The sequence below is a fragment of the Clostridioides sp. ZZV14-6387 genome (assembly GCF_020657835.1).
Taxonomy (GTDB): Bacteria; Bacillota; Clostridia; order Peptostreptococcales; family Peptostreptococcaceae; genus Clostridioides; species Clostridioides difficile_A.
The window spans coordinates 1-57,671 of record NZ_JAGWCW010000001.1 but is presented as its reverse complement, the minus strand read 5'-3'; the positions used below and the strand labels follow the sequence as shown (position 1 = coordinate 57,671).

The following is a 57,671-nucleotide window of genomic DNA, read 5'->3' as shown; positions in this document are numbered from 1 at the left end:
ATGTCAAGAAGTGCATCTACTATTATGGGTGGATGGATAGCAGGACTTAATTCTCCTATAGCAGCTGAATTTTCTTTCTTTTTAGCTGTGCCAGCTATGGTAGCTTCCTCAGGAAAGGATTTATTTGAATTTGATTATTCAATAATGACACCAACATTGTGGATTGCCTTGATAGTTGGATTTATAGTAGCTTTTATTGTATCAATAGTAGTTATGGAAAAATTTGTGGATTTTCTAAAGAAAAAATCAATGAGAGTATTTGCTATATATAGAATACTTATGGGAATATTGCTTGCTATATTAGCTTTTACAAACATAATTAGTGTATAGATTAAGATATATTTATTATTTACGAGAATTAGCTAACCAATATAAATAATAATTAACAAATAAATATATATGTTATTTCAAAAATTAGATTAGAAAGGATAGTTAATAATGAAAATTTTAACTGTAAATAATTTAAGTAAAGTATATGGCAAGAAAATAATTTTTAATGCATTAAATGATATAAATTTTAGTATAGATGATGGAGAATTTGTAGGAATTATGGGACCATCTGGCAGTGGGAAAACTACTCTTTTAAATATGATTTCTACTATTGATAAACCAACTACAGGAACTATGGAGCTAAAAGGTAAGAATCCACTACTATTAAAAGGTGAAGAACTTGCATTATTTAGAAGAAGAGAGTTAGGTTTTGTATTTCAAGATTTTAATTTATTAGATACCTTAACTATAGGTGAAAATATAGTATTGCCATTGACATTAGATAAGGTTAGTGTAAAAGAACAAAATAATAGATTGGCTGAAGTATCTGGAATTTTAGGGATAAAAGATTTATTAGAAAAAAGAACTTTTGAAGTATCAGGTGGTCAAGCTCAGCGAACTGCTATTGCTAGAGCATTAATAAATAGACCATCAATACTTTTAGCAGATGAACCAACTGGTAATTTAGATTCAAAGTCATCAAAGACTGTTATGGAGTTATTTGAGAATATAAATAGAGAAAATAAGGTTACTACTATGATGGTAACTCATGACCCATTAGCTGCAAGCTATTGTAGTAGGATTTTATTTATAAAAGATGGAGCTATATATAATGAAATATATAAGGGAAGTAGTAGAGAGCAGTTTTATCAAGAGATAATGGATGTACTTACATTATTGGGGGGCGATAATTAATGAATATAAAACAATTTGCCATCAACAATATTTCAAGAAACATTAAAGCTTATGTAGGGTATTTAGCAAGTATTGTTATATCCTCTGCCCTACTATTTTCTTTTATCATGTTTACAAGTCATCCCGACTTAGAGATATCTCAATTTCCTGATTATCTAAAAGAGGGGCTTAAGATGAGTAAAATAATTGCATATTTATTTTTATTCTTCTTTGTATTTTATTCAGTGAGTATATTTCTTAAAAGTAGATATAAAGAATTTGGAATACTTTACATTACAGGTATATCAAAGCAACAGGTAATGAAGTTAATTTTTATAGAAAATATAATAATAAATATAGCATCTTCTGTAATTGGAGTAATAATAGGTTTAGTCTTTTCAAAGATATTTTTAGTGATTATGTCTACCTTTTTAGAATTATCACCATTGAAGTTCTATATACCAATAAATGCAATATTATCTACTTTATTTTACTTCATAATTTTAGCTATATTAACATCAGTATTTGCTTCTTTTATAGTTAAGGAAAATCAAGTATTGAGATTGCTTAAAGGTACAAAAACTCCAAAACCAGAGCCTAAAACATCACTAGTATTTGTTATATTAAGTATTTGTCTGTTTGTAATAGCATATTATAGTGCTGTTACATCAACTGACCAATATACAACATATCTACGCTTAGTTCCAGTTACATCTCTTACTATATTAGCAACCTATTTATTTTTTTCTCAATTTAGTGTTTTTTTTCTAAAAAAGCTAAAATTAAATAAGAGATTTTATAGAAAAAATACGAATATGCTTTGGATTTCAAATTTAATCTACAAAGTAAAGGATAATGCTAGGATATTCTTTTTGATAGCTATAACTTCTGCAGTAGCATTTACTGCTATAGGTACAGTTTATTCATTTTGGAAAGATGTAAAGCGTCAAATTAATTTGATATATCCTAACACAATGTATTATTCAACAATGACTTTGCATAATGATACTAAGAAGCCTGATAGTAAAGAAAAAGATACGGAAAGAATGAGATTTATAGAAAGCGAATTAAAAAAAGAAAATGTAGATTATACAAGAATTAATGGAGAATTTAAAACTGTATTTCCTAAGAAAAGCGATTTTAATGTGAGAATTATGAAAGAATCTAAGTATCTAGAAATAATAAAGACTATAGGAGTTAATCCTATAAGTTTTGAAGATAATGAATCTATATCATTGCTTTCATCAAGCTTACCAGGTGATAAGAAAGTTAAAGAAAATGTTGTTATAGGTAATAAAAGTCTAAGGATAGTAAAACAAGTAGAAGAGTGTGTTATGCCAGCATATTATGACAATATGTATGTGGTAAAAGATAATTTTTATGATAGTATAAAATCAAAATTTATAGTGGATAGATTTACTACATTTGAAGTAGCTGATTCAAGTAAAACTACAGAGATATGTAGACAATTTGAGAATAAATTTAATGATGAGTCTGGAATGCAACCATATTTATTTTTCTCTAAAGAATTAATGATAGAAAATGGTAAATTAACATATTCTACATTTATGTTTTTGGCAATATTTATAGGTATGATTTTCTTTGTTACTACAAGTAGCTTTTTATATAATAAGTTTTATATGGATTGTCAAGTAGACAAGAAAAAGTATGAGCAGTTAAATAAGTTAGGGATGACATATAATGAGATTAAAAAAGCTTCAACTATTGAGATTGGAATTGTGTTTTTGTTGCCTTATGTAGTGGCAGTTATACATTCGATATTTGCACTTACTGCACTGAGAAATTCTTTTGATATAGAGGTAGCATCTTCAGCAGTTTTGGTAATGGGAAGTCTATTTTTAGTTCAAATAGTGTATTTCTTAATTGTGAGAAATAATTATTTAAAAGAGATAAGATTAAATTTAGTTAATTTTTAGGATATAGGAATTAAAATTACATCCTCATCAATTATACATGTAACTTAAATTTTTATATTTATATGAATAGATATTACTGGATTTGTATTAATTTATAAGCCAGTAATATCTTTTGTTATTTAAAAACTTGTATAATAAGCTATAAAGTATTTTTAAATTTATGAGTTGTGGTGTCTGAAATTTTTTATATAAGTATATTTAAGCAAAAATATGTATTACACTATAAATAAAAATCAACATAAAAATGGGGTGAAATAAAATTTATGATAAGAAAATCAAATGATAAAGATATAAACAAAATCATGGAAATATGGAAAGAAAGCACAATCAAAGCACATGACTTTATAAATAAAGAATACTGGGAAAATAACTATAACACTGTCAAAAATGAATATATACCTATATCAGATACATTTGTATATGAGGATGGTCAAGAAATAAAAGGATTTATAAGCATAATAGATAAAAGCTTCATAGGAGCCTTATTTATAAATTCAAACTATCAAAACCTAGGTATAGGAAGTAAACTTTTAGACTATGCAACTAAAGAATACAAGAATCTAAGTCTAGCAGTATACAAAGACAATAAAAAGGCAGTTGTATTTTACAATAAAAAAGGATTTAATATAGTAAAAGAGCAAATAAATGAAGATTCAGGATTTAAAGAGTACATCATGGAATATAGTAAATAACATTAATATATTTATTATTCCAATAGGCATAATTTAAAGAATATTTTTTAGAATTGTGAATTACATGTACTTAAGATATTAATAAACATAATGGCAGGGGGAAAAATAATGAATAAAAGAGCATTTATATATTACACTAGAATAAGAGGATAGCGCACAAATTGTGGCTATTTTACAACAGCTTATAACACATTTTATATAATCTAGAAAAGTTATCTTATGCAAGTAGCCATAATTTCGTGCTATTTAAATTAAATAGTGAATTTAAGGAGATTATGGGAATGAAACAGAATATAAGTAATGTAAATAAAAAAAATATTGGTAAACTAAAAAAGATAGAAACAACTAGATTACTACTTAATGAAAATATAGATGTATTTAAATGTCCACTTTGCAAAGCATATATGGTTACTATTGATAAAAATAGTGTTAAATGTGTGAATAAACACTGTTTTGATATATCTAAAAAAGGATATGTTAATTTATTAAATAGCAATACAAAAACTATTTATGATAAAGAACTATTTGAGTCAAGACATGAAATATATAATTCTAATGTGTATGATTATTTAATAGAAGAAATAAAATCTATAATTAAAAATTACACTTTAAATAAGTATAGTAACTATGTATTAGATGCAGGTTGTGGTGAAGGATATTTCTTAAATAAATTATATGAAGATGAAGAGATTAATAATGGATGTAAATTAATTGGAATTGACATAGCTAAAGAAGGGATTTCTATTGCTACAAGAGGAGAAAATGAAATTATATGGTGTATTTCAGATTTAGCAAATCTGCCACTTCAAGATAGTAAGCTTGATATAATATTAAATGTACTTTCTCCTGCAAACTATAAGGAGTTTACAAGAGTTTTAAATAATGGTGGAATAGTAGTAAAGATTGTTCCAGAGTCAAATTATTTGAAAGAAATAAGAAAAAGTATACAGAAAAATATAAAAAATAGTGATTATGATAATAAAAATATTGTAGATGTATTTAAGAAGCATCTTGATTTAATTTATGATAGTAGAATTAATTATAAGACCAATATCAATGTATTAAACTTAAGTAATTTAATTAAAATGACCCCTTTGACATCATCATTAGCTGAAGAAGAAATTTTAATGTTGTTAGAATCAGGTATATCTGATATAACAATCGATTTAAGAATCATAGTTGGTACTATAAAGAAATAAAAAGAATCATTATAAGAGTTAGATAAAGTTTAATTATGGTTTTATAATAGAAAATTGCTATGAGACCAGCTTAGTAAAGTTGGATTTCATAGCAATCTTAATTATCATAAAAATGTTTATTTTATATATTTTAAAAACTTATATAGTATCTAATAAAATATTCTTCTTATTTAAAACTATAAATTATTAAATCTTAAAATATTCTTTTTGAGACATGTTTATTTCAGAGTCACAATTTCCACAACAATAAGACGTTGAGATATCTTTAAATTCTTCGTTATTCTCATCAAACTCCATTTTTTTCTTTGCAAGAATCCCAACCTTAGTTAAATTAGAACCACAATTATTACAGTTTTGGATTTTACATATACTATATAATTTGTCAGGTGTAATATTTTCTAATAGTTCTTCACAATTACAACATCTAATAGAAGAAATTTCACTAGATATTTCAACAGGTTCAGATTTATCAAAAGAGAATTTATATATTATGTCATTTGATACTTTATAACCAGTATCAAAAATATTCGAATTACAGTTTGGACACAAGTATTTTGGGATATATACATCTTTCTTTTCAATAATATCACTACTAGTATGACAATCTAAATCATTTAAATCTGAACTTTCATCTATAGTTTTATACTTATTTAAATTTAGAAGATAATTATAAATTTTTTTATCTTCATTCTGTTTTGCTGTATTTAAAAGATGACTCATTATATTAGGATATTCTTTATTTTTTGATGGTGCATTCAAATCTATATAATTATTCTCAATAGCAAAGGATAATATATTAAAGTAATTATACTTAACTGCAAAAAATAATAGCATTTCATCAAATACTTTATCTATTACTTTGTCAGAAATGCTTATCCAAAAATCTGGCGAATCTAAATAAACTTTCTTACTAAGTTCATCCAACTCTTCATCTATGTTATTTAAAGTATTTTCATTAATTTTCATATCATCACTTCCTTATTATTTTTATATAAAATAAAATCTCATATAAAAATATATCATATTATAATTTACAAGTATAGATAAAATAGGTTTGTTTCTAAATAAATTTTTCTAAATGACCATTAAAATATAAAGCATTAATCCACAGTTTACTTAAAAATAAAATGTAAACCTATAATATATTTTAAGTTGACAAAAAAACGTCTTTCTTTTATACTAAAACAAAGCTTTGATAGAAAACTTGTATATATACATATAAACTAAATTGAATAAGACATATGAAGGGAATTATAAAAATGAAAAATACTAAGGTAAATATTCAAGATTTAACTAAAATGTCAATATGTGTAGCATTGTTATGTATATCATCCTACATATATATACCATTGCCATTTACACCAGCAGGAGTAACAGCACAAACAATAATGATAAATTTAATAGCTTTGATTTTAACACCAAGACAAGCATTTAGCACAGTTGGCGTATATATAATGATAGGTTTAATTGGAATACCAGTATTTGGTGGAGGAACATCTGGGATTGGAAAATTGTTAAGTCCAACAGGAGGTTTTTATTTTGGATTTTTGTTTGCAGCATTAATTATTAGTTTATTAAAAGGAAAAAATAATGATATTAAACGATATATACTAATAACAATTTTTATTGGTATGCCAATTATATATTTTATGGGAACAGTATTTATGTGTTATTTTAATCAAATGACAGTAGAAGCAGCACTTTTTGCAGCTGTTGTACCATTTTTAATTGGAGATACAATAAAAGCAGTTATTGCATCCTTTTTAGGTATTAAATTAAATAATGTACTAAAAAGAAATCTATTATAAGGAGAGATTATAATATATGGAAGAAGTTTTTATATTAGGAGGACTTAGAAGTCACATAGGTCTAAAAAATGGGATATTTCAATTTGTTCAACCTGAATCATTAGGCGCAAGTGTATTAAAACATCTAATTGAAAAATATGAAATTGATAAGATTGATGAGATTATATGTGGAAATGCAGTTGGAACAGGTGGTAATATAGCAAGATTAATGACTTTAACAGCAGGTGTGTCAAATGAAGTACCTGCTTTTACTGTAGATATGCAGTGTGCTTCTGCTATGATGAGCATAGACATAGCATTTTCAAAAATTAAATCTGGGCAGTGTGATTTAATTATTGCTGGTGGGTTTGAAAGTAGCTCTCTGCAACCAATGCGTACATACCATAAAAATGATAAACGATATGATATAAAGAATCCTAATTATATAGTTGCTCAATTTTCACCTGATGATAATAGTGAAAATAGCATGTTAGAAGGTGCAGAAAGAGTAGCAAAATTGTATCAGATTAAGAAAACAGAATTAGATTTTTGGGTGAAAGAAAGCCACAAAAGAGCAAAGAAGGCGAGAGAAGATAAAGTACTTGAGGATATCATATATCCTATAGATAATAATACTTATGACGAAGGTATACGAGACAAGATGAGCCAAAGATTATTAGACAGAGTTCCACCGATTTTGGGAAAAGAAACTATTACAAATGCAGCAAATTCATGTCTTATTAATGATGGAGCTTCATTTATTATATTGTGCTCTAAAAAATACATAGAAAATACAAAAAAGAAGCCTAAAGCAAAGATTGTCAATGCATGTACAATAGGAACAGATGCAAATTTAAGTCCAACATCTGCTATAAAAGCAATGGAAAAAATTTTAGAAATAGAAAAAATTAATTATCTAGATATATCTGCTGTTGAATTTAATGAAGCATTTGCAGTTATAGATGTACTATTTCAAAGAAAATATCCAGAATTGATTGATAGATACAATTTATTTGGTGGAGCTTTAGCATATGGCCATCCATATGGTGCTTCAGGTTCAATTATTGCATTACATCTTTTAAAAGCATTAGAAAAGACTAATGGTAGATATGGGATTTGTTCTATAGCTGCAGCTGGTGGATTGGGTTCAGCCTTATTAATTGAAAGGGTGTAGATTATGAACTACTATGAACTTCTAAAAATAAAAAGAGATAGTCATAAAAATAAAGATTTTTTAATTATAGATGGGGAAAAACATACTTATAAAAATATGTTAAGTTATAGTGAGGAGCTTGGAAAACAAATTTCTATAGGAGATAATACACCTATTTTAATATATTCTAAAAGTATAATGTTTCAGTTAGTGAGTTTTTTCGCAATTAATTATTCAAAAAATGTACCTATTATTTGTCATTATAATCTTTCTAAAAAAGTATTGAATGATATTCTAATAAAAAATAATATTTCAATAGTTATATCTGATGAGCCTATGGACAACATTAATTTATTTGATGATAATGAAAAAGTAAAGAAAACTAATTTTTCTATATTTAATCCTAAATTTAATATATATATGTATCAATATAATACTCCTATAAACTATATAGATAAAGATATTTGCATGGGTGTTTTATCTTCAGGTTCTACAAGTGTTCCAAAAGTATTGTATAGAACATATCATAGTTGGGTTGGATTCTTTCCTATTCAAAATGATATTTTTAATATATCTAAGGAATCAATTTTATTTATTAATGGAACATTGAGTTTTACAGGAAATCTAAATTCTTTAATATCAGTATTATATGAAGGTGGAAGTGTTGTAATAAATTCAGGTATGAATTGTAAGACATGGATAAAAGCAATAAAACAATATAATATAACGAATATATATCTCATACCTACAAAGCTACAACTCTTAGTCAAACATTTAAAAGAAGAGATACTCAATGTTGTAAGTATTTTCACTGGCTCTCAATTATTGTTTGAAAATACTGCAAAAAGTTTAAAGTACTATATGCCAAAATCTGAAATTATTTTATATTATGGAGCAAGTGAATTAAACTACATTACATATTTATGTTATGATGAATTGATTAAGAAACCTTTAAGTGTAGGAAGACCATTTCCTAAAATAGATGTATATGTTAGAGATGGAAAGATTTTTGTAAATACAAAATATGCAGTATATGATGTAACAAGACCTTATTCTGTTAATGATGTTGGATATTTTGATGATGATGGATATTTAATTTTTGAAGGAAGAAATGATGATATTGTAAATATTGGAGGATTTAAAGTTAGCTCTACTAAGGTTGAAAATGAAGTGAAAAAAATTCCTCAAATTGAGAACGCAGTTGTATTACCATATTCAGACTCCATAAGAGGAAGTCAAATTGCATTATTTGTAACAATTATAGATAAAATTACAAAGAAAGATTTATTAATTAAAATGAGAGAGAATCTAATAAAAAATGAAATACCAAGAAAAGTTATCTTTTTAAATTCATTTCCATATACCTCTTCTGAAAAGATAGATAGATTAGCATTATTAAAAATATTATAGATATAATATTTAGTAATTTTAGTGAACCAATATATTGATAAAAACATATTGTATATAGTAAAGGAGGCTTACAATATGTCAAATCAATACGATATAACTGTTATCGGGGGAGACCTGCGACAAGTGTACATGGTAAAAAAACTAATTAATAAAGGGTATTCTGTAGTCACTTATGGAATATCAAATGAAATAATAAATGGAATCGTTGGAAAAGCAACTTCACTAGCTGAGGCACTATCCAAAAGTTCCATTATTTTATGTCCAATTCCATTTACAAAGAATCAAGTTAACATTGAAAATACGGATGGTTGTCTAGATGCTACTATTGATAACTTGCTAATTAATTTATCTCCTAATCAAATATTATTTGGAGGTAACATACCAACTAAAGTTTGTAAATTTTGTGAGCAACACTCTATTCAGATTTATGATTTTATGAAAATGAATGATGTTGCTATTTTAAATGCAGTTGCTACAGCTGAAGGCGCTATAGCAGAAGCTATTAAAAGAAGTATAATTAATATACATCAAAGTAACTGCTTAGTATTAGGTTTTGGAAGATGTGCACAAATACTTGCAAAAAAATTATACTCTTTAGATGCAAATGTATGTGTTGGAGCAAGGAGTAATGATGCAAGAAGTACGGCTAATGCATTTGGATATTCTAGTATTTCTTTGAATCAACTTGATGAAAAACTTTTACAGTTTGATTATATTTTTAATACTATACCAGAATGTGTTTTAACAAAAGAAAGACTGGAAAAAGTATCACAAGAAGTAACTATTATTGATATAGCTTCTTCTCCTGGTGGAGTGGATTATTCTGTTACGAAAGATACAGGTATTAATGCGACTCTTTGTCCTGGGCTTCCTGGTAAATACTCACCAAAAACATCTGGTGAAATTCTTGTTAATGCTATAGAAAATATTATAAATGAAAGAAGGGATTAGAAATGAGACTTGAAGGACTTACAATTGGAGTAGGATTTACTGGTTCGTTTTGTACTTATGATAAAATATTTATAGAGTTAGAGAATTTGGTTAAAGAAGGAGCAAATGTACACACTATATTTTCAGATGTATCACAAAATATTGATTGTAGATTTGGAAATTCTGAAGAGTTTATGAAAAAAGCATATGAACTTACAGGTAATAAGCCTATAGTTACAATTGAAGAGGCAGAGCCATTTGGACCTAAAGGGATTGCTGATATTATAATAATAGCACCTTGTACTGGAAATACTGCTGCAAAATTAGCTAATGGGATTACAGATTCACCAGTATTGATGGCAGCTAAAGGTCATCTTCGTAATGATAAACCATTAGTAATATCAATATCAACGAACGATGCTCTGAGTTTCAACTTCAAAAACATTGGTATTCTCCTTAATTCTAAAAATATATATTTTGTACCTTTTGGTCAAGATAACTGTAAAGCAAAGCCTAATTCTATGATTGCACATACTGAGTTAATAGTTCCAACTATAGAACTTGCTCTAGAGAATAAGCAATTGCAACCAGTTATAAAAAGTCCACACCAATAAATTAGTGATGTGATATATGTATTGTATGTAATATTAATAAAAGTCCAGCAATGTTATTTGCTGGACTTTTATCTATAATATATCAAAAGTATTTGCCTAATCTAATTTATAAACTGGAATTTATATTACTTTGCTTCTTTGAATATCAAGTTAACTGTACTTGATACAAAACAAGCAGACATAATTAAGATAAATACTGATAGTCCTCTAATAAACAAATTGTCCACATAATAGGTTACTACTGCAATACCTCCAAGAGCTAAAATTGTACTCATAATTAAAGATAAAATGCTAATTACTTTTAATTTTTTCATCCTTATTCCTCCTATGAACTCTAAGTTTATCTATATTGTATTAACTATATCTTATTTTATATCACATAAGAATTGTGAATGTATATGTTTAATTATACTATATTAAAAAATTCTCTGTATATATTTTTATTTATAAGAAAAATGTCATGTTAAAATAATAACGTTATCATTAAGTTTTGAGATGGATTTTTCTATAATCTACATAAAAAATAAAGTGATATATGATGAAAATAAGTATTCTTAAAGTAGAGTATTAGTGGGACAAGTGAGATTATTTTAAATAAAAATAAAATGTTAAAAAAATAACTTGAAAATAGAAAAAGAAGGTGCTATACTGTTAATAAATTAACAGTTAAGTAAAAAATACTATTCTAGGAGGTTGTCAAAATGGCCAATAAAGAACAGGATATAATAGAAAATATAAAGGGAGATGAGGTTATGTCAATTAATGTAGGTGTTGTAAATAATGTTGAAACCTTAGTTAAAAAGTTAGCAAAAATTAGAGAGGCTCAAAAAATATTTGCCACATATACTCAAGAGCAAGTAGATAAGATTTTTTTAGCAGCATCTTTAGCAGCTAATAAGCAAAGAGTTCCTCTAGCTATAATGGCACAAAAAGAAACTGGTATGGGGATTGCAGAAGATAAAGTCATAAAGAATCATTATGCTTCAGAGTATATATATAATGCATATAAAGAAACTAGAACTTGTGGTGTAATAGAGAAAGATGAGGCATTTGGCATGACTAAAATTGCTGAACCAATAGGTGTTATTGCAGCTGTTGTACCTACAACTAATCCAACTTCTACTGCTATATTTAAAGCACTTTTGGCACTTAAGACTAGAAATGGGATAATTTTCTCTCCACATCCAAGAGCAAAGAATTCTACTATAGAAGCTGCAAAAGTAGTTCTTGAGGCGGCTGTTTTAGCTGGAGCTCCTGAAGGTATAATAGGATGGATAGACGAACCTTCTTTAGAATTAACTACAACTGTTATGAAAGAAGTGGATTTAACTCTTGCTACAGGGGGACCTGGAATGGTTAAATCAGCATATTCATCTGGGAAGCCAGCTATTGGAGTTGGAGCAGGTAATACACCAGCAATAATTGATGATAGTGCAGATATAAAAACTGCTGTAAATTCAATTCTTGTGTCTAAAACTTTTGACAATGGTATGATATGTGCTTCTGAACAATCAGTTATAGTATTAGAAAATGTATATAATGAAGTTAAAAAAGAATTTAAAGAGCGTGGCGCTTATTTATTAAATAAAGATGAAACAGAAAAAATGAGAAATGTAATTTTGATAAATGGAGGATTAAACTCTAAAATAGTTGGACAGACAGCTTGTACAATAGCAAAACTTGCAGGTTTTGAAGTTCCAGAGGATGCTAAAGTTTTAATAGGTGAAGTAGAGTCTGTTGAGTTAGAAGAGGCTTTTGCTCATGAGAAACTTTCACCAGTACTTGCAATGTATAGAGCAAATGATTTTGATGATGCAGTTAGAAAAGCAGAAAAATTAGTAGAAGATGGAGGATTTGGTCATACATCTTCACTATATATTGATGATGTAAATCAAAGGGAAAAACTTGATAAATTTACTTCTGCTATGAAAACTTGTAGAATTTTAATTAATACTCCTTCTTCTCAAGGTGGTATAGGTGACTTATATAATTTTAAACTAGCTCCTTCTCTTACTTTAGGATGTGGGTCTTGGGGTGGAAATTCAGTATCTGAAAATGTAGGAGTTAAACACTTACTTAATATTAAGACAGTAGCTGAGAGGAGAGAAAATATGCTTTGGTTTAGAGCACCAGAAAAAGTTTATTTCAAAAAGGGTTGTTTAGGAGTTGCATTAAAAGAACTTAAAGATGTAATGAATAAAAAGAGAGCTTTTATTGTAACAGATACATTCCTTTACAATAATGGATATACTAAAACAGTGACTGACTTATTAGATGAAATGAATATTAAACATACTACATTCTTTGAAGTAGAGCCAGACCCAACTTTGGAATGTGCCAAGATAGGTGCTAAAGCAATGAGAGAGTTTAACCCAGATGTAATAATATCTATAGGTGGAGGAAGTGCAATGGATGCAGGAAAGATAATGTGGACATTGTATGAGCATCCAGAAGTAGATTTCCAAGACCTAGCTATGAGATTTATGGATATAAGAAAAAGAGTATATACATTCCCTAAAATGGGTGAAAAGGCCAATTTCGTAGCAATACCAACATCAGCAGGTACTGGCTCAGAAGTAACACCATTTGCTGTTATAACTGACCAAGATACAGGGGTAAAATATCCACTAGCTGATTATGAATTAATGCCAAATATGGCTATAGTTGACTCTGATATGATGATGAATATGCCAAAAAGTTTAACTTCTGCTTCTGGTATAGATGCTTTGACTCATGCATTAGAAGCATATGTATCTATGCTTGCAACTGATTATACAAATGGTATTGCACTACAAGCTATTAAGAGTATATTTGAATATCTTCCACGTGCATATGATAATGGAGCAAAAGACCCAGAAGCTAGAGAAAAAATGGCAAATGCTTCAACAATGGCAGGTATGGCTTTTGCAAATGCATTTTTAGGGGTTTGTCACTCTATGGCCCATAAACTAGGTGCTTTCCATCATGTACCACATGGTGTTGCAAATGCTCTTTTAATAACAGAGGTTATGAAATTTAATTCTTCAGATGCACCAAAGAAAATGGGAGCATTTTCTCAATATAAATACCCAGAGGCGTTGAAAAGATATGCTGAAATAGCTTCATTCTTAGGTTTAAAAGGAAATTCTGATGAAGAGAAATTCGAAAGCTTACTAATAGCTATTGAAGAATTAAAATCTAAAGTTGGTATTCCTAAAACTATAAAAGACTTTGGTGTTGAAGAATCTAAGTTCATGGATTCAATAGATGAAATGGTAATTCAAGCATTTGATGACCAGTGTACAGGAGCAAATCCAAGGTATCCTCTTATGAGTGAAATAAAAAATATGTATTTAAATTCATATTATGGAAGATAAATTAATAAAAAATAGATAAAATAAAATCCCTTATACATAAGATAAAAATTTACTGTATAAGGGATTTTTATTTTAAAAAACGAATAGTTTTTATTCTTTAATTCAAAATTTAATTAAATAATGTTATTATAATAATTAAGGATGTTTTATATAATAATTATAATTGGTTTTAGACATTATATTTGGGTATATGTGTATATAACATAAATGATAAATTTGTATTAAAAAGATATGTTAGCTATATAAGGTATTGACTAATTAGGGGAGGAGTCAAATGACAAAAAGGAATAAGAATATTACATTAATTATAATTCTTTTATTGACATCAGTATTTCTGATAATGGGGTATCTATATATAGAAGATACAAAAAATCTTCTTATATCAGAAGCAGAGGTACATATAAAAGAAGTTGCAACACAAGGTTCTCAATTAGCGCAAAAACAAATTGAAAAAGATTTAGATGTTTTAAATATTTTTTCAAATTATTATACTTCAAACCCAGACATATCTAACGAAGAAAAAATGAAAAAGCTTTTAGATGAAATGGAAAATCAAAAATTTTATACGATGGCAATCGTTGATACAAAAGGTAATGCAGAAAATACTAAGGGTAATAAGTTTTCGGTTAAGGATAGAGAATTTTTCAAAAATTCAATTAAAGGCAAAGAATGTGTTTCAAGTCCATATGTTGATGAAGTAGATAAATCTGTAAAAAAAGTTACTATTTCAGTGCCAATATTAAATAATGATGAAGTGGTTGGAGTCTTATATTGTACTTATGATGTTAATACTCTAATGAAACTTATAAATGTATCTTTTTACGAAAATAATAGTATATCTTATATTATAAGAAATAATGGGACAGTTATACTTCACCCTCAGCAAGATAGACTATCAAAAAATATTTATAGATTATTAAAAAAGGATAATGATATCAAAGAAGTAAATAAGTTAAAAAAAGAGTTACAAGAAAATAAAACAGGTGCGGCAATTTTAGATGTATCAGGAGAAAAAAGATATATAGGATATTCCACTATGGATAATGGTGATGAGAAAAATAACTATATAAAGGATTGGAATTTGATTTTTTCAGTTCCAGAAAGTGTTATATTCAAGAACTCAGAACAAATTATTAACAGAGCTTTATATGCAGTGTTATTGATTATATTTGTATTTATTACAATTATTTTCTATATAATGTACATAAAAAATTCTAATGAAAAAGAAGTATTGAGTTTGGCTTATGAAGATAAGATTACTCATATAGGAAATCAAAACAAGTTTTATAAGGAGTGTAGTGGATATCTTTTAAATAAACCATCTTTAAATTATGTTATAGTATATTTTGACATTAATAATTTTAAGATGATTAATGATACTTTTGGATATGAATTTGGTGATAATCTGTTAATTACAATAGCAAAAGCTTTGAAAGAAGAACTAACAGAAGGTGAAATATATGCAAGACTTTCAAGTGATTATTTTTCAATTTTCTGTGATTATAAAAAAGGAAGAGATAAAGTTATAAGAAAACTTGACAATATACGAGATAATATTGAAAGGAATCTAAATACAGTATTTGAAATTTCTCTGTGTGTAGGCATTTACTTTGTAGAAGAAGGAGAAGTAGATATTCAAAAAGCTGTAAATAAGGCAAATATGGCTAGGTCTGTTGCCAAAGGTAAAAATGTAAATTATGCTATTTATAATGAAGATGTTAGAAATAAGCTTAGTGAAGAATCAATTATTTTAGATGACATAAAAACAGCCTTAGTAAAAAATCAATTTGAAGTATATTATCAACCTAAGTTTTCACTTGTAAATGGTGAAATGATAGGAAGTGAGGCACTAATAAGATGGAATCATCCAGAATATGGATTTATAAGCCCAGCAACATTTATACCTATAGCAGAGAAAAGTCAATTGATTTTAAAAATTGGAAGGTTTGTGTTTGAAAGAGTATGCATAGACTTATCTGACTGGAAGAAACAAGGTAAAAATATAGTTCCAGTTTCAGTAAATTTATCTAGAGTTGAGTTATACCAACCAGATATAGTGAAATTCATCAATGATACTATACAAAAGTATAATATAAATTCAGATTTAATTGAATTGGAGATAACAGAAACTGTAGCTATGAATGAATTAAATATTTTAAAGAATGTCTTAAATGAGTTAAGAAAGTATGGATTTTTTATTTCTATGGATGACTTTGGGACAGGCTATTCTTCTATCAGCTGTTTAAGGGATATGCCAATTGATGTACTTAAATTAGATAGATCTTTTCTTGATGGTATTGAAAATGATAAGAGAAGCCGTAATATAGCAAAATCTATAGTATCTCTAGCTAAATCACTAGACTTAATTGTAATTATAGAGGGTGTTGAGACTAAGGAACAAGCTGAATTAATGAAGCAATTTGGATGTGATTTAGTTCAAGGATTTTATTTTGCAAGACCAATGCCAGGTATAAATTTTATAAATTTACTAAAAAATTAAGATTTAATCTTTATATAAAGCACTAGTTATAAATACTTGAGTTTAATAAATTCTTGTTAAATAATTAGTGTTTTTTTGATTTTTAGTCATATATTGACTGTATGTAAAGGAAAAATAATAGCCTTTTACAAAAATTGTATTAAAAATAAATTATTTTGTTAATAAACATGTCATTAACAAAGGAATAGTACTATAATGTATAGATGATAAAAACTTTAATAAAAATTTAGTGTATAGGAGTTGTTTGAGTATGATAGATGTAAGTATTGATAAAAAACTTAAGGAAAGATGGCCTAATGCTAAGTTAGGCTGTATCCAAGCAAAAGTAGCAGTAAGTAAGAGCTCAGAAAAATTGATTAGTGAGATAAACGCATTTTGTGATATTTTAAATCAAAGTCTAAAAGTTGAAGATATTACAAAATTGGATAAGATTAAAGATGCAAGAAACGCTTATAAAGAACTTGGTAAAAATCCAAGTAGATATAGAACATCTTCAGAAGCATTAATTAGAAGAATTATTCAAGGAAAAGGTCTTTACACAATAAATAATATAGTTGAAATAAATAATCTAATATCAATAAAATCATTGTATCCAGTAGGTACATATAATGTAAGTAAATTACATTCACCAGTATGCTTTACTGTAGGAGATGAAGGAGAGCAGTATAAAGGTATTGGAAAAGAATTGATAAATATAGAAAATCTTCCAATATTATCTGATTCACTAGGTAAATTTGGAAGCCCAACTAGTGACTCTGAGAGAGCAATGATAACAGAGGATGCAAATGAAATATTGATTTGTATATTTTCTTTTAGTCAAGAATCTGATATTGAAGAATATTTTGACTATGCTAAGGAATTACTTAAAGAATATGCAGGTGGAAAAGATATAGAAACTAAAATAATTAAATAGAATGTATATAACAACGTTATGTTAGATTGAAATATAGTCTTTAAAAAATAAGTTAAGATAAGAGAACTAATAACTACTTATTTTCTTTTCTTTAAAATAAGTAGTTATTAGTTACAAAAACAGATAGATACCCCCATGATTCTTAAAAGTATGGTAATATATTAATATAGCAGAGCCTATATTTAAGGGATTTTGAAAGGAGGTATTTACAATAACTACTTTATTTAAAATATAAAATAGTATCATGAAAATAACTCTATATTTAAAAATGTAAATAATACTACAGTAATTTGGGTATATAAAATAAGGCAAATATGATTTTGTTTAAAAAGAGATAAAGTACATAGGTAATTATAATGTAAGGAAGGATTTAATTATGATTGATGGAAAAGAGGTAAAACAAGAAAGTGGGCAAAAAAATCTAAAGGTTAAGATAGGTATAGTAGTCGGTGTTTTAGTTGTAGCTTATATAGGAATGGCAATCTTTTTTAGAAGTCATTTTTATTTTGGAACAACTATTAATGGAGTTAAAGCTTCAGGAAAAACAGTTGAGCAAGTAAATGATTTATTAGCATCAAGTACTAGTTCTTATACCTTAAATTTAGAGGAAAGAGATAATAAGAAAGAGCAAATAAAATCAAAAGATATTGATTTAAAGTTTACATCAGATGATAAAATCCAAAAGATAAAAAATAGCCAGAGTGCATTTGGATGGATTGTTGGGATATTTAAATCTAAAGAGTATAATAATATGGTAACTCTTTCATATAATAAAGATTTACTAGAAAAGAAATTTAATGCTCTAGCTTGCTTTGATAGTAAAAAAGTTGTAGAACCTAAGAGTGCTTACCCTAAGTATGATAGTACTAAAAATGCTTATACTATAGTTCCAGAGGTACTTGGAAACAAGGTAAAAAAAGATGACTTTTATAAGTTAGTACAAAAATCAATTAATTCTGGAGAAACTTCTATTTCTTTAGAAGAAAATAAGGTATATGAAGCACCAAACAATACGAAGGATTCAGAAAAATTGAAAGAAGCTATTAAGACATTAGATAAGTATGTTGGTGTAGTTGTTACATATGATTTTAGTGACCGTAAGGAAACTTTAGATGGTGTTGAGATTAATAAATGGTTAAAGGTAGATTCAGAAAAGAATTATGAGATAAGCTTTGATAATGCTACTATGGTTGAATATGTGAGAGGACTAAGCAAAAAATATAGTACTTTTGGAGATTCAAGACCATTTAAAACTGCAACAGGTAAAGACATTACAATTTCAGGTGGAATTTATGGTTGGTTGATAGACAAAAACAAAGAAGCTGAAGCATTGGTTGATGTTGTAAAAGCTGGTAAAAATGTTACAAGAGAACCTATTTACATACAAAAAGCTATATCTCGTAATAAAGATGATATTGGAAATACATATGTAGAGATTAGTCTTTCTAACCAACATATGTGGTTCTTTAAAAATGGAGAGATGCTTGTATCAACAGATGTTGTAACAGGGGATTTAGGTAGAGGATTTGCCACACCATCAGGTATATACCCTCTTAATTATAAGGCTAGAAATGTTTCATTAACTGGGCAAGGTTACAGTTCACCTGTAAGCTATTGGCTTCCATTCAATGGAAATATAGGAATTCATGATGCTACTTGGAGAAGTTCTTTTGGTGGAGGTATATATAGATCTTCAGGTTCGCATGGATGTGTAAATACGCCTTTTTCTAAAGCAAAGAAGATATATGAAAATATAGAGCCAGGTACCCCAATTATTTTATATTAGTGAATATATAGGATTATGAGCATTAAGTGAAGTCATCTTAGTTTTTTAAGATGACTTCATTTTTATATAGAGGTTATTAAAAGGAGGAATATATAATGAATGAAAAATTAATTAGGATTTTAGAAGAAGCCAGGAAAGATGAAAAGTTCAAAATAGAACTTATAAAAACAAGAGAACAACGTGATGTTATGGATTCATTTTGCAAAGTTGTTACATCTAGAGGTTATGATATAACAGTAGGGGAACTTTTCTCTATAGGAGAAGAATATACATCAAATCTATTGAAAAGTGTAAATGGAGGAGCAGCATATCCTATTGAAGATTGGAGTGATTGGTACGAGGATTTTTTTATAATGCTGTCGAATATATAAAATAACTGGATATATTATCGATTTTAAATTAATATAACTAGTTAAAATAAAAATATCAAATATAAGTGTAAATTTTATCAATCTTAGAAAATATTAATTTATATCTAAGTAAATACAAAAAATTAAATTAAAAATAAGGTGACAAAAATCGATATCGCTCAATGATTTATAAAACTTAGATGAAATAGTGTGAGATATTTCTAAAAATTCAAAAAAAACAATTAGTTTCAATACTATAAGTGTTGAAAAAACTGATAAAAATATTTTATATGTAATAAATAAAATTATATATAGAAAAATATTGAAATAAAAATTAAAAATGTCGATAAAACGTTAATTTTAAAACAGAATAACGCTATTGACAAACCATATCGCTTTAAATTATAATTATTGAAAATAATGGTATTAAAAAATCATACTCATGTCATAGTCTAAAAGTAAGTCAAAAAAGGATGTAAATCTAAGTAAATGCTACTCTAAAATATGTTTTATTAAGAGATAAACGTTAAAAAATATTAATTATTATATAAAAATGCTGTTTATACTTTAACAATGAGGTAGTAATCTAATTAGAATAAAAAAATCTAATTGGTTATATACATAGTAAAAAGGTAAGAGAGGTGATTTGGATGGCTTTTGAAATAATAAAAAGCATTGTTGAGGCAGAGCAGACAGCAGACAGTATCAAAGTAAAAGCTGTTACTGATGCAGAGTCTATCAGAGCTGATGCTGTAAACAAATGTGAAAGCATCTTTGCTGATGTAAAAAAGCAAGCAAAGCTTATGGAAGAAACTCTTATTGAGAAGGCAGTCACCGACAGTAAGGTGGAGGTTGATAAAATCTTAGCTGATGCTAAAAGTGAATGTCTGAAAATTGAAAAAACTGCTAAAGAAAGAAAAAGTAAGGCGATTGAAGCGGTTATTGGAAAGGTAGTGAGATAATATGGCAATAGTTAATATGAACAAAATATCTATTGTTGGCTTAGAAGCTCAAAAAAGCCAGATTTTAAAGCTACTTATGAACCGTGGGTTTGTTCAGATTGATGATAGTGCCTTTCTTACTGAGGAGGAGGAGTTAAAAAATTATCTTGTAAAAGATAGTGAAGAATCAGAAGTTATAATGTTAGAACAAAAGATGTCTCATGTAAATCAAGCGATTAACATTGTTTCTTCACTAGTGAAACAAAAGAAAGCCATGTTTGTACCAAAAAGAGAGTTTGACAGAATTAATAGCGAAAAAGAAGAACAAATTTACGCTGAAGCTTTGGAGTTAAACACTCTACATAAGGAGATAGGTACAATAAGGGCTAACATAAATCTATTGAATAACAATAAAAATATGTTAGAACCATGGGTGAATTTTGATATTCCTCTTGAAAATATGGAAACTAAGTATACAAAAACTATACTTGGGACTGTACCTACAAGTGCAAATGTTGATGCCTTAAGAGTAAAATTAGAAGATGAAATACCAGAAAGTGTTCTTGGAATTATTAATTCCGACAAGTTAATGAACTATGTTTATTTAATTACTTTGAAAGAAACTTTTGATAATTCTTTAGAGGTTCTAAAAGAATTTAATTTTTCAGTAGTTGCATTGCCAAATGAAGAAGGTACACCATCACAAGCTATTAAGAAATATAATGAAATGATAATCAGACAGGAAAACGTTTCTAAGAATAAGACAGAAGAAATTAAAAGCCATGCAGATAATATGCACATGCTTGAAAATCTATATGATTTTTACACTATAGAAAGAGACCAAAAAAAGATTATAGAGAGGCTTGTCAAAACAAAAACAACATTCTGCCTTAACGGTTGGCTACCAAGCAAAAGAGCAGATGAGCTAATTAAAGAAATTACAGAAAAGTTTGACTGTTGTGTTCAAACAGAGGAAGGAGATAAAGAAGAAGGTTTCCCAATTCTGCTTGAAAACAATAAAGTTGTAACACCTTTTGAAAGTGTAACAAATATGTACAGCTGTCCAAGCACAAAAGATATTGACCCAAATACAATTATGACTTTCTTTTATGTTGTATTCTTTGGAATGATGCTAAGTGATGCTGCATATGGGATGATAATTGCACTAGCGTGTGGATTTATTGTATACAAATCAAAAATGCAAAAAGGTGAAGGAAATTTAATTAAACTTATTGGTATTTGTGGAGTTTCAACTACTATATGGGGTCTTATATTCGGGGGTATTTTGGGGGATTTAATTCCTATAAAAGCTCTAATCAATCCTTTAGAGGATGTTATGGTACTTATGGGAATGTCATTACTGTTCGGTATTATCCATATATATGTAGGTTTGGGAATTAAAGCATATACATTAATAAGAGATGGCAAGGTAATAGATGCAATTTTTGATATAGGTTTTTGGTATTTATGTATAACAGGGGTATGTCTACTTATAATACCTTTTGTTGCAGGCGATATAGGTGTATTTTCTGAAGTAGGAAAATATTTGGCAATTATAGGTGCTTTAGGTCTTGTCCTTACTCAAGGAAGAAGCTTTAAAGGTGTTCCTGTTAAGCTTTTCAAAGGATTCTCAAGCCTTTATGGTATAACAAGTTATTTTGCTGATATATTATCTTATACAAGAATTATGGCACTTTGTCTAACAACAGGAGTTATAGGGCAGGTTATCAATCTTTTAGGGGCTATAGCTGGTCCAATATTTGCAGTTGTAATTGGTGTTGTAGGACACACAATAAACCTTCTTATAAATGCACTAGGTGCATATGTTCATACAAGTAGGTTACAGTATGTAGAATTTTTCAACAAGTTTTATGAAGGCGGAGGAGTTCCTTTTGTTCCGTTTAAGTATAAAACAAAATATACAAGCATTAATAAAAAGGAGATGTAAATATGGAATTTTTAAACGCGTTAGGAAATGGTCAATTTTTGGCAATATCAGGAGCTGCTATAGCAGCATTATTTGCAGGTATGGGTTCTGCTAAAGGTACTTCAATAGCAGGTCAAGCCGCAGCAGGTGTTGTAACAGAAGACCCTAGTAAATTTGGTCAACTTCTAGTTTTACAACTTCTTCCTGGTACACAAGGTCTATATGGATTTATCATAGCTTTCCTTATTTTATCAAAAGCAGGGATTATTGGGGGAGATGCAATACCAACATCAGCTCAAGGTTTACAACTTCTTATGGCAGGACTTCCAATTGGTTTAGTTGGTTTAGTGTCAGGTATTGCACAAGGTAAGGCAGCAGCAGCAGGGGTTGGAATAGTTGCTAAAAGACCTGAGGAACTTGGTAAGGCTATAACATTTGCAGCGATAGTTGAAACATATGCTCTTTTAGGACTACTTGTTTCTTTCTTAGCTTACAATGGAATTGCAATTGGTTAATTATAGATTATAATTCATAAGTAAAAAAAATGAAAAGGAGGAAGCACTCCTATGGGTAATGAACAAAAAATGATTGACAGAATTATAGCTGATGCCAAACAAGAAGCACAAGAAATATTGGATAAAGCTAAGAGTGAGGCAGATTCAAAAATAAATTCAGCTACTGAAAAAGCTGAAAAGGAAATGGCTTCCTATACAAAGCTTGCAGAGGCAGAAGCAGAAAAAGCAGCTTCTAAGGAAATATCAGGAGCTTATATGGAGGCTAAGAAACAAATATTATCAAAAAAACAAGAGATTTTAGAAGAAGTAATCTTAGAAGCTAAAAATAAACTTTTAAATCTTAAAGATAGTGAATATGAAGAGATTATATTAAATATGATTGAAAAATCAAACTGTACAGAAGACTCACAGATAGTATTATCTAAAAAAGATAAAAAAGCATTGAAAGATGTGTTATCAAAAAAAGGCATTAAAGTATCTGATGAAATCAGAGATATTACTGGAGGCTTTATAGTTAAAAAAGGCGACATTGAGTATAATTATTCATTTGAAGCCATAATTGCAGTAGAACATGAAGATATTGAGCAAATTGCAGCAGAAATTTTGTTTAATTAAGGAGGGGTTAAAAAATGGCAGAAGAAAAAACTTATCCCTATGCCGTGGCACGAATAAGAGTGCTTGAAAAACAGCTTCTTAACAGACAAATGTTTATTCAAATGGCAGAAGCCAAAAGCCCTGAAGATTCTTTAAGAATTATAGCTGAAGCAGGTTATGTGGATACATCGAATAATAATATCCATAATTTTGAGAATATTTTGACTCAAGAATTATCAAAGACATATGAAATTCTTAAAGGTCTAGCTCCTGAAGAAAAATTTGTTGATGTATTTCTTTATAAAAATGACTATCACAACTTAAAAGTGCTGATTAAAGAAGAAATTTCTGGTGTAGATGGTGAAAAATATTTGATTGATGGAGGTACAATTCCTCTTATTAAGCTTAGAGAATCTTTAGCAAATCGTAATTTTAGTGATTTACCTAATATAATGGCAGCAGCCATAGTAGAGGCATTTGATGTTTATAGTAAGACACAAAATGGTCAGATGGTCGATATTGCTTTAGATAAAGCGACTTTTTCTAGTATGAAAGAGACTGCTAAAGAAAGTCAAAACAAATTTGTAATAGATTATGTTATGAAAGTTTGTGATTTAACAAATCTAAAAAGTTTTATAAGAGTTAAAAATATGAAGAAAGATTTTCACATGTTTATGAATGTGTTTGTTTCAGGTGGCTCACTTGATAAGGAAAAATTCTTAGAAGCTTTTTCTTCAGACACTCCAGCATCATGTTTTAAGTCTACTTCTTACTCTGATATCTGTAAAAATGGTATGAGTAATGGATTCACTGTATTTGAAAAACTTTGTGATGACTATCTTATGGAATATGTTAGAGAAGCAAAATTTAAACCTCTTACATTAGAGCCATTAATTGCTTATTTATATGCTAAAGAATCAGAGATAAAAACAATAAGAATTATTTTGACTAGTAAGCTTAATAATATAGACGCAGATACTATAAAAGAAAGGCTAAGGGATGCTTATGTATAAGGTAGGAGTAGTTGGAGATAAAGATAGCATCATGGGATTTTTAGCTCTTGGAATAGATATCTTCCCAGCCTATGATAGTGACGAAATTAAAAAAAGTATACATAAGTTGGTTGAAGATGAGTATGCGATAATTTATATTACAGAACAGGCATCATTGCTTGCAAAAGAATCAATAGCAAAATACAAGGACTACCAACTTCCTGCTATTATAGTTATTCCAGGTATTGGAGGAAGTATGGGATTAGGTATGAATGAAGTAAGAGAATCTAGTAAACGTGCTATAGGTGCAGATATATTATTTAAAGAATAAATGGAAGTTGAATAAAAGACAATCTCAAATTTTATTAGTGCTAAAAGTACGTATTGATAAAATATAGGAGGGAGTATTTAAATTTTGATAAAGTATATGATTGCAGGTGAGAGAATATGAAAACAGGCACAATTGTAAAGGTGTCAGGACCGCTTGTTGTAGCGGAGGGCATGAGAGATGCGAATATGTTTGACGTCGTAAGAGTTTCAGATAAACATCTTATAGGCGAGATTATAGAAATGCATGGAGATAAGGCTTCTATACAGGTTTATGAGGAGACTTCTGGTCTAGGACCAGGGGAGGAAGTTGTTTCTCTTGGAATGCCTATGAGTGTTGAGCTTGGACCAGGTCTTATTTCAACTATTTATGATGGTATTCAACGTCCACTTGAAAAAATGTATGATATTTCAGGTACTAATATAACTAAAGGTGTTGAGGTATCTTCACTTGATAGAGAAGTTAAGTGGGAATTTAAACCTAAAAAAGCTGTAGGCGATAAAGTTGTATCTGGTGATATAATTGGTGGAGTTCAAGAAACAGCTGTAGTGGAATGTAAAATTATGGTTCCTTATGGAGTTAATGGTACTATAAAAGAAATATATTCTGGAGAATTTACTGTTGAAGATACAGTTTGTGTTATTACAGATGAAAAAGGTAACGATATAGCTGTAACTATGATGCAAAAATGGCCAGTTAGAAAAGAAAGACCATATAGAGAAAAGAAAACACCAGATTCACTTCTTGTTACAGGTCAAAGAGTTATAGATACATTTTTCCCAATCACAAAAGGTGGGGTAGCAGCTATACCAGGTCCTTTTGGAAGTGGAAAAACTGTTACACAACATCAGCTTGCTAAATGGGCAGATGCAGATATAGTTGTATATATAGGTTGTGGTGAACGTGGAAATGAAATGACTGATGTTCTTCTTGAGTTCCCTGAATTAAAAGACCCAAGAACAGGCGAGTCACTTATGCAAAGAACTGTGCTTATAGCAAATACATCAGACATGCCAGTTGCCGCACGTGAAGCTTCTATATACACTGGTATTACAATAGCTGAATACTTTAGAGATATGGGATATAGTGTTGCACTTATGGCAGACTCTACATCAAGATGGGCTGAGGCTCTTAGAGAGATGAGTGGTCGTCTAGAGGAGATGCCTGGTGAAGAAGGTTATCCTGCATACTTAGGTTCACGTCTTGCTCAATTCTATGAGAGAGCAGGAAAGGTAAATTGTCTAGGTATGGATGATAGAGAAGGAACACTTACAGCAATTGGTGCAGTTTCTCCTCCTGGTGGAGATACATCAGAACCTGTCAGCCAAGCAACACTTCGTATAGTAAAGGTATTCTGGGGGCTTGATGCTTCTTTGGCATATAAGCGTCATTTCCCAGCAATCAACTGGTTAACAAGTTATTCACTCTATCAGGAAAAAGTTGATGTATGGACAGATAAAAATGTAAATGACAATTTCTCAGCTCAAAGAGCTCAAGCTATGAAACTTTTACAAGTTGAATCTGAACTTCAAGAAATAGTTCAATTAGTTGGTGTGGATTCACTTTCAGATGGAGATAGATTGATATTAGAAGTTACTCGTTCTATAAGAGAGGACTTCCTTCATCAAAACTCTTTCCACGAAGTTGATACTTACACATCACTTCATAAACAATATAGAATGATGGGACTTATATTAAAATTCTATAAGTCAGCACAAGATGCCATCAAGCAAAATGTTACTATAAATGATATTATCAAGCTTTCAGTTCTTGAAAAGATTGGTCGTGCTAAGTATGTAGAAGAAGACAGTATAGATGCTACTTACGATTCAATTGAAGAGGAAATAGACAATGAGCTTGCAGACCTTATTAAAAAGAGGGGGGCTGAAGAACTATGATAAAGGAATATAAGTCAATACAAGAGGTTGCCGGTCCTCTTATGTTAATAAACGGTGTAGAAGGTGTAAAATTTGATGAACTTGGAGAGATTGAGCTTTCAAATGGAGAGATTCGTCGTTGTAAAGTTCTAGAGGTAAATGAAGATACTGCACTTGTTCAGCTTTTTGAAAGTTCAACAGGTATAAACCTTGCTGAAAGTAAAGTTCGTTTTTTAGGAAAGAGTCTTGATTTTGGAGTTTCACCAGATATATTAGGTCGTGTCTTTAGTGGAATGGGTAAACCTATTGATGGAGGCCCAGAAATTATACCAGATAAAAGACTTGATATAAATGGAGCTCCAATAAATCCAGCAGCACGTGATTATCCAGCAGAATTTATACAGACTGGTGTATCTGCGATAGATGGACTTAATACACTGGTTAGGGGGCAAAAGCTTCCTATATTCTCAGCAGCAGGTTTGCCACATGCTAACCTTGCTGTTCAAATTGCAAGACAGGCAAAAGTACGTGGAACTGATTCTAAGTTCGCCGTTGTGTTTGCTGCAGTTGGTATAACTTTTGAAGATGCAGATTTCTTTATAAGTGACTTTAAAGCAACTGGTGCTATTGACCGTTCTGTAGTATTTGTAAACCTTGCAAATGACCCAGCTGTAGAGCGTGTATCTACACCTAGAATGGCACTTACAGCAGCTGAATATCTTGCTTTTGACCAGGGCATGCATGTACTTGTTATAATAACAGATATTACAAACTACGCAGAAGCATTACGTGAAGTTTCAGCAGCTAAAAAAGAAGTACCAGGACGTCGTGGATATCCAGGTTATCTTTATACTGACCTTGCTACAATGTATGAAAGAGCAGGAAAAATGAAAGGGCATGAAGGTTCTATAACTATGATTCCTATACTTACAATGCCTGAGGAAGATAAAACACATCCAATTCCTGACCTTACAGGATACATTACAGAAGGACAGATTATACTTAGCCGTGAACTTTATAAAAAAGATATACAGCCTCCTATAGATGTTTTACCATCACTTTCTCGTCTAAAAGATAAGGGGATTGGTAAAGGTAAAACTCGTGAGGACCATGCAGATACAATGAACCAACTTTTTGCCGCTTATTCAAGAGGTAAAGATGCAAAAGAACTTATGGCAATACTTGGTGAATCTGCACTTTCTGAGATTGATTTAATGTATGCAAAGTTTGCAGATGAATTTGAGAAAGAATATGTTTCACAAGGATTTAGAACTGACAGAACTATTGAGCAAACATTAGAAATTGGATGGAAGCTTCTTAGTATGTTACCAAAGAGTGAACTTAAACGTATTCGTGATGAATATTTTGAAAAATATATGCCTAAGGAGTGATATCTGTGGCTAGATTAAATGTAAATCCAACACGTATGGAAATGACTAGACTTAAGAAACTCCTTAAAACTGCTACAAGAGGTCATAAGCTTCTTAAAGATAAGCTTGATGAACTTATGAAACAATTTCTTGATATTGTAAGAGAAAATAAGCGATTACGTGAAGAAGCAGAAAATGCTCTTGATGGTGCTTATAAAAATTTTATAATTGCAAGAGCAGTTATGAGTCAGGAGTATCTAGGTTCAGCACTTATGATGCCAAAGCAATCTGTTTCAGTAGATGTCTCTACGAAAAATATAATGAGTGTTGATGTTCCTGTGTTTGACTTTAAAACTGAAAACAATCAAAGTGATATTTATCCTTATGGACTTGCCTTTACATCAGGTGAATTAGATTCTGCTATGGAAGCATTCTCAGCTGCTATGGAGCCACTTTTAAGACTTGCAGAAAGTGAGAAAAGTGCACAACTTCTTGCTCAAGAGATAGAAAAGACACGTAGACGTGTTAATGCTCTTGAGAATGTAATGATACCAAATTACATGGAGACTATTAAGTATATTGCTATGAAGCTTGAGGAAAATGAAAGAGCAAGTACTACTAGACTTATGAAGGTTAAGGATATGGTGCTTAAAAAAGCACTTGAAGAAAAGAAGAAAAATAATTTGGTTGTGTAATTAAATACTTATAAAAGTAAGTCTAACATTCTAGTTTATAGGAGTTAGGCTTATTTTTTATGCTCAAATTAAAAATATAGATACCATAAAATAAAATATTGTTTAAAAGCATACTAGAATTAATCAAAAATAACATATTTAACAAAAATTTCTAAAAATTAACGAACTGTTAATTTACACTTAACTTTATATTAACAAATTAGGTGTATTATATAAACATAAGCAAAAACAATAAAAAACAATTAAAAAAAGATAAAAACACATAAAATACATAAAGGGGGAAGATATGAAAGAATTTATATTTACTTGTCTGTGTATTGTAGTAATTACATTTATGACAAGTTGCATATCAACAACACCACAAACTACTCAAGGAAAAGGAAATAATAAACTTACAATATATGCAGCATTAGAGGAAGAGCAAATAGCTTACTATATGGAAGGTTTTAGAGAAGAGTATCCAAATATAGATGTAGAGATAGTTATGGATTCTCATGGAGTAATAGCTTCAAAATTATTAGCAGAAAAAGATAATCCGCAAGCTGATGTTATATGGGGATTGTCAGCAATGAACATGATAGAGTTAAAAGAAGATGGAGCCCTTGAAGTGTATAAGCCAAAAAATTATGATAAGGTTGATAAAAAATTCAAAGATACTGGAGAAGATGTATCCTGGGTAGGAATGAGTGTACCAGAAACAGCTATAGTAGTTAATTATAAAGAGCTTGAAAAACTAGGTATTGATGTTCCAAAAAGTTATAAAGATTTGATAAAACCAGAATATAAAGGGCTAATAACAATGCCAAATCCAGCATCATCTGGAACAGGGTATCTTACAGTATCAGGACTTATTCAAATGATGGGCGAAAAAGATGCTTACGATTATATGGATAAATTACATAAAAATATAGCTACATATACACACTCTGGTTCAAAGCCTGCTAAACTAGCTGGTTCTGGAGAATATCCAATAGGTATTACACTTGGATATAGAGCTACACAACAATTATCTAGTGGTGAACCTATAGAAGTAGTATTTCCAAAAGAGGGTTCAGGTTGGGATTTAGAAGCAAATGCTTTAGTTAAAAAAGAGAATATAAAAAAAGAAGCAAAAATATTTCTAGACTGGGCAATGAGTGATTCAGCTATGAATAGATATGCACACGAAGTAGCAGTTACTTCTATAAAGACAAATAATCCAGTTCCAAAGGGTTATTCTAAACAACCATTTGAACAGCTAATAAAGGAAGTAGATTTAAACTCTGCTGCAAAAAATAGAGGTATGGTATTAAAAACTTGGGAATCAAAGTATGGTTCAAAATCTGAAAGTAAGTAAAATTTAAATGAATAGTTTAGAAGAGATAATTTTAGAAGAAAAAAATTTAAAATAAAAATATAATTAGATAAGGGGAGATAAGATATGAGTTACTTAAAAATAAATAATGTGTTTAAAAATTATGACCAAAAAAGGGTTTTAAATAATATTAGTTTGGATATTGAAGAAGGTGAATTTTTATGTTTACTTGGGCCTAGTGGATGTGGTAAGACTACATTACTTAGAATAATAGCTGGTCTTGAAGAAGTAAATAGTGGAGCTATAATTCTCCAAGATAAAGATATTACAGATTTAGAACCGTCAAAGAGAGGTTTTGGAATAGTGTTTCAATCATATGCTTTGTTTCCAAATATGACTGCATATAACAATATAGCCTTTCCGCTTAAAGAAAGAAAAGTTTCAAAAGAAAAAATAGATAATAAAGTTAAGGAAGTTCTTGAAATAGTGGGATTAACTCATGAAGCTCATAAATATCCTAAAGCGTTATCAGGTGGGCAACAACAAAGAATTGCAATAGCGAGAGCATTAGCGCTTGAACCAAAGTTTTTGCTTTTAGATGAGCCAATGTCTGCATTAGATGCAAAGGTTAGACACAAGCTTAGAATGGATATTAAAAGGCTACAAAAAGAACTTAATATAACAACAATAATGGTAACACATGACCAAGAAGAAGCTATAACAATGGCAGATAAAATCGCTATTTTAAACGGAGGAGATATAATGCAGATAGGAACTCCAGAAGAAATATATCAAAATCCTCAAAATCTATTTACAGCTCAATTTATAGGAGATACAAACTGCTTTGATAATGGAGATTCTATATTAACTGTAAGACCCGAATATGTTCAAATAGAGAAATCAACAAAAGAAAATTATCAAGGAATAATATCTAACATAGAGTTCAGAGGAAATCTCCTAAGAGTAGAAATAAAAGATAAATTAAATGAAAATTTCATAATAAGTGATGTTTCTATAAAAGAATGGGTTAATTTAAATTTAGTAGAAGGTGACCTTGTAAAGATAAATATAGATGAAAAATACTATTTAAAGTATCCAAAAGTTAAAGGAGCATAAGTATATGAATAATAATGCTATGAGTTCTAAGGGTATAAGTCTTAAATCAAAAATGAATCTAGATATAAAAAAGTGCATGCTTACAGTATTGGTTATGTCTTTAGTAATATTCTTACTGGCACCTATAATATATCTATTTGTGCAGGCATTTTTAGATAAAGATGGAGTCTTTGTTGGATTGCAAAACTTCCAAGAATACTTAGCTTCTGAAGCTCTGTTGAATTCGCTGAAAAATACAGTATTTGTATCTATTATATCAACTGTAATATCATTAACACTTGCATTAGTATATGCGTATGCACTAACGAGGACAAAGATTAAATTTAAGGGATTTTTTAAGTCGTTAGCAATGTTTCCTATGTTTGCTCCAACAATGATGCACGCAATAGGCTTAGTATATTTGTTTGGGAATCAAGGGGTTGTAACTAATTTACTTGGAATACATGTTCCAATATATGGAGCAGTAGGAATAATATTAGCACAAATTATATATGTATTTCCTCAATCATTTCAAATACTTTATATATCATTAAGTTCAACGGATTATAGATTATATGAAGCTAGTAACACTATGGGTATAAGTAAAATAAGAGAATTTATAAGCATAACAATTCCTAGCATAAAATACTCTTTGATAAGTTCTGCATTTGTATCATTTACATTATGCTTTACAGACTTTGGAGCTCCAAAAGTAATTGGAGGAGAGTTTAATGTATTATCAATAGATGTGTATAAGCAGATTATAGGACAACAAAATATGCCAATGGGTGCTACTGTATCAATTTTACTTTTAATACCTGCAATAATATCATTTATGGTAACTAAAAAAATTGAAAAGAATCAAAATTCGTATATAAATTCAAAGTCAATTCCATATAAAATTAAATCTAATAAATTAAGAGATAGTATTTTTGGTGGGATTGTAGGGTTTATTGCATTTGGTATAATAGCTGTAATGTTAACTGTAATCTTATCATCCTTAATATCTGTTTGGCCATATGATTTAAGACTCACACTAGAACACTTTTCTATGAAAAATAGTATTGATGGAATTACACCATTTATAAATTCAATAAAAATGTCACTATTAACAGCTATTCTTGGTACAAGCTTTGTTTTCTTATTTGCATATCTAAATGAAAAAACAGAAAAAGCTCCGTATTTAAAATCATTTGGATATTTTTTAAGTACATTACCTATGGCATTGCCAGGGTTGGTTTTAGGTATATCTTATGTACTATTTTTTAATAAGTTAGAGTTTAATTTTATGGATACAATATACATTAAAAACTTATTCAATGGATTATATGGAACAGTACTTATAATGGTTATATGTAATGTAGTACATTTCTTTTCAGTAGCGTTTATAACTGCTACTACAGCCATTAAGAAAGTAGATAAGGAATTAGATATGGTGGCTAAGTCGATGGGGATAAACAGTGCATCAATTCTTAAAAATGTAACTATACCACTTTGTTTGCCAGCAGTTTTAGAAAATTTTATGTATTTTTTCTTAAACTCTATGGTGACCATATCAGCTTTAGTATTTATATATACTGCAAGTTCAAAAGTGGCTGCAATATCAATTGTACAATTGGATGATAAAGGTAGCACTGCACAGGCTGCAGCATTGGCAGTATTAATACTAATTACAAACATATTAGTGAAAGTAATACATGAGTTCATAAAAAATCGTTTGGAAAAAAGGACAAATCTTAACTAAATAAATTCTTAAAAAAATACAAATTAAAAAAGTCTATTCTTGTTATTTATGGAATAGACTTTTTAAGCTTAGAATTAATGTTAATCACGTGTTTTAAATTTCCTTTTATTATCGTACATTTGAGAATCTGCACGATGATATGTATCAAACAAAGAAACATCTAATTTATCATCAAAAACAGCATATCCAATAGACATTGATAACTTTAACTCGTTAGTCGAGTTTTCTTCAATTATTTTTAAATTGATATTATTTATAATAGTATTTATCTCTTCATGAGATGAATTTTTTAGAATGACTATGTATTCATCTCCACCAACACGATAAACTACATGTTTTTTAGCTATAACATCTCTTATAATTTTACTTGCATGCTTAATGTATAAATCTCCTGTTTGATGACCAAATTTATCATTGATTTTTTTTAAGCCATCTAAGTCTATTGATATGATAGATATTAGCTTTTTTATACTTAAATTGTTCAAATTATTCATATCTATTTCGAAGGCATTTCTATTTTTTAAACCTGTTAAGTAATCTGTATTAGCAAAATCAGTATATGTAGGGTTTGATATACGCTTAAATAGAACTACCGCAACCAATGCTGATATTAGACAAGTTAATAATGCTATAAGTGGTGTAACTATGCTTATAAATTTAAATGTATTGTATTGATGGTTTGCTTCAAATTCAATTCCTATTACCCCAACAACTTCACCATCATTATTGTGAATAGGAAAGTATGATATGAATATGTATCCCCAGGATGTTGCTTTAATTTTTTTAGGGAGCAATATATTATTATCCAGCGCTTTGTTAAGGTCACCCCAAATTTCTTTTTCTATTAAATCACCAGCGTTTCTAAAATCACTCCTAGATGAATCTAAGCCATCAACAACATACACTAATGAGCCATCTTTTGTTTTTTTAGCAGTATATAGATACATGACTCCAGTGGTATTTTTTATAGATTCTAATAAGGTCTTAGAACTTTTATAAGAGTTTTTTGATTGGTCTTCTTTAGAGTTAATTTCAGTAAATGTATCTTTATCAATATTTTTTTCTGCATACTCATATATGCGTCTAGACCTTTCACTCAAAGTATATATCATATCATTGTAAGTCAATTGATAGTTAAAAAAATACACGCACGAAGAAGATATTATTACAATAATTGCAGTAAGTATTGAAACCTGCATATCAACTCTATTAAATTTTTTATTTATTTTCATAGCTTAGTTGTTTTGTGAAAAGAGCTTCCCACAATCTCCTCATAATTAATATATATCTATAAATTTCACCATAATATATCTATATATTACCAAATTTATATAAAAATTACAACGAATAAACAAGCCTAGAACCTTAAAATATAAAGCTTTATAGAATTATAATATATTTTAATAAATATTTTAATATTACTTATATTATAAATATTTTATTTATAAATATTTGCTATTATATCACATATTATATCAATTCTTTTAAAAGGTGTAATAATGTAATAACCATCTACATAGGGTTCAATTTCTTTTGCTATTTGAGTAGATATATTAATAGCAAGCTTGGTAGACTCTTCTTTTGATGTATCTTTGTACAGGTCTATAATATTTTGAGAAACAGTAATCCCTGAAATCTCATTATTCATAAAGCAAGCATTTCTATAGCTTACAACAGGTATTATTCCTCCAAGTATCTTTGCAGGAAGTATTTCTTTAGCTTTTTTTAGGTTTATTAAAGCTTGCTCTGTTAAAACTGGCTGAGTTAAAAACATAGTAACTCCATTTTCTATTTTAATCTTAGCATGTTTAAGTTGAGAATCGAAGTTTATTGCATTTATATTTAATGCTCCAAGTATATTAAAAGGTGTATTAAATGTATTTTCATTCAATGTTTTTATGTAATTTGCTAATATTGAGGAATTAAAGCTAAACATAGCTTTTATTTCATCTCTTTCAGCAGATGGTATAGGGTCTCCAGTTACTACAAGTACATTATCTATATTTTCAATATTAAGTCCTAAAAGGAGAGCTTTAGTTGCATTAATATTCCTATCTCTACATGTCATATGAGGTATAGGGGTAATATCTAATTCTCTTTTTATTTTGCAAGCTAATAAACTACTATCAACTCTTGCCCTAGCTATTGGACAATCTGCAATTGTAATTGCATCGACTCCGTGGTCTTTTAATTTTTTGGCACTACTCATAAAAAATTCAATATCTGTATCAATTGGAGGGTCCAATTCAACTGCTATAATTTTTTTACCTACTTCAAGTTTTTCCAAAAGTTTATTTTTTGATATTGGTTTGATTTTTTCCTTTGAAGAAATAACTTTTTCTATAGCAGATTCACCTCTATATGAAGAATTTATTATATCAACAGTCTTTTTTATAAATTCTGGTGTTGTACCACAACATCCACCTAATATATGAACCCCTTGGTTTAGTATTTCCAACATTTGTTCTGAAAAATAGTCTGAATTATCTTCAAAAAAAGTACGGTTATTGATGATAGTAGGATAGCCTGCGTTAGGCATAATGGAAACTATACTGTCATTAATATCAATTGTCTTTATAAAATGCAATAGATGATGTGGTCCAGAGATACAATTAAATCCTAATGCGTCTATGTTTTTATTCTTTGAAATAGATTCAAATATTTTTGCACCACTTTTTCCAAGTCTAGTAAATCCCTCAGGATTAACTGCAAATTCTGTTAATATAAATGAATTTGGTTGTTTTTTCTTTATATAACTTGAGATTTCTGGTAGATATTCATCATTACTGAATGTTTCAAATATAAAGTTTGTTGCACCAAGCTCTAAAAATATATCTACTATTTTTTTATAGTCAGATAGTAAATCTCTGTCATTTAAAGCAGGTATTGGACCTATGTCAGCAAATACAAATACATCTGTATTTTTTGTTGCCTCTAATGCAATTTCATATCCACTTTTGATAATATCTTTGACAGTTTTAAAATCACATTCTAGGAGTATTTCATTGGCAGCAAAGGTATTTGTTTTAATAGCTTTACACCCAGCTCTTATATATTCTCTATGAATAGATAAAATTGTAGATGCATCATTGATATTAGCCATTTCACAGTTGAAAGCGTTATTCTTTAGTTTAGAATAGTATGTTCCCATAGCACCATCAAAAACTAAGATAGAGTCTTTTATATATTCATTTATGTTCATTGATTCACCTCATAAGAATTTAAAATATTTTAAATATTAGTATATCAACCCCAAAAAAGCTTGTCAATCTTTGGAAAATATAGAATAAATAATTCTAATTAATTACAAGTTTATTATTTATTGAACTATATCCACTTAATTGATGTTAAGATAAGAATTATAATAGTAATTGAGGAAATAATTATATTTATACTTATGAGTATATAGCAATTATATTTATGATAGAGAGTTTAACTAAATAAGTTGATAAATCTAGCTGTATAAATAAATTTAAAATTTTATAATCTATAAGAGGTGGGAAATGAAAGATAGACTTGATTTAACAGAAGGAAGAATTACAGAAAAATTACTTAAACTATCACTTCCAATAATGGGGACTTCATTTATACAAATGGGATACAACATGATAGATATGATATGGGTTGGTAAAGCTGGAAGTAAGGCAGTAGCAGCGGTTGGAACGGCTGGATTTTTTCCATGGCTTGCAATGGCATTTATTATGATTTCTAAGGTGGGTGGAGAAGTAAAAGTAGCACAAAGTATAGGAGAAAACAATATAAGTGCCACCAAATCATATATAAAATCAGCAATAGAAATAAATATTATGTTAGCAATAATATATACAATATCTTTAATAGTGCTTAATAAACAGCTGATAGGTTTTTTTAAATTGGGAGATTTAGAAGTTATTACTATGTCTAGACAATATTTGATAATAGTAGCCTTAGGTATGGTATTTTATTTTATAAACCCAGTGTTTACTGCAATTTTCAATGGTCTTGGAAATAGCAAAACTCCTTTTTGCATTAATACAGTAGGATTAATAACTAATATTATACTTGACCCTATATTAATTTTTGGATGGGGTCCTGCTCCAAGACTTGGTGTAGCAGGAGCTGCTATAGCAACTGTATTTGCACAGATAGTAGTTACAATGTGTTTTTTATATATAGTTCTTAAGAGTAAAGAAGAATATTTTAGAATAAAAATATTTAGAAAAATAGAACTTAGATATTATAAAGTGTTGTATAAATTAGGTTTTCCCGTAGCGATACAGAATGGAATGTTCACAGTATTTTCAATGTTGCTAGGAGTAATCGTAGCATCATGGGGACCTGTTGCTGTTGCTGTTCAAAAAGTGGGCTCACAGATAGAAGCAATATCGTGGATGACTGCTGAAGGATTAGCAGTTGCATTAGGAAGTTTCGTTGGACAAAACTATGGTGCTAAAAAGTACTCTAGAATAAACAAAGGTTGTAAAATAGGTATAATTGTATCTTCTATACTTGGAATAATAACTACTTTAGTACTAGTATTTGCAGGAGAGAGTATATTTTCTGTTTTTATAGATGAAAGTGAAGCTATAGAAAAAGGGGCAACTTATCTTAAAATCCTAGGATATTCTCAGTTTTTTATGTGCTTAGAGATAATTACAACGGGAGCTTTCAAAGGATTAGGGAGAACCTATATACCTTCTACTATAGTTACTATATTGACTGGTGCAAGAGTACCATTAGCTTACCTTATATCCAGACCAGAAATATTAGGTTTAGATGGTGTATGGTGGAGTATAACTTTATCAAGTATCTTAAAAGGGACACTAATGATAAGTTTATTTATATATTTACTTAAAGTTGGAAAGTTGTATAAGATGTCTGAATAAAATTAAAATTATCTTAAATGTATAGACATTTTCTTTGTTTGTATATAAAATTATCTTATTATGTAAAAGATTTAACTAATAAGGAGTGAATTAAATGAAAGAGCCAATTTATAAAGTTATAGAAAATCATGTTAGAGAATTAATAAATTCAGATAGTTTGAAGAAAGGGGATTTAATCCCCTCTGAAAAACAGCTAAGTGAGGAGTTTAATGTGACTAGAATGACTGTAAGGTCTGCACTAAATAACTTAGTAAAAGAAGGATATATAGCCAGACAAAGAGGTGTAGGAAGTATAGTTCTTGCAAATAATATATATGATAATATATCATCTGTCAGTGGATTTACTAAAGAGATGGAAAGTAAAGGATATAAAGTATCTAACATATTGATATCTCTTGAGATAGTTCAAGCAGATGAAGAATTATCAAGTAGATTGAATATAAGTCTGGAAGAAAATGTATGGGAAATAAAAAGAGTAAGATTAGCAAATGATGCAAGAGTTTCATATATGATTACTTATATGCCAGTTAAGCTATTTCCAAATTTAAATAAGATGCATTGTGAAAATTCTCTTTATAATTTTGTTGAAGAAGTGTGTGGATATAAGATAGCTATGTCAGAGAGAGAAGTACAAGCTGTAATATCAAATGAAGAATGTATGGTCAACTTGAAGTTAGAAGAACCAGAGGCACTTTTATATATAAATCAAATCTGCAAGTTACAAAATAGTGAGGTTTTTGAATACTCACACACATATCATCATGGATATACTTTAACTTTGAGTGCTGTTGTCGAATAAAATTTAAATAAAATGAAAAAGTTTTCTTGAAATGTATATACATTTGATATATAATAATATCAAGAATTAAATGTATATACATTTAAAAATAAGATATATACATTGGAATAATAATTAATAAAAAAGCATACTTTAAATGTATAATTTAAAGAAATTATGACTTAAAAAATATTTAATAAATCTAATTTGGAGGGAAAAAAATGATAAAAATAATGTTAGCTTGTTCAGCAGGAATGTCAACTAGTTTGTTAGTTACGAAAATGGAGGATGCTGCAAAGGAAAACGATATAGAGGCGAAAATATGGGCTATATCAGAAGTAAACTTAAAAAATGAAATAGAAAATTGTGATGTCTTACTTTTAGGACCTCAAGTTAGATATGTATTAGGAAAAGCAACTGAAATGGCAAAACCACATAATATTCCAGTAGAAGTTATAAATATGATGGATTATGGAAGATGTAATGGAAAAGCTGTATTAGATAGAGCCATAGAATTAAATAATTCGAAATAAAGTTGTACTGGAGGATGTAAATATGGAAAAATTCATGTCATTTATGGATAAATATATAGTGCCTGTAGCTGCTAAAATAGGAGCTCAAAGGCACTTAGTAGCAGTAAGGGATGCATTTATAGCTATGATACCTATAACTATGGTAGGTGCATTAGGAACATTAATAAACAACTTGCCACTAAAAGCATATAAGAACTTAATGGCAAGTATATTTGGAGAAAACTGGACTACATTTGGAGGCGACCTTTGGTGGGGAGCAATAGGTACTATGGCAGTATTTTTAGTAATAGGTGTTGCCTATTTCTTAGCCAAATCTTATGAAAGTGATGGGTTACAGGCTGGACTTATAGCACTATCTATCTTTTTTATAATGGCTCCACAAATTGGTAAAATAGTTCCTGAAGGAGGAACTACAGCAGTTGAAGGATGGGGAATGATACAACAAACTTACTTAGGTACAGCAGCATTGTTCTCTTCTATATTAATAGGATTATTATCAACTGAGATATTTGTAAGATTATCTAAAGTAAAAAAATTAACTATAAAAATGCCAGATGGAGTTCCACCAGCAGTTTCAAGGTCATTTGCAAAGTTAATACCAGGAATGTTAACTATAATGATATTTACAGTAATAGGACTATTTATAAAGCTGTTTTCAAATGGAAGTTTCTTAACAGATATTTTAAATACTTATTTAGGAGCACCGCTATCAAATGTAGCTGATAGTCTAGGTTCTACAATGCTTATTGCATTTATAATTCATATACTTTGGACTGTTGGTCTTCATGGTGCAAATATAGCACTTCCTTTTACAGAAACTATACTTATGAAGTTAGGTGGAGAAAATGCTGCTTTAGCCCAAGCAGGAGCAACTGAAGGATACCATGTACTTGCAGGTTCATTCTTTGATGCATTTGTATATTTAGGTGGTTCTGGAATGGTATTAGGATTAATTATAGCTTTAATAATAGCAGGAAGAAGACGTAAAGAAATGATAGTATTAGGTGGGCCACCAGCAATATTTAATATAGGAGAACCATTAATATTTGGACTTCCAATAGTTTTAAATCCTATATTTATGATTCCATTTGTACTTGCACCAGTAATATGTAGTGCTGTATCATACTTAGCAATAGATTTTGGATTAGTAGCACCAGTAATTTTACCTAAAATACCTTGGGTGACACCTCCTATACTAGGTGGGGCAATGGCTACAGGCGATTGGACTGGTGGAGCTTTAGCACTATTTAATTTAATATTGTCAATATTAATATATATTCCATTCGTCATAGCATCTGAAAAAATGGAGGCTAAGAAACTAAAAAATTAACAACTAGGTAATTTTATTCGTATAATTAATTTATCAAGTTGTATAGAATACACTAAATTATAGGTAAGGATGGTATAATGAGATGAAAAATGGACTAAAAATAGTTACAATCGGAGGAGGTTCAAGTTATACTCCTGAGCTTGTAGAGGGTTTTATAAATAGATATGAAGAGCTACCTGTAAAGGAATTGTGGCTTGTAGATATAGAGGATGGAAAAGAAAAATTAGAGATAGTAGGAAATTTAGCTAAAAGAATGGTAAAAAAAGCTGGAATAGATATGAAAATAAATCTTACATTAGATAGAAGAGAAGCTCTAAAAGATGCAGATTTCGTGACAACACAACTTAGAGTAGGTCTTTTAGATGCAAGAATTAAAGATGAAACTATTCCTTTATCTCATGGAGTTATGGGTCAAGAAACTAATGGTGCTGGAGGGCTATTCAAAGCCCTTCGCACAATACCAATTATATTTGATATAATAAAAGATGTGGAAGAATTATGTCCAAATGCATGGATGGTGAACTTTACAAATCCAACAGGAATAATAACAGAAGCTGTATTCAAATATACTAACTTTAAAAAATATATAGGTTTATGTAATGTTCCAATTCATCTAAAAAACGATGTTGCCAAACTATTTAATGTAAAAAGCGATAGAATAAGTATGGATTTTGCAGGTCTTAATCATATGGTTTATGGTTTAAATGTATTTTTAGATGGAGAAGATGTTACAAAAGAAGCAATAGATAAGTTTGTTAAAGCAGATATAAGTATGCAAAACATAAAGGCAATTGACTTTAATTCAGAATTTATAAAATCTCTAGGTGCAATACCTTGTCCATATCATAGATATTATTATAAAACTAAAGAAATGCTTGAAGATGAGTTGAGGGAGTTTAAAGAAGGAAAAGCCAGAGGTCAAGTAGTTAAAGAATTAGAGGAGCAACTATTTGATTTGTATAAAGATGAAAAACTAGATATAAAACCACCTCAGCTTGAAAAAAGAGGGGGAGCTTATTATAGTGATGCAGCTTGTAATTTGATAAGCTCTATATACAATGATAAAAAAGATATTCAAGTAGTTAATACATTAAACAATGGTGCTATAAGAGACTTTAAAGACGAGCAAGCTGTAGAAGTCAGCAGTGTAATAACAAAAAATGGTCCAAAACCACTAAGTATGGGATACTTACCAGATTCTGTACATGGGTTAGTAAGTCAAATTAAGTCATTTGAAGTATTGGCAGCTAAAGCAGCTGTATATGGAGATTATGAATCTGCCCTTTTGGCACTTTGTATAAATCCATTGATTCCTTCAGATGATTTGGCGAAAACTATATTAGATGAAATGTTAGAAGCTCATAAGGATTATCTTCCTAGATTTAATAGATAATCTATAGAAAGTAGGTTGTGGTATGACTAAAATTATAATAAATGCAGATGACTTTGGCTATTGTGAAGCTGTGAATTATGGTATAATATCAGCTCATAATAATGGAATAGTGAAGTCTACTTCTATGATGGCGAATATGCCTGGAGTAGAACATGGAGTAAAATTACTTAAAGAAAATAAGTCTTTAAATTGTGGCGTTCACATGACTTTAAGCTGTGGTAGACCATTATTATCTGACTTAAAAACTATTGTTGACAAAGAAGGTTTTTTTATTAGAAGAATTACAGACGAAATTATTAAAAATATGGATTGTGATGAGATTTATAGAGAACTTTGTGCTCAAATAGATAAAGTAAAAGAACTTGGAATAGAAATATCTCATCTGGATAGTCACCATCATATCCATACTTTAGTAAGTTTAAAGCCAGTGATAGAGAAGATTGTAAATAAGTATGACCTTCCAATAAGAGGCGGATTTGAATATAATTTAGAGTATTCAAAGGTAGTTCCATTAATTGATAGTTTTTATAAGGAAAATGTAAGTGAAGAGTTTTTTATAAAAAATATAGACAAAATAATGAAGTATGATGTAGTGGATATTATGTCTCACCCAGCTTTTTTAGATGATTATATTTTAAATTCTACATCTTATGCAATTGATAGAACAAAAGAGCATAAGATACTTACATCTAAAGGAGTCAAAGAATTTTTAGAAAAGAATGGATTAGTCATATCAAGCTATAGAGATATTTAGGAGGTAGAATATATGGATGAAAAAATGATAGAAATATCTTTTGGAATAATTGGATTTGCAGGGGATGCAAAAGGATTGGCATTTGAAGCTATAAAAGAAGCGAAGAGTGGGAATATAGACAAAGCTAGAGAATGTATTGAAAAGTCAAAAGAATCAATTCATAAAGCTCATAAATTCCAAACAGAACTAATACAAAATGAAGCTAGTGGTAATAAAACTGATATAAGTGTTATACTTATTCATGCACAAGACCATTTAATGACGTCTATGAATTTTCAGCAATTAGCAGAAGAATTTATAGATGTATATGAAAGATTAGAAAATAAGTAATTTAAAGCATTTATCATAAAAAGAGTATCTGTAATGATTTATTATAATTATTACAGATACTCTTTTTATTAAAATAGAATTTACTAATCTATTATGCTTTTATCCATGTTTTAAAATTTAGACTTCTCATAATTATAAGGTATACTAGTGCCAACAACTACATCTTCAATTTTTTCAATAATAAGCCAATCATCCATATTTTAAACCCTTCTTACTAAAGATTTCTTTATAAATTGTATTTTATCATTGTTTAACTGAAAAGTCATTCTGTCTATATAAAAATTCAAGTTTTAAATTATTGTTTAATATGAGAAAACCTTATCTGTAGTATATATAATTAAGATTAATTAGGAATTTTTATCCTTTTACAAAATAATATTGACTAAAAATAGAAAAATGCTATAATAAATATGTGCTTATGATAATCAATATCATATAAATATAATAAACAAGTAGGAGAAAAAATCATGAAAAAAATAAAATCACTTGCAATATTTATATCTATTATAACTACGCTAGTACTTGTTACAGCATGTTCAGATAAGAATGCAGAGAATGAAGATAAATCAGATACAAGGGTTGTACAATCTGTTAAAGGAGAGGTTAAGATACCATCAAATCCTAAAAAAATAGTTGATATATCAGGAAGTAGTGAAGAACTATTATTAGTAGGCCATAAACCTGTTGCAACAGCAAATGTAGACTCATATGAAACTGATAAATTACCAAGTTACATAAGAGAAGAACTTAAAGATGTAAAAATAGTTGGACACTCAATGATGGATACTATGGATATGGAAGCTATATTGGAAGTAAATCCTGATTTAATAATAATGAGTCAAAGACAAGAGAAAATATATGACCAATTAAAAGAAATAGCACCTGTAGTAATGATGAAAGATTATGCAAATGACTGGAGAAGTAAGTTAACTGATGTTTCAAAGTTATTTGATAAAGAAGAGGATGCTAAAAACTGGTTACAGAAGTATGATGAAAAGGCTACAAAATTGGGTAAAGAAGTTACGGAGAAAAATGGAGAAAAAACTTACTTACCAGTATTAGCTAGCTCAGGTCAATTTATGGTATTTAGTGATGGTGGAATAGGAACTTTAATCAATGATGATATGAAGCTAGCTAGACCTAAGAACATGCCTAAACAAGATGGAATAACATTGCCAATGGTAAGTATGGAAGGTCTAACAGATATAGATGCAGACCATATAGTTGTAATTGCCACAGAAGCAGATAAAAAAGATTTAGAAAATAGTGCTATCTGGGCTCAAATAAGAGCAGTAAAAAATGGAAATGTAACAATACTTGACGCAGCGCCATTTTTTAGTCAATCATATAATCCAATCGGAAAAGAGTTATTATTAGAATCAGTTAAAAATGAATTAACAAAGTAATTCTTAACTTAGTAGGTGTGAGATAATGATATTCATTTTTCACACCTATTTTTAATAAAACTTAGAAAATATTTAATAGATATTATTATACTAACAATTAAAAGGGAGAAGGAGGTAGGATAATTGACTAAGTTTAATAAAAAAAATTTAACTTATTTACTGATATTAATAAGTCTAGTTGTACTTGTGCTTGGAATTGTATTATCCATAGCTATTGGGGCAAAAGATATGAATCTGTCAACTGTTATAGATAGTTTAATAAAAATGGAAGATGGGATAAATATGAGAATAGTAAAGGATGTTAGACTTCCAAGAGCAATAGCAGCAGCACTTGTTGGAGGCTTTTTAGCAGTTTCTGGGGCAATAATGCAGGGGATAACAAGAAATCCTATAGCGGAACCTTCTGTTATAGGTATTACACAAGGGGCTACATTTGCAATTGCAATATCACTAGTGCTTCAAAAAACACTTCCTCAGCTTATACATGGAAATCTTAGTGTAATGATGTTTGCATTTATTGGAGCAAGTATAAGTGGATTATTTATATATTTTATAAGTTCTAAGTCAAGAGGAAGAGTTAATAATGTAAAATTAGCTCTTGCAGGAGTAGCACTTGGGACACTACTAATTTCTTTAGCATCAGCGATATCTATGTATTTTAATCTATCTCAACAATTGAGCTTCTGGATATCAGGAGGTCTTGTAGGAGTGAATTGGGAAGGTGTAAAGTTATTATTTATAGCTGGTGGTATTGGATTTATATTAGCTATGGTTATGGCTCCAAGAATAACTATATTAAGCCTTGGGGAAGAAGTAGCAATAGGATTAGGTCAAAAAACTAACACTGTTAGATTCATATGTATAATACTCGTAATATTAATGACTGGAGCATCTGTTTCAGTTTCTGGTAATATTATTTTTATAGGTCTTATAGTCCCTCAAATAGCTAAAGGAATAGTAGGTTCAGATTATAAGTATATAATACCAAGTTCTTTAGTTCTAGGAGCTGTATTGCTTGTATATACAGATATATTAAGTAGGATTATAAATCCTCCATATGAGACACCAGTAGGTTCTATAACAGCACTTATAGGAGTGCCAATATTTATATACCTTGTTAGAAAGGGGGAAAAATAAGTACTATGAAAAATATTATGAAAAACAATTCAAAAACATTGCTTGTTGTATCCATTTTAGTGGTACTTATTTTTATCACTTTTCTAGTGAGTTTAAACATGGGTTCATTTTCCATAGAACCAATGGATGTTATAAAGACTTTTTTAGGGCAAGGTCAGCGTAATCATGAAATTGCAATATTTAAATTGAGATTACCAAGAATAGTAATAGCTCTTTTGGTTGGTTCAGCATTATCAACAGCAGGTGTAATACTTCAAGGTGTTACAAAGAATGATTTAGCAGACTCTGGTATTTTGGGGATAAACTCAGGCGCTGCATTATTTGTAGTCGTTTATATATACCTTATGAATGGGAATGTTTATGAAGGAATGAGTAATCTTACCGTATTTACAATGCCAGTTGTTGCACTTGTAGGAGCTTTATTTGGAGCTTTTCTTATATATTCTCTTGCATGGAAAGGTGGTATAAATTCTTCAAGATTACTACTTATTGGTATAGGTATAAACATAGCTTTCACATCGATTTTGACGATATTCCAATTGAAGTTTACAACACAAGAATTTAATAGAGTCATGGCATGGACATCAGGTAGTATTTGGGGAACTAGTTGGAAATATGTGATAGCTGTACTTCCGTTTATAGTAGTTTTTATGGGTATAACTATATATAAAGCAAAGTATATAGATGTTTTAAACTTGGGTGACGAAGTATCTACGAGTCTTGGTGTAGAAGTAGAAAAACAGAGAAGAAGACTTATAATATATGCAGTAATTTTATCAGGTGTATCTACAGCAGTAGCGGGTAGTATTTCATTTTTAGGTTTAATAGCTCCACATATAGGTAGAAAAATAATAGGACCAAAACATAAAAGATTAATACCAGTATCAGCACTTATAGGGACATTATTACTTTTAGTTGCAGATACGATATCTAGAAATATTCTGGCACCTATAGAGATACCAGTGGGTATAGTGGTTTCTATAATAGGAGTGCCATACTTTATTTATTTAATGTTGGCAAATGATTAAGAAAGGGTGTTGTTATGAACTGTATAAATACTAAGAATTTAAATATATCATATGGAAATACAGATATTGTAAAGAATTTAAATTTGAATATACCAAAAGGAAAAATAACTACTATAATAGGGGCTAATGGTTGTGGAAAATCAACAATACTTAAAACTATAGGAAGAATTATTAGCCCTAAGAGTGGAAGTATATATATAAATGGAAACGACATCCATAAAAAGAAATCCAAAGAAATAGCAAAAGATATGGCTGTACTTCCACAAAGTCCTCAGGCTCCTAGTGGTCTTACTGTTTCAGAGTTAATTTCTTATGGAAGATTTCCTCATAAGAGTGGGTTTGGTAATTCTAGCAAAGAGGACAGAGATATTGTAAATTGGAGTTTAGAAGTTACTGGAATTTCAGATTTTAAAGATAGAAATATAGAAGATTTATCAGGAGGGCAAAGACAAAGGGCATGGATAGCTATGGCTTTAGCACAAGAGACTGATATATTACTACTAGATGAGCCTACAACATATTTAGACTTAGCTCATCAGTTAGAGATACTAAAATTATTAGATGAATTAAATAAAAAACAAGGAAGAACTATTGTCATGGTAATACATGAACTTAATAATGCAGCGAGATTTGCTGACCACATGATAGGTATTAAGAAAGGTAAAATAGTTTGTGAAGGTGATGCACATGATGTTATGACGAAAGATAATCTAAAAGAATTATTTAACATTGATGCAGAGATAGCAACAGACCCAAGAACAAACAAACCAATTTGTATAACTTATGACATGGTATAAATGGTGACAACATGGAAAATCAAGAAGCATTAAGACATGAAAAAATATGGATTTTATTATTTAGATATTCGATACCTGCAATAATAGCAATGATGGCAACTTCACTTTATAATGTAGTAGATAGAGCATTTATTGGCTCTATGGAAGGCATTGGTTCCATAGCTATTGCAGGTCTTGGTGTAACTATGCCAGTATTCACACTAATAATAGCTTTTGGGATGCTAATATCGGTAGGTGCTAGTACAAGATTGTCTATCAAGCTAGGTGAAAGAAATAAAGAAGAAGCAGAAAAGATATTAGGTAATGCTTTGACATTATCTATAATTATATCTTTAATAATAACTGTATTAGGGTTAGTTTTTTTAGAAGATATACTTTTTATTTTGGGTGCAAGTAAAGATTCAATCTCTTATGCAAAAGACTATATGAGTGTTATATTGGTTGGAAGTATATTTAATCTAGTTGCATTTTCTCTTAATAATGCAATTAGGGCAGAAGGTAATCCAAAATTAGCAGCAAGGACAATGATTGTAGGTTGTGTACTAAATTTAATATTAGACCCTATATTCATATTTGTGTTTGATTTAGGTATAAAAGGAGCAGCTATAGCAACAGTACTCTGTCAAGTTATAGTATGCATTTGGGTAACACAGTACTTTATAAGAGGGAAGTCTAATTTAAAACTAAAAAAGTGTAATTTAAAGTTGGATAAAGATATAGTGAAAAATGTATTTGCAATAGGTATGACACCTTTTGCTATGGAAGTAGCTATAAGCATAACTCATATGTTTACAAATAATTCTCTAAAGGCTTATGGTGGAGATTTGGCTATTGGAGCTATGACAGCACTTACATCTATTTTATTGATGTTTATGATGCCTGTGTTTGGTTTGAATCAAGGTATGCAAACTATAATATCATACAATTATGGTGCAAAACAATATGAGCGTGCAAAGAAAACTTTAATACTATCTATTATAGTATCAATTGTTATATTATCATTTGGATTTTTAGTAGTACAAGTTTTTCCAGAAGTATTTGTAGGTATATTTAATAAAGATTCAGATTTAATGGAAATAGCTGTAAGAGGTATAAATATAAATCTAATTACATTGCCTATAATGGGAATTTCCATTGTAGGGCCTGTATATTTCCAATGTATAAGTAAGGTTAAACATTCTATGTTTTTAACTCTTTTAAGACAATTTATTTTATTTATACCATTAATTATTGTACTTCCAATTCAGTTCAATTTGGATGGGGTTTGGTTAGCACAGCCAATTGCAGATTTTATTGCTATGATAATTGTATTGTTATTCTTAAAAAGGGAATTTAAAACAAGTCAAGTATAGATATATAAAAAAGTAAAAGGTCTATCTAGAAATAATTTTGATTATTGAGAGATAGACCTTTTTATATATTTCAAATTTTATGTTGAAGAATAGTATCCTGTATATTTATAGAAGGAGTATATCTATATAAAGATATTTTATTATTATATTTATCAGATATTAAAATGTAGAAGCAATTCTATAAATACCAAATTCTCTATGACCAAGACTTTCAGCTTTAGTATATTTACCATTACAGACTTCTACTATTTCGTTGAATATTTCTTGACCTATATCTGCTATTTTAGCACCATCTGTTATTATTCTACCCGCATTTATATCTATATTGTCTGGCATTTTGTTGTATGTACCACTATTTCCAGTGATTTTAATAACTGGAGAAATTGGGCTTCCTGTTGGAGTACCTCTACCAGTTGAAAAGATTACGATTTGTGCACCACCTGCTACCATACCAGTAATAGAATCTATGTCTTGTCCTGGTGTATCCATAAAATACAGACCTTTTTTATCAGAAGGTACAATATCGGCGTATTCAAGAGCACCTTTGAATGGTTTATTACCCGCTTTATACATACATCCAAGTGATTTTTCTTCAATTGTTGAAAGTCCGCCAGCTTTATTACCTGGAGTAGGTTGACCACTACGTAAATCTTCTCCCATGGCAATTGCTCTCTTTTCTACATCACTTACAAATTTAAGAAACTTATCTTTCATTTTTTCATCTTCAAAACGAGTAGCTAATAAATGTTCTGCACCAATTACTTCTGTAGTCTCACTTAGTATACTGCTTCCACCCTCATCTACAAGAAGGTTTGAAGCGACTCCAATTGAAGGATTTGAAGCTATTCCACTTGTTGGGTCAGAACCACCACATTCAAGTGCTAATGTAATTTCGCTCATATCGAACTCAACCCTTACTTCTTTTGATACTTCACGAGACATTTGACCTATTATTTCAGCTCCTTTAGAGACTGTTTTTAATGTTCCACCACATTCTTGTATAACAACATAATCTACTTTTTTTCCTGTTGTAGCTATCTCAGAAGCTAAGTCTTTTGCTTGAATACCATCACAACCAAGACCAACTACTAAAACTGCGGCAACATTAGGATTTTTCCCAAAGCCTATCAATGTTTTTGCTGTAAGTTCTATATCAGAACCAATTTGACAACATCCATGTTGATGAGGTATAGCTATTGCTCCAGGTACAAGTGATGCTATTCTTGTAGCTGTCTCACTTGAACATACAGATGTTGGAATAACTAAAATATGATTACGAATACCAAATTGTCCATTTTCTCTTAAATAACCCATTAATTTCATTTTAATTACCTCCTATTTTTTGTCTCCACGACCACGTGTACTTTCAATATTATGTACATGAACATAATCACCAGTTTTTATGTCAACTGTTGCGATTCCTATAACTTCACCATATTTATAGACAACATCACCTTTTTTTACATCCTCTGTAGCCATCTTGTGAAAAACAGGGATATCATCATTTACTATGTAAGATTCTCCATCAATTGAAACTTTTTCACCTTTAACTAAAGGTCTAACACATGTAACTAGATTATCTTTTTCATTTGCATGAATAATTGCATTCATTACTTTTACCTCCTTAAATATTAATTTACTTCAATGTTTTCATTTGCTTTAAAAATACCTTTTTTCCTTTTTTCTCTCTTATCTAAATAAGAAACCAACATTGGACAACATATTGCTGTAACAATGATAGCAGCAGCAACCTGCACTGTTGAAACGGCTGCAATTGTCGCTAGAGTAGGGTCTATAGCAGCTAAAGCTTCAGGAGTACCAGCTGCATTACCAGCTGTTGTACCAGTAGCTGCACCTACTGCTGGATGCTCTGCACGTATAAGTTTCATTACAAAATATCCACCCATACCAGTTATTAGAGTAACTCCTAAACCAAGACCAACCCCAGGTAATCCAGCAGTTATAATTTGATTAAAGTTTAATGCTGCTCCTAAAGGAAAAGCAAAGAAAGGAATTAATAATGTTGTACCAGGTGCAAGGAATTCTCGTATATCTTCATCAAGATTTCCAAGTATAAATCCAAGTAATATTGGTATAAGTGCTGCAAATAGTGCTACTATAGGTACATTTGCAAGCCCAGTCACTCCAAAAGCAAGCATTGTGAAAAAAGGACCATCATTTAGTGATAATATAGATATTGCTCCAACATCTGTAGAGTCTCCATATTCCCCTGCAAGTGCAGCAAATAGGCCTCCATTTGAATTAGTCATGGTAGCAACTATGGCAAGAGGTGTAATACCAAGTATACCTTTAGGGCCTATAAATTTACTGACAATAATACCTAATACTGCACCAATTATGAATTTTGTTGCTGTAAGTGCTATTCCTTTAGTCAATGGTTTACCAGCTTGTCTAATGTTAATTTGAGCTCCATTACATAGACAAAATAGAGCAAGTATACTCATTGCACCAGTTTTAAATAAGGACGTTGTGAATCCTCCAATTTCTAGAGCTTGTGGACATACTGTATTAAATAGTGCTCCCAATAACAGGGGACATACCATAAGTCCTCCTGGCATCTTTTTCACTGATTTCAAGATGTGCATTTAGTATCACTCCTTTTTATTTTTATATAAGTATCTAAAAGCAATTACTATGCCAATATATAGATTTTATGTTTTAAGTTATTATGATTATTTTTGCTGATTGCTTGAAGTGCTGTAGAATACTTAGAACTAAAAGTATAATTGTGTAAATCTTAACATTGAAAATAATTATTTCATTATATAATAATATTTCTCAGTGAAAACAAATAAACGTCTTATGTATTAAAATTAAACATAAAACGTTTCGATATATTAAGTATGTATTATTTTTAAACATCACTTTCCATTTCTTTTAACTTTCTCCATAGAGTAGAGCGAGTTATTTTTAGAATTTCACAAGTCTTTGTAGTATTTCTATTGTTTTCGTTGTAAATTTTATAGATATATTTTTTTTCTAGTGTCTTTAAATCTAAGTTATTACATTCAAAATTATTATTTATATTATCTATATTGCTTGTATTATCTATATTATTTATATACTCACTGTTATATTTTTCTAATAAAATCGAGTCAAATGATTCTACAATAACAGCTCTTTCCATCATTCCTTCTAATTCTCTTATATTTCCTTCATATTTTCGTTCGAGAAGTACTTGCTTAATATTTGGAGTGATAATTAAAGGGGCTTTGTTGTATTTGACTGAGTATTTATGTATAAAAAATTCTGATAGTTTTAATATATCTTCTTTTCTTTCTTTTAATGAAGGGAGATATAGTGTTAAGATATTTATTCTAAAATAAAGGTCTTGTCTAAATAAACCATCACGCATCATATTTTTTAAGTCTTTATTAGAAGCACAAATAATTTTTACATCTATAGGAATGACTTTATCACCACCAATTCTCATAACTTGTTTTTCCTGTAAGACTCTCAATAGTCGTCCTTGAAGTTCAAGAGGAATTTCACTTATTTCATCGAGAAAAATTGTACCCTCATGCGCTAGTTCAAATACACCTGCTTTTCCTTTTTTTCTCGCACCTGTAAATGAACCTTCCTCATAACCAAAAAATTCACTTTCTATTAAAGATGGAGGTATAGCAGCACAATTTACAGCTACAAAAGGTGCATTTTTACGTTTACTATAGTTGTGTATGCTTTGACAAAACAGCTCTTTACCAACACCTGATTTTCCAGTGATAATCATAGGGGTGTCATAACAGGCATATTTCTTTGCAATTTCTATGCAATTTTTCGTTTTTTCACTAGCATGAATTATGTCATCGAAAGTGTATTTAGCAGAGAGACCTTTATTTAATAGACTTCTTCTTATTGTATGCTCAAAAGAACTTATCTCCTTGCTATCTTGAAAGGTAGAAACAGCTCCTTGGATTTGACCATCGACGATGATTGGAACTCTATTTGTTATGATTTTTGTACTTCCTATATTTTGTATTTCACCAATTTGTGGCTCCATAGTTTCAACTACTTGAGGAAGGACTGTATTTGGGATTACGTCTATAATGTTATGATAAAGTGCATTCTCTTTTTTTATACCAAATATTTTTTCTGCACTCTTATTAAATAATGTGATTATAAAATTTTTGTCAACAGTTATTATGCCATCATGTACAAAATCTGTCATAGCTTCTATCTGTAATCTTCTTTTTTGTTCATCTTTGGTTGCATCAAGTATTTGTTCTGCTTGTTGAATGGCTCTAAGTATATTTTCTTCCCTAGATTCGATTAATATCCCCTTGCAATTGAGTCTTTTAACAATATGTGCAACAGTAGTATCTCCTATGTATGTGTTGATACCTTTTTTTCTGTATTTCTCTATAGCATCATAAATCTCTTCTTCTTTTTCAATTTCAATCATAGTTATTTTCTTATTTAATATTTCTTCTATGATGTCAAAACCATAGATTACATTATTAAATCCAATTATTCCAAATGGCTCATTAGAGTTTTTTACTTCTTTATAGCTTTCTATGATATCATAAGCATCTACTTTAATCTCAACTATAGGTATGTTGTAAGTAGCTTTTAGCATATTGTAAGTACCACCTCGGCTTATGATGATTCTAGTTCCATGATTAATACTTTTTTCCGCAAGAGGTATCCCTTCTTTTAGATTACCAAATACAACATCAATATTTGTATAATTGTATTTTTTAACTATATGAATTGATTTTTCATAGGTTCCTTTAGTGGGAGCAATAACGAGTATTTCTTTCATAATAATTCCTCCATTTTTCATCAAATAAACTTAAATATTATACTGTGACTAAATTTTATCAGTTATATTTTAATATTTTACTTTATATTTAATTATAAATAAAGTGTTTTTAAAAAGAGCATTATAAAAGACTGTACAAAAAAGAAGTTTTAGAATTCTAAAACTTCTTTTTTGTACAGTCTTTTAATGTGTAATATCTATTTATCAAATCTATTTACTCTAAATAATTTCATATTTTTATTTTCTTTACCAAGATACAATTCACTCAACATTATACCACCCAATATTGCAAAGAGTATTCCATTGGCTCCATAACCTAGGCAATACCATAGATTGTGGTTTTTGTTATCTGGTCCAATAAACCCTAAATTATCTAAAGTAGAAGCAAAGCAACCACAATATTTATATTCAATCTGTATATCCTTTATATCCTTAAACATGCTTTTCAATCTTTGCTCTAAAATATCATACTTTTTATTAGCTAAAGTTTCATTTTCTATATCATCAAAACTTACATCCTCGCCACCTATAATTAATCTATTATCTTTTGTAGTTCTTAGATAATTATATGGGTCGCAGTTATCTCTAATTAGAATATTGTTTTTCCAAGAATCTATGTTTTTAATTGGCTTTGTTGCTATATTAAAAGTATTTGACTTAGTTGCAAAGTTTCTTTTGGTAAATAAACTTGTATTGTATCCTGTAGCTACAATTAGTTTTTTTCCATGAACTTTATAACCATAAGATACTTCAGCAGTTACTTTATCATTTGCGAAATCTACTTTTTTTACTTCTGTATTTTCATATACCTGAAGACCATTTTTTAGACTTACATCGATTAAATGATGACTGTATTTATATGGGTCCAATTCTCGTCCTCCGTTTTTTGCTATTAATCCTGATTTTAAATCAAAACTAAAAGGGTTTGTAGATTCATCAATATATTCAACATCAAATCCATTTTCTTTTCTTAAATTATATTCTTCTTTTATAGCCTTAATTTCAAGCTTATTAGCAGTGTAAAGTAGAGTATCTCTTTTAGCATAATCACACTTATTTCCATATAGTTCTATAAATTCATCTAATTCTTCAAGTGCTGATACACAAAGATTGTATGCTTTTATTGCATCAGTTAAAGTCATAACTTCTGTTAAGTCTATCAAATTGTCATCTAATTCGTATTGCAAAAGAGAAGTGGTTACACTAGTGCTTCCGTGTGCAATCCTTCCTTTTTCTAGAATGACTGATTTTATATTGTTTTTAGCTAGATAGTAAGCACAAATGCATCCAGTAACACCGCCACCAACAATTATAACATCAGTATCAATATCATCAGTAAGATATGGAAATTGTTTTGGTATTTTGTTTATATTGGTAAAAATAGGCTTTCCTTTTACATATTCTTGATTCATATATTTCACTCCTAACATTTATTATGTATGAGTGTATTATTTTCTATAGCAAATAATATTATACATTTTAATTATCTAGATATATGGGTATGTATAAATAAAAATGTGATAACATTTTAGAGTAAAACATATGTATAATATATTCATAAGTACTTTGTTTTAAGTAATAGTGGTATATAATGTTTTTAATAAGAAAAGAGATTTAATAAAAATCAATTAAAAATTTAAAGTAGGAGGTAAATTTATGCTTTCAAAAGATATAGCTTCAAAGGTATTAGAAAAGTGTCTAATTACTGGAGGAGATTTTGCTGAGATTTTTGAAGAAGACACTCTAAATAATTCTATCAGTTTAATAGATAATAAAGTAGAAAATGCAATAGGTGGAAGAAATTATGGTATAGGAATAAGAATATTTAAAGGTTTAAAGAGTATATATGCTTATACAAGTGACAATTCTCTAAGTAGTCTGTTGGATGTAGCATATAAAGCTGCTGTTGCTTTAGGCAAATTAGAAGATGGTAAAAGTATAATATTAAATGACAGTATTAAAATAAATAACATACATAATATAAAAATTTATCCAAATTCAATAGATAATAGAGATAAAGTAAATGTAATGAAGGTTGCATATAAGAGTGCAAAAGCGTTTAGTAGTGATATATCTCAAGTAAGTGTTAGTTATTCAGATAAAGACCAAAAAATATTAATTGCAAATACTGAAGGGATATATGTTGAGGATAGAAGAATAAGAACGAGACTTGGAATAAGTTCAGTTGCATCTAAAGGCAATGAAAATCAAACTGGATTTGAAGGACCAGGAGGTTGTAAAGGATTTGAGATATTTGAAGAAATAGACCCAGAATACTATGCGAAAGAATCAGCTAGAGTAGCACATACTATGTTGCATGCTAAAAATTGCCCAGCAGGTAATATGATGGTAGCAATCGATAATGGATTTGGTGGGGTAATTTTCCATGAAGCTTGTGGTCATTCTCTGGAAGCTACATCAGTTGCAAAAGGAAACTCTGTATTTGCAGATAAATTAGGTCAACAGATTGCTTCTACAAAGATTACAGCTATAGATGATGGAACAATACCAAATTACTGGGGCTCTATGAATATAGATGATGAAGGAAATCCAGCTCAGAAAAATATACTAATTGAAAATGGGATATTAAAGTCTTATATGATAGATAAACTTAATGGTAGACGAATGGGAATGAATCCTACAGGAAATTCTCGTAGACAAAACTATAAATTTGCTCCAACTTCAAGAATGACCAATACTTATATTGCTGCTGGAGAAGATAAACCAGAAGATATTATAAAGTCAATGCCAGATGGACTTTATGCTAAAAAAATGGGTGGTGGCTCTGTAAACCCTGTAACAGGAGAGTTTAATTTTGCAGTTTCAGAGGGATACTTGATAAAAAATGGAGAAATACAAGAGCCAGTTAGAGGAGCTAGTTTGATTGGAAAAGGTAGTGATGTACTTATGAATATAGATATGGTTGGGGATAACTTAGAACAAGCTCAGGGGATGTGTGGTTCATCCTCAGGAAGTATACCAACTAATGTAGGTCAGCCTATGATAAGAGTAAAAGAAATTACTGTAGGTGGAAGATAGGAGGGATAAGTATGGAACTTAAAAGTTTTAAAGATATATTATTTAAAAAAGCTCTAAGCGAAGGTTTTGAAGAGTGTGAGGTATACTATTATACAGGAGAAAATCTAAGTATAAATATATATGAAGGCGAAGTTGAGAAATACAATCTTGATAAGTCTTTTGGTTTGTCTTTTAGAGGAAAAATAAATGGAAAGATAGGTTACTCTTATACAGAAATTTTAGATGATAAAGCTGTTGATATGTTGATAAAAAATGTAAAAGATGGAGTAAATACTATTGAAAATGAAGATGTACAATTTATATATGAAGGTGATAAGCAATATAATGAGGTAAAAACTTATTCTAAAGAGCTAGAAAATTTAGAAGCAGATAAGTTGATTGATTTAGCCTTACAAATGGAAAGAGAAACTAAAGCTTATTCAAACAAGGTAATAAATTTATCTAGATGTACTCTATCTTATTCTGTATCAAGTAATGGTATATATAATACTAAAGGTCTTGATTTAAGCAATAAGACTAATATGCTTATAGGATTTGTAGTTCCCATTATACAAGACAATGAACAAAAATATGATGGAGTAGGGTATAATATAGCAACTTCTATTGAAGAAATAAAGCCTTATGAGATAGCAAAACTTGGTGTTGAAGATGCTTTATCTAAGGTAGGGGGTAAGAGTATCCCATCAGGTAAATATAAAACTATATTGTTTAATGAAGCTATGGTATCTTTGCTTAGCACATTTTCTGGAATATTTAATGCAGATTCAGCTCAAAAAGGATTATCTTTATTGAAAGATAGAGAAGGAGATATGATAGCATCTCCTATAGTTACAATAGTTGATGACCCACTTTTAGAAAATGGTATGGCATCGACTCCTTTTGATTAAAAAATAGCTACGCACACTCGTGACTTTAGTCGTGAGTTAGTAGCTAAAATAGTCAGCATATAGGGAAACTTATATGTAGAGATAGGATAGAACCTA

General features: G+C 29.4%; 50 protein-coding genes (1 of these 50 running past the window's edge). 41 read left to right on the top strand and 9 right to left on the bottom strand.

The window, feature by feature from the left end:
- From KGF38_RS00250 to KGF38_RS00230, 5 genes are all read left to right on the top strand, one after another.
- Nucleotides 1-330 carry the end of an undecaprenyl-diphosphate phosphatase gene (locus KGF38_RS00250; RefSeq protein WP_054271511.1) on the top strand. Its footprint begins 522 nt before the window's first position, so only the last 330 of its 852 coding nucleotides appear in the window; its start codon lies off the left edge, out of view; its stop codon occupies nt 328-330.
- A 108-nt stretch (nt 331-438) separates the two neighbouring features.
- Entirely contained in the window at nt 439-1,185 is a 747-nt protein-coding gene (locus KGF38_RS00245; RefSeq protein WP_054271510.1) for an ABC transporter ATP-binding protein, read from the top strand.
- Nucleotides 1,185-3,101 carry an FtsX-like permease family protein gene (locus KGF38_RS00240; RefSeq protein WP_074179840.1) on the top strand — a complete coding sequence of 639 codons (1,917 nt, stop codon included), beginning with the start codon at nt 1,185-1,187 and terminating at the stop codon, nt 3,099-3,101. Before KGF38_RS00245 ends, KGF38_RS00240 begins: the two co-directional genes overlap by 1 nt.
- Before the next feature lie 263 nt (nt 3,102-3,364).
- Nucleotides 3,365-3,793, top strand: coding sequence for an N-acetyltransferase (locus KGF38_RS00235; RefSeq protein WP_074179839.1), 429 nt, complete (start codon nt 3,365-3,367; stop codon nt 3,791-3,793).
- A gap of 281 nt (nt 3,794-4,074) precedes the next feature.
- The gene (locus tag KGF38_RS00230) at nt 4,075-4,992 is read left to right on the top strand and encodes a putative RNA methyltransferase (RefSeq protein ID WP_207713549.1); all 918 of its coding nucleotides are present in this window, start codon (nt 4,075-4,077) and stop codon (nt 4,990-4,992) included.
- A gap of 186 nt (nt 4,993-5,178) precedes the next feature.
- Here KGF38_RS00230 and KGF38_RS00225 read toward each other — a convergent pair whose 3' ends face one another.
- Entirely contained in the window at nt 5,179-5,958 is a 780-nt protein-coding gene (locus KGF38_RS00225) for a hypothetical protein (RefSeq protein WP_054277477.1), read from the bottom strand.
- 293 nt (nt 5,959-6,251) lie between these two features.
- Between KGF38_RS00225 and KGF38_RS00220 the strand changes: the two genes are divergently transcribed.
- The 5 genes from KGF38_RS00220 to KGF38_RS00200 all read left to right on the top strand — a co-directional run bounded on the left by KGF38_RS00220 (nt 6,252) and on the right by KGF38_RS00200 (nt 10,886).
- Nucleotides 6,252-6,800 (top strand): biotin transporter BioY, encoded by a 549-nt coding sequence (locus KGF38_RS00220; protein WP_054271498.1) that lies wholly within the window; start codon nt 6,252-6,254, stop codon nt 6,798-6,800.
- Nucleotides 6,801-6,816: 16 nt separating this feature from the next.
- Nucleotides 6,817-7,953 carry a thiolase family protein gene (locus tag KGF38_RS00215; protein ID WP_074179838.1) on the top strand — a complete coding sequence of 379 codons (1,137 nt, stop codon included), beginning with the start codon at nt 6,817-6,819 and terminating at the stop codon, nt 7,951-7,953.
- Between the two features lie 3 nt (nt 7,954-7,956).
- The gene (locus KGF38_RS00210; RefSeq protein WP_074179837.1) at nt 7,957-9,342 is read left to right on the top strand and encodes an AMP-binding protein; all 1,386 of its coding nucleotides are present in this window, start codon (nt 7,957-7,959) and stop codon (nt 9,340-9,342) included.
- A gap of 75 nt (nt 9,343-9,417) precedes the next feature.
- Complete coding sequence (dpsA, locus tag KGF38_RS00205) at nt 9,418-10,293, top strand: dipicolinate synthase subunit DpsA (RefSeq protein ID WP_054271495.1); 876 nt, start codon at nt 9,418-9,420, stop codon at nt 10,291-10,293.
- 2 nt (nt 10,294-10,295) lie between these two features.
- Entirely contained in the window at nt 10,296-10,886 is a 591-nt protein-coding gene (locus KGF38_RS00200) for a dipicolinate synthase subunit B (protein ID WP_054271494.1), read from the top strand.
- A 125-nt stretch (nt 10,887-11,011) separates the two neighbouring features.
- Here KGF38_RS00200 and KGF38_RS00195 read toward each other — a convergent pair whose 3' ends face one another.
- A complete protein-coding gene (locus KGF38_RS00195; RefSeq protein ID WP_074179836.1) occupies nt 11,012-11,200 on the bottom strand; it encodes a hypothetical protein in 189 nt (62 codons plus the stop codon).
- A gap of 387 nt (nt 11,201-11,587) precedes the next feature.
- On the opposite strand from KGF38_RS00195, the gene adhE reads away from it, so the two are divergent.
- The 17 genes from adhE (at nt 11,588) to KGF38_RS00110 (ending at nt 33,163) form a co-directional block, all read left to right on the top strand.
- Nucleotides 11,588-14,242: a bifunctional acetaldehyde-CoA/alcohol dehydrogenase gene (gene adhE / locus KGF38_RS00190; RefSeq protein WP_227832059.1), complete on the top strand. Its 2,655-nt coding sequence runs from the start codon at nt 11,588-11,590 to the stop codon at nt 14,240-14,242.
- A 274-nt stretch (nt 14,243-14,516) separates the two neighbouring features.
- Entirely contained in the window at nt 14,517-16,742 is a 2,226-nt protein-coding gene (locus tag KGF38_RS00185; protein WP_219672854.1) for an EAL domain-containing protein, read from the top strand.
- A gap of 250 nt (nt 16,743-16,992) precedes the next feature.
- Nucleotides 16,993-17,655, top strand: coding sequence for a phenylalanine--tRNA ligase beta subunit-related protein (locus KGF38_RS00180; protein WP_219672855.1), 663 nt, complete (start codon nt 16,993-16,995; stop codon nt 17,653-17,655).
- Nucleotides 17,656-18,031: 376 nt separating this feature from the next.
- Nucleotides 18,032-19,441 carry a L,D-transpeptidase family protein gene (locus tag KGF38_RS00175; protein ID WP_227832058.1) on the top strand — a complete coding sequence of 470 codons (1,410 nt, stop codon included), beginning with the start codon at nt 18,032-18,034 and terminating at the stop codon, nt 19,439-19,441.
- Nucleotides 19,442-19,536: 95 nt separating this feature from the next.
- Complete coding sequence (locus KGF38_RS00170; protein WP_074179833.1) at nt 19,537-19,812, top strand: hypothetical protein; 276 nt, start codon at nt 19,537-19,539, stop codon at nt 19,810-19,812.
- Between the two features lie 629 nt (nt 19,813-20,441).
- Nucleotides 20,442-20,753 carry a hypothetical protein gene (locus KGF38_RS00165; protein ID WP_074179832.1) on the top strand — a complete coding sequence of 104 codons (312 nt, stop codon included), beginning with the start codon at nt 20,442-20,444 and terminating at the stop codon, nt 20,751-20,753.
- 1 nt (nt 20,754) lies between these two features.
- Nucleotides 20,755-22,680, top strand: a complete 1,926-nt coding sequence (locus KGF38_RS00160; RefSeq protein WP_074179831.1) for a V-type ATP synthase subunit I — start codon at nt 20,755-20,757, stop codon at nt 22,678-22,680.
- A gap of 2 nt (nt 22,681-22,682) precedes the next feature.
- On the top strand, nt 22,683-23,174 hold the full coding sequence (locus KGF38_RS00155) for a V-type ATP synthase subunit K (RefSeq protein ID WP_003422657.1): 492 nt from the start codon (nt 22,683-22,685) through the stop codon (nt 23,172-23,174).
- Between the two features lie 51 nt (nt 23,175-23,225).
- Complete coding sequence (locus KGF38_RS00150) at nt 23,226-23,789, top strand: V-type ATP synthase subunit E (protein WP_054271486.1); 564 nt, start codon at nt 23,226-23,228, stop codon at nt 23,787-23,789.
- Between the two features lie 14 nt (nt 23,790-23,803).
- A complete protein-coding gene (locus KGF38_RS00145; RefSeq protein WP_054271485.1) occupies nt 23,804-24,781 on the top strand; it encodes a V-type ATP synthase subunit C in 978 nt (325 codons plus the stop codon).
- The gene (locus KGF38_RS00140; protein WP_009893746.1) at nt 24,774-25,091 is read left to right on the top strand and encodes a V-type ATP synthase subunit F; all 318 of its coding nucleotides are present in this window, start codon (nt 24,774-24,776) and stop codon (nt 25,089-25,091) included. The genes KGF38_RS00145 and KGF38_RS00140 overlap by 8 nt, the downstream gene beginning before the upstream one ends.
- A gap of 116 nt (nt 25,092-25,207) precedes the next feature.
- Nucleotides 25,208-26,986, top strand: a complete 1,779-nt coding sequence (locus KGF38_RS00135) for a V-type ATP synthase subunit A (RefSeq protein WP_074179830.1) — start codon at nt 25,208-25,210, stop codon at nt 26,984-26,986.
- The gene (locus tag KGF38_RS00130; RefSeq protein ID WP_054271483.1) at nt 26,983-28,356 is read left to right on the top strand and encodes a V-type ATP synthase subunit B; all 1,374 of its coding nucleotides are present in this window, start codon (nt 26,983-26,985) and stop codon (nt 28,354-28,356) included. The genes KGF38_RS00135 and KGF38_RS00130 overlap by 4 nt, the downstream gene beginning before the upstream one ends.
- Before the next feature lie 5 nt (nt 28,357-28,361).
- A complete protein-coding gene (locus tag KGF38_RS00125; RefSeq protein ID WP_054271482.1) occupies nt 28,362-29,030 on the top strand; it encodes a V-type ATP synthase subunit D in 669 nt (222 codons plus the stop codon).
- 286 nt (nt 29,031-29,316) lie between these two features.
- Nucleotides 29,317-30,366, top strand: a complete 1,050-nt coding sequence (locus KGF38_RS00120) for a putative 2-aminoethylphosphonate ABC transporter substrate-binding protein (RefSeq protein WP_054271481.1) — start codon at nt 29,317-29,319, stop codon at nt 30,364-30,366.
- An 84-nt stretch (nt 30,367-30,450) separates the two neighbouring features.
- On the top strand, nt 30,451-31,440 hold the full coding sequence (locus KGF38_RS00115; RefSeq protein ID WP_074179828.1) for an ABC transporter ATP-binding protein: 990 nt from the start codon (nt 30,451-30,453) through the stop codon (nt 31,438-31,440).
- Nucleotides 31,441-31,444: 4 nt separating this feature from the next.
- A complete protein-coding gene (locus tag KGF38_RS00110; protein ID WP_054271479.1) occupies nt 31,445-33,163 on the top strand; it encodes a putative 2-aminoethylphosphonate ABC transporter permease subunit in 1,719 nt (572 codons plus the stop codon).
- An 80-nt stretch (nt 33,164-33,243) separates the two neighbouring features.
- Here KGF38_RS00110 and KGF38_RS00105 read toward each other — a convergent pair whose 3' ends face one another.
- Both KGF38_RS00105 and KGF38_RS00100 read right to left on the bottom strand, forming a co-directional pair.
- Nucleotides 33,244-34,395, bottom strand: a complete 1,152-nt coding sequence (locus KGF38_RS00105; protein WP_074179827.1) for a GGDEF domain-containing protein — start codon at nt 34,393-34,395, stop codon at nt 33,244-33,246.
- Between the two features lie 206 nt (nt 34,396-34,601).
- The gene (locus KGF38_RS00100) at nt 34,602-36,365 is read right to left on the bottom strand and encodes a bifunctional homocysteine S-methyltransferase/methylenetetrahydrofolate reductase (protein ID WP_074179826.1); all 1,764 of its coding nucleotides are present in this window, start codon (nt 36,363-36,365) and stop codon (nt 34,602-34,604) included.
- A 301-nt stretch (nt 36,366-36,666) separates the two neighbouring features.
- On the opposite strand from KGF38_RS00100, the gene KGF38_RS00095 reads away from it, so the two are divergent.
- From KGF38_RS00095 to KGF38_RS00040, 12 genes are all read left to right on the top strand, one after another.
- A complete protein-coding gene (locus tag KGF38_RS00095) occupies nt 36,667-38,028 on the top strand; it encodes an MATE family efflux transporter (protein WP_054271476.1) in 1,362 nt (453 codons plus the stop codon).
- Between the two features lie 94 nt (nt 38,029-38,122).
- Nucleotides 38,123-38,827, top strand: a complete 705-nt coding sequence (locus tag KGF38_RS00090; protein ID WP_074179825.1) for a GntR family transcriptional regulator — start codon at nt 38,123-38,125, stop codon at nt 38,825-38,827.
- 200 nt (nt 38,828-39,027) lie between these two features.
- Entirely contained in the window at nt 39,028-39,339 is a 312-nt protein-coding gene (locus KGF38_RS00085) for a PTS sugar transporter subunit IIB (protein WP_074179824.1), read from the top strand.
- A 22-nt stretch (nt 39,340-39,361) separates the two neighbouring features.
- Nucleotides 39,362-40,669, top strand: coding sequence for a PTS sugar transporter subunit IIC (locus KGF38_RS00080; protein ID WP_074179823.1), 1,308 nt, complete (start codon nt 39,362-39,364; stop codon nt 40,667-40,669).
- Between the two features lie 82 nt (nt 40,670-40,751).
- Complete coding sequence (locus tag KGF38_RS00075; protein WP_054271473.1) at nt 40,752-42,062, top strand: 6-phospho-beta-glucosidase; 1,311 nt, start codon at nt 40,752-40,754, stop codon at nt 42,060-42,062.
- Between the two features lie 22 nt (nt 42,063-42,084).
- Nucleotides 42,085-42,816: a chitin disaccharide deacetylase gene (gene chbG, locus KGF38_RS00070; RefSeq protein WP_054271472.1), complete on the top strand. Its 732-nt coding sequence runs from the start codon at nt 42,085-42,087 to the stop codon at nt 42,814-42,816.
- A 12-nt stretch (nt 42,817-42,828) separates the two neighbouring features.
- The gene (locus KGF38_RS00065; RefSeq protein WP_021385850.1) at nt 42,829-43,146 is read left to right on the top strand and encodes a PTS lactose/cellobiose transporter subunit IIA; all 318 of its coding nucleotides are present in this window, start codon (nt 42,829-42,831) and stop codon (nt 43,144-43,146) included.
- 467 nt (nt 43,147-43,613) lie between these two features.
- A complete protein-coding gene (locus KGF38_RS00060) occupies nt 43,614-44,552 on the top strand; it encodes an ABC transporter substrate-binding protein (RefSeq protein ID WP_227832057.1) in 939 nt (312 codons plus the stop codon).
- A 123-nt stretch (nt 44,553-44,675) separates the two neighbouring features.
- Nucleotides 44,676-45,689 carry an iron ABC transporter permease gene (locus tag KGF38_RS00055; RefSeq protein WP_219672858.1) on the top strand — a complete coding sequence of 338 codons (1,014 nt, stop codon included), beginning with the start codon at nt 44,676-44,678 and terminating at the stop codon, nt 45,687-45,689.
- 17 nt (nt 45,690-45,706) lie between these two features.
- A complete protein-coding gene (locus tag KGF38_RS00050) occupies nt 45,707-46,717 on the top strand; it encodes a FecCD family ABC transporter permease (RefSeq protein WP_413926736.1) in 1,011 nt (336 codons plus the stop codon).
- Between the two features lie 14 nt (nt 46,718-46,731).
- The gene (locus KGF38_RS00045; RefSeq protein ID WP_227832056.1) at nt 46,732-47,514 is read left to right on the top strand and encodes an ABC transporter ATP-binding protein; all 783 of its coding nucleotides are present in this window, start codon (nt 46,732-46,734) and stop codon (nt 47,512-47,514) included.
- Nucleotides 47,515-47,525: 11 nt separating this feature from the next.
- Nucleotides 47,526-48,866 (top strand): MATE family efflux transporter, encoded by a 1,341-nt coding sequence (locus tag KGF38_RS00040; RefSeq protein WP_227832055.1) that lies wholly within the window; start codon nt 47,526-47,528, stop codon nt 48,864-48,866.
- Between the two features lie 159 nt (nt 48,867-49,025).
- Here the strand turns inward: KGF38_RS00040 and KGF38_RS00035 are convergent, their stop codons facing one another.
- The 5 genes from KGF38_RS00035 to KGF38_RS00015 all read right to left on the bottom strand — a co-directional run bounded on the left by KGF38_RS00035 (nt 49,026) and on the right by KGF38_RS00015 (nt 55,061).
- Nucleotides 49,026-50,189, bottom strand: a complete 1,164-nt coding sequence (locus tag KGF38_RS00035; RefSeq protein WP_054271466.1) for a UxaA family hydrolase — start codon at nt 50,187-50,189, stop codon at nt 49,026-49,028.
- 12 nt (nt 50,190-50,201) lie between these two features.
- Complete coding sequence (locus KGF38_RS00030; RefSeq protein WP_054271465.1) at nt 50,202-50,477, bottom strand: UxaA family hydrolase; 276 nt, start codon at nt 50,475-50,477, stop codon at nt 50,202-50,204.
- 20 nt (nt 50,478-50,497) lie between these two features.
- Nucleotides 50,498-51,472 (bottom strand): 2-keto-3-deoxygluconate permease, encoded by a 975-nt coding sequence (locus KGF38_RS00025; RefSeq protein WP_074179817.1) that lies wholly within the window; start codon nt 51,470-51,472, stop codon nt 50,498-50,500.
- 269 nt (nt 51,473-51,741) lie between these two features.
- Nucleotides 51,742-53,649, bottom strand: a complete 1,908-nt coding sequence (locus tag KGF38_RS00020; protein WP_074179816.1) for a sigma 54-interacting transcriptional regulator — start codon at nt 53,647-53,649, stop codon at nt 51,742-51,744.
- Nucleotides 53,650-53,846: 197 nt separating this feature from the next.
- Nucleotides 53,847-55,061: an NAD(P)/FAD-dependent oxidoreductase gene (locus KGF38_RS00015; protein ID WP_054271462.1), complete on the bottom strand. Its 1,215-nt coding sequence runs from the start codon at nt 55,059-55,061 to the stop codon at nt 53,847-53,849.
- A gap of 244 nt (nt 55,062-55,305) precedes the next feature.
- Between KGF38_RS00015 and KGF38_RS00010 the strand changes: the two genes are divergently transcribed.
- Nucleotides 55,306-56,688 carry a TldD/PmbA family protein gene (locus tag KGF38_RS00010; RefSeq protein ID WP_074179815.1) on the top strand — a complete coding sequence of 461 codons (1,383 nt, stop codon included), beginning with the start codon at nt 55,306-55,308 and terminating at the stop codon, nt 56,686-56,688.
- 11 nt (nt 56,689-56,699) lie between these two features.
- Entirely contained in the window at nt 56,700-57,575 is an 876-nt protein-coding gene (locus KGF38_RS00005; RefSeq protein WP_227832054.1) for a TldD/PmbA family protein, read from the top strand.
- Nucleotides 57,576-57,671 lie beyond the last annotated feature (96 nt).

Coding starts and splice junctions, on each gene's coding strand:
- KGF38_RS00245 (WP_054271510.1), top strand. CDS start 439: ATGAAAATTTTAACTGTAAATAATTTAAGTAAAGTATATGGCAAGAAA.
- KGF38_RS00240 (WP_074179840.1), top strand. CDS start 1,185: ATGAATATAAAACAATTTGCCATCAACAATATTTCAAGAAACATTAAA.
- KGF38_RS00235 (WP_074179839.1), top strand. CDS start 3,365: ATGATAAGAAAATCAAATGATAAAGATATAAACAAAATCATGGAAATA.
- KGF38_RS00230 (WP_207713549.1), top strand. CDS start 4,075: ATGAAACAGAATATAAGTAATGTAAATAAAAAAAATATTGGTAAACTA.
- KGF38_RS00225 (WP_054277477.1), bottom strand. CDS start 5,958: ATGAAAATTAATGAAAATACTTTAAATAACATAGATGAAGAGTTGGAT.
- KGF38_RS00220 (WP_054271498.1), top strand. CDS start 6,252: ATGAAAAATACTAAGGTAAATATTCAAGATTTAACTAAAATGTCAATA.
- KGF38_RS00215 (WP_074179838.1), top strand. CDS start 6,817: ATGGAAGAAGTTTTTATATTAGGAGGACTTAGAAGTCACATAGGTCTA.
- KGF38_RS00210 (WP_074179837.1), top strand. CDS start 7,957: ATGAACTACTATGAACTTCTAAAAATAAAAAGAGATAGTCATAAAAAT.
- dpsA (WP_054271495.1), top strand. CDS start 9,418: ATGTCAAATCAATACGATATAACTGTTATCGGGGGAGACCTGCGACAA.
- KGF38_RS00200 (WP_054271494.1), top strand. CDS start 10,296: ATGAGACTTGAAGGACTTACAATTGGAGTAGGATTTACTGGTTCGTTT.
- KGF38_RS00195 (WP_074179836.1), bottom strand. CDS start 11,200: ATGAAAAAATTAAAAGTAATTAGCATTTTATCTTTAATTATGAGTACA.
- adhE (WP_227832059.1), top strand. CDS start 11,588: ATGGCCAATAAAGAACAGGATATAATAGAAAATATAAAGGGAGATGAG.
- KGF38_RS00185 (WP_219672854.1), top strand. CDS start 14,517: ATGACAAAAAGGAATAAGAATATTACATTAATTATAATTCTTTTATTG.
- KGF38_RS00180 (WP_219672855.1), top strand. CDS start 16,993: ATGATAGATGTAAGTATTGATAAAAAACTTAAGGAAAGATGGCCTAAT.
- KGF38_RS00175 (WP_227832058.1), top strand. CDS start 18,032: ATGATTGATGGAAAAGAGGTAAAACAAGAAAGTGGGCAAAAAAATCTA.
- KGF38_RS00170 (WP_074179833.1), top strand. CDS start 19,537: ATGAATGAAAAATTAATTAGGATTTTAGAAGAAGCCAGGAAAGATGAA.
- KGF38_RS00165 (WP_074179832.1), top strand. CDS start 20,442: ATGGCTTTTGAAATAATAAAAAGCATTGTTGAGGCAGAGCAGACAGCA.
- KGF38_RS00160 (WP_074179831.1), top strand. CDS start 20,755: ATGGCAATAGTTAATATGAACAAAATATCTATTGTTGGCTTAGAAGCT.
- KGF38_RS00155 (WP_003422657.1), top strand. CDS start 22,683: ATGGAATTTTTAAACGCGTTAGGAAATGGTCAATTTTTGGCAATATCA.
- KGF38_RS00150 (WP_054271486.1), top strand. CDS start 23,226: ATGGGTAATGAACAAAAAATGATTGACAGAATTATAGCTGATGCCAAA.
- KGF38_RS00145 (WP_054271485.1), top strand. CDS start 23,804: ATGGCAGAAGAAAAAACTTATCCCTATGCCGTGGCACGAATAAGAGTG.
- KGF38_RS00140 (WP_009893746.1), top strand. CDS start 24,774: ATGTATAAGGTAGGAGTAGTTGGAGATAAAGATAGCATCATGGGATTT.
- KGF38_RS00135 (WP_074179830.1), top strand. CDS start 25,208: ATGAAAACAGGCACAATTGTAAAGGTGTCAGGACCGCTTGTTGTAGCG.
- KGF38_RS00130 (WP_054271483.1), top strand. CDS start 26,983: ATGATAAAGGAATATAAGTCAATACAAGAGGTTGCCGGTCCTCTTATG.
- KGF38_RS00120 (WP_054271481.1), top strand. CDS start 29,317: ATGAAAGAATTTATATTTACTTGTCTGTGTATTGTAGTAATTACATTT.
- KGF38_RS00115 (WP_074179828.1), top strand. CDS start 30,451: ATGAGTTACTTAAAAATAAATAATGTGTTTAAAAATTATGACCAAAAA.
- KGF38_RS00110 (WP_054271479.1), top strand. CDS start 31,445: ATGAATAATAATGCTATGAGTTCTAAGGGTATAAGTCTTAAATCAAAA.
- KGF38_RS00105 (WP_074179827.1), bottom strand. CDS start 34,395: ATGAAAATAAATAAAAAATTTAATAGAGTTGATATGCAGGTTTCAATA.
- KGF38_RS00100 (WP_074179826.1), bottom strand. CDS start 36,365: ATGAACATAAATGAATATATAAAAGACTCTATCTTAGTTTTTGATGGT.
- KGF38_RS00095 (WP_054271476.1), top strand. CDS start 36,667: ATGAAAGATAGACTTGATTTAACAGAAGGAAGAATTACAGAAAAATTA.
- KGF38_RS00090 (WP_074179825.1), top strand. CDS start 38,123: ATGAAAGAGCCAATTTATAAAGTTATAGAAAATCATGTTAGAGAATTA.
- KGF38_RS00085 (WP_074179824.1), top strand. CDS start 39,028: ATGATAAAAATAATGTTAGCTTGTTCAGCAGGAATGTCAACTAGTTTG.
- KGF38_RS00080 (WP_074179823.1), top strand. CDS start 39,362: ATGGAAAAATTCATGTCATTTATGGATAAATATATAGTGCCTGTAGCT.
- KGF38_RS00075 (WP_054271473.1), top strand. CDS start 40,752: ATGAAAAATGGACTAAAAATAGTTACAATCGGAGGAGGTTCAAGTTAT.
- chbG (WP_054271472.1), top strand. CDS start 42,085: ATGACTAAAATTATAATAAATGCAGATGACTTTGGCTATTGTGAAGCT.
- KGF38_RS00065 (WP_021385850.1), top strand. CDS start 42,829: ATGGATGAAAAAATGATAGAAATATCTTTTGGAATAATTGGATTTGCA.
- KGF38_RS00060 (WP_227832057.1), top strand. CDS start 43,614: ATGAAAAAAATAAAATCACTTGCAATATTTATATCTATTATAACTACG.
- KGF38_RS00050 (WP_413926736.1), top strand. CDS start 45,707: ATGAAAAACAATTCAAAAACATTGCTTGTTGTATCCATTTTAGTGGTA.
- KGF38_RS00045 (WP_227832056.1), top strand. CDS start 46,732: ATGAACTGTATAAATACTAAGAATTTAAATATATCATATGGAAATACA.
- KGF38_RS00040 (WP_227832055.1), top strand. CDS start 47,526: ATGGAAAATCAAGAAGCATTAAGACATGAAAAAATATGGATTTTATTA.
- KGF38_RS00035 (WP_054271466.1), bottom strand. CDS start 50,189: ATGAAATTAATGGGTTATTTAAGAGAAAATGGACAATTTGGTATTCGT.
- KGF38_RS00030 (WP_054271465.1), bottom strand. CDS start 50,477: ATGAATGCAATTATTCATGCAAATGAAAAAGATAATCTAGTTACATGT.
- KGF38_RS00025 (WP_074179817.1), bottom strand. CDS start 51,472: ATGCACATCTTGAAATCAGTGAAAAAGATGCCAGGAGGACTTATGGTA.
- KGF38_RS00020 (WP_074179816.1), bottom strand. CDS start 53,649: ATGAAAGAAATACTCGTTATTGCTCCCACTAAAGGAACCTATGAAAAA.
- KGF38_RS00015 (WP_054271462.1), bottom strand. CDS start 55,061: ATGAATCAAGAATATGTAAAAGGAAAGCCTATTTTTACCAATATAAAC.
- KGF38_RS00010 (WP_074179815.1), top strand. CDS start 55,306: ATGCTTTCAAAAGATATAGCTTCAAAGGTATTAGAAAAGTGTCTAATT.
- KGF38_RS00005 (WP_227832054.1), top strand. CDS start 56,700: ATGGAACTTAAAAGTTTTAAAGATATATTATTTAAAAAAGCTCTAAGC.